Annotated in this window: 54 protein-coding genes and 1 pseudogene (1 of these 55 only partly in view); 23 read left to right on the top strand and 32 right to left on the bottom strand. The window is 68.7% G+C overall.

What is annotated here, in order from left to right:
- Window positions 1–423: the 3' portion of an agmatine deiminase family protein gene (locus G9373_RS25200; RefSeq protein ID WP_005571828.1), read on the top strand. 600 nt of this gene lie to the left of the window's left edge; 423 of the gene's 1,023 nt are visible here — the last part of the coding sequence; its start codon lies off the left edge, out of view; the stop codon is at window positions 421–423.
- Window positions 424–487: 64 nt separating this feature from the next.
- Here G9373_RS25200 and G9373_RS25195 read toward each other — a convergent pair whose 3' ends face one another.
- The 4 genes from G9373_RS25195 to G9373_RS25180 all read right to left on the bottom strand — a co-directional run bounded on the left by G9373_RS25195 (window position 488) and on the right by G9373_RS25180 (window position 4,736).
- Complete coding sequence (locus tag G9373_RS25195) at window positions 488–2,461, bottom strand: VWA domain-containing protein (protein WP_206032598.1); 1,974 nt, start codon at window positions 2,459–2,461, stop codon at window positions 488–490.
- Complete coding sequence (locus G9373_RS25190; protein ID WP_005238585.1) at window positions 2,461–3,846, bottom strand: sigma 54-interacting transcriptional regulator; 1,386 nt, start codon at window positions 3,844–3,846, stop codon at window positions 2,461–2,463. Before G9373_RS25190 ends, G9373_RS25195 begins: the two co-directional genes overlap by 1 nt.
- A gap of 63 nt (window positions 3,847–3,909) precedes the next feature.
- Entirely contained in the window at window positions 3,910–4,326 is a 417-nt protein-coding gene (locus G9373_RS25185) for a DoxX family protein (protein ID WP_005571826.1), read from the bottom strand.
- Complete coding sequence (locus tag G9373_RS25180; RefSeq protein ID WP_005259955.1) at window positions 4,323–4,736, bottom strand: VOC family protein; 414 nt, start codon at window positions 4,734–4,736, stop codon at window positions 4,323–4,325. The genes G9373_RS25185 and G9373_RS25180 overlap by 4 nt, the downstream gene beginning before the upstream one ends.
- A gap of 136 nt (window positions 4,737–4,872) precedes the next feature.
- Here G9373_RS25180 and G9373_RS25175 point away from each other — a divergent pair, with 136 nt between their 5' ends.
- Window positions 4,873–5,517: a winged helix-turn-helix transcriptional regulator gene (locus G9373_RS25175; RefSeq protein WP_005571824.1), complete on the top strand. Its 645-nt coding sequence runs from the start codon at window positions 4,873–4,875 to the stop codon at window positions 5,515–5,517.
- Between the two features lie 8 nt (window positions 5,518–5,525).
- On the opposite strand, the gene G9373_RS25170 is transcribed toward G9373_RS25175, so the two are convergent.
- Complete coding sequence (locus G9373_RS25170) at window positions 5,526–5,837, bottom strand: hypothetical protein (protein WP_005571823.1); 312 nt, start codon at window positions 5,835–5,837, stop codon at window positions 5,526–5,528.
- A gap of 164 nt (window positions 5,838–6,001) precedes the next feature.
- On the opposite strand from G9373_RS25170, the gene G9373_RS25160 reads away from it, so the two are divergent.
- Complete coding sequence (locus G9373_RS25160; RefSeq protein ID WP_005259962.1) at window positions 6,002–6,574, top strand: DUF4126 domain-containing protein; 573 nt, start codon at window positions 6,002–6,004, stop codon at window positions 6,572–6,574.
- 17 nt (window positions 6,575–6,591) lie between these two features.
- Entirely contained in the window at window positions 6,592–7,557 is a 966-nt protein-coding gene (locus tag G9373_RS25155; RefSeq protein WP_167117293.1) for an alpha/beta hydrolase, read from the top strand.
- Here the strand turns inward: G9373_RS25155 and G9373_RS25150 are convergent, their stop codons facing one another.
- Complete coding sequence (locus G9373_RS25150) at window positions 7,558–8,652, bottom strand: N-acetylmuramoyl-L-alanine amidase (protein ID WP_005571820.1); 1,095 nt, start codon at window positions 8,650–8,652, stop codon at window positions 7,558–7,560.
- A 546-nt stretch (window positions 8,653–9,198) separates the two neighbouring features.
- On the opposite strand from G9373_RS25150, the gene G9373_RS25145 reads away from it, so the two are divergent.
- On the top strand, window positions 9,199–9,432 hold the full coding sequence (locus G9373_RS25145) for a hypothetical protein (RefSeq protein ID WP_005259967.1): 234 nt from the start codon (window positions 9,199–9,201) through the stop codon (window positions 9,430–9,432).
- A gap of 55 nt (window positions 9,433–9,487) precedes the next feature.
- Here the strand turns inward: G9373_RS25145 and purH are convergent, their stop codons facing one another.
- From purH to G9373_RS25125, 4 genes are all read right to left on the bottom strand, one after another.
- Window positions 9,488–11,044 (bottom strand): bifunctional phosphoribosylaminoimidazolecarboxamide formyltransferase/IMP cyclohydrolase, encoded by a 1,557-nt coding sequence (purH, locus tag G9373_RS25140; RefSeq protein ID WP_005571818.1) that lies wholly within the window; start codon window positions 11,042–11,044, stop codon window positions 9,488–9,490.
- Window positions 11,037–11,702: a phosphoribosylglycinamide formyltransferase gene (gene purN, locus G9373_RS25135; protein ID WP_005259970.1), complete on the bottom strand. Its 666-nt coding sequence runs from the start codon at window positions 11,700–11,702 to the stop codon at window positions 11,037–11,039. The genes purH and purN overlap by 8 nt, the downstream gene beginning before the upstream one ends.
- A 69-nt stretch (window positions 11,703–11,771) precedes the next feature.
- Window positions 11,772–13,304, bottom strand: a complete 1,533-nt coding sequence (locus G9373_RS25130; protein ID WP_240960720.1) for a DUF6350 family protein — start codon at window positions 13,302–13,304, stop codon at window positions 11,772–11,774.
- 102 nt (window positions 13,305–13,406) lie between these two features.
- Window positions 13,407–14,489, bottom strand: coding sequence for a DUF5336 domain-containing protein (locus tag G9373_RS25125; RefSeq protein ID WP_065489955.1), 1,083 nt, complete (start codon window positions 14,487–14,489; stop codon window positions 13,407–13,409).
- Between the two features lie 126 nt (window positions 14,490–14,615).
- Between G9373_RS25125 and G9373_RS25120 the strand changes: the two genes are divergently transcribed.
- The gene (locus G9373_RS25120; protein ID WP_005259975.1) at window positions 14,616–15,242 is read left to right on the top strand and encodes a YigZ family protein; all 627 of its coding nucleotides are present in this window, start codon (window positions 14,616–14,618) and stop codon (window positions 15,240–15,242) included.
- A 60-nt stretch (window positions 15,243–15,302) separates the two neighbouring features.
- Here the strand turns inward: G9373_RS25120 and sucD are convergent, their stop codons facing one another.
- From sucD to G9373_RS25105, 3 genes are all read right to left on the bottom strand, one after another.
- A complete protein-coding gene (sucD, locus tag G9373_RS25115; RefSeq protein WP_005238543.1) occupies window positions 15,303–16,205 on the bottom strand; it encodes a succinate--CoA ligase subunit alpha in 903 nt (300 codons plus the stop codon).
- Between the two features lie 15 nt (window positions 16,206–16,220).
- Window positions 16,221–17,390, bottom strand: a complete 1,170-nt coding sequence (gene sucC / locus G9373_RS25110; protein ID WP_005238541.1) for an ADP-forming succinate--CoA ligase subunit beta — start codon at window positions 17,388–17,390, stop codon at window positions 16,221–16,223.
- Window positions 17,391–17,583: 193 nt separating this feature from the next.
- A complete protein-coding gene (locus G9373_RS25105) occupies window positions 17,584–19,536 on the bottom strand; it encodes a hypothetical protein (RefSeq protein WP_167117290.1) in 1,953 nt (650 codons plus the stop codon).
- Window positions 19,537–19,766: 230 nt separating this feature from the next.
- Here G9373_RS25105 and G9373_RS25100 point away from each other — a divergent pair, with 230 nt between their 5' ends.
- On the top strand, window positions 19,767–20,828 hold the full coding sequence (locus tag G9373_RS25100; RefSeq protein WP_043788909.1) for a M23 family metallopeptidase: 1,062 nt from the start codon (window positions 19,767–19,769) through the stop codon (window positions 20,826–20,828).
- 75 nt (window positions 20,829–20,903) lie between these two features.
- Here the strand turns inward: G9373_RS25100 and pcrA are convergent, their stop codons facing one another.
- Window positions 20,904–23,390 carry a DNA helicase PcrA gene (pcrA, locus tag G9373_RS25095; RefSeq protein WP_065489953.1) on the bottom strand — a complete coding sequence of 829 codons (2,487 nt, stop codon included), beginning with the start codon at window positions 23,388–23,390 and terminating at the stop codon, window positions 20,904–20,906.
- Between the two features lie 273 nt (window positions 23,391–23,663).
- Here pcrA and G9373_RS25090 point away from each other — a divergent pair, with 273 nt between their 5' ends.
- On the top strand, window positions 23,664–23,960 hold the full coding sequence (locus G9373_RS25090; RefSeq protein ID WP_005238528.1) for a chorismate mutase: 297 nt from the start codon (window positions 23,664–23,666) through the stop codon (window positions 23,958–23,960).
- A gap of 38 nt (window positions 23,961–23,998) precedes the next feature.
- On the opposite strand, the gene G9373_RS25085 is transcribed toward G9373_RS25090, so the two are convergent.
- Window positions 23,999–25,453 (bottom strand): NAD-dependent succinate-semialdehyde dehydrogenase, encoded by a 1,455-nt coding sequence (locus G9373_RS25085; protein WP_206032597.1) that lies wholly within the window; start codon window positions 25,451–25,453, stop codon window positions 23,999–24,001.
- 86 nt (window positions 25,454–25,539) lie between these two features.
- Between G9373_RS25085 and pgi the strand changes: the two genes are divergently transcribed.
- Complete coding sequence (gene pgi, locus G9373_RS25080; RefSeq protein WP_005561939.1) at window positions 25,540–27,192, top strand: glucose-6-phosphate isomerase; 1,653 nt, start codon at window positions 25,540–25,542, stop codon at window positions 27,190–27,192.
- Between the two features lies 1 nt (window position 27,193).
- Here the strand turns inward: pgi and G9373_RS25075 are convergent, their stop codons facing one another.
- Window positions 27,194–27,973: an FAD:protein FMN transferase gene (locus G9373_RS25075; protein WP_037204797.1), complete on the bottom strand. Its 780-nt coding sequence runs from the start codon at window positions 27,971–27,973 to the stop codon at window positions 27,194–27,196.
- A 104-nt stretch (window positions 27,974–28,077) separates the two neighbouring features.
- On the opposite strand from G9373_RS25075, the gene G9373_RS25070 reads away from it, so the two are divergent.
- Window positions 28,078–29,337, top strand: a complete 1,260-nt coding sequence (locus tag G9373_RS25070; protein ID WP_167117287.1) for a hypothetical protein — start codon at window positions 28,078–28,080, stop codon at window positions 29,335–29,337.
- 2 nt (window positions 29,338–29,339) lie between these two features.
- Here G9373_RS25070 and G9373_RS25065 read toward each other — a convergent pair whose 3' ends face one another.
- Both G9373_RS25065 and G9373_RS25060 read right to left on the bottom strand, forming a co-directional pair.
- Window positions 29,340–30,704, bottom strand: a complete 1,365-nt coding sequence (locus tag G9373_RS25065; RefSeq protein ID WP_005574893.1) for an NAD(P)/FAD-dependent oxidoreductase — start codon at window positions 30,702–30,704, stop codon at window positions 29,340–29,342.
- Window positions 30,705–30,713: 9 nt separating this feature from the next.
- Window positions 30,714–31,466 carry an SDR family oxidoreductase gene (locus tag G9373_RS25060; RefSeq protein ID WP_167117285.1) on the bottom strand — a complete coding sequence of 251 codons (753 nt, stop codon included), beginning with the start codon at window positions 31,464–31,466 and terminating at the stop codon, window positions 30,714–30,716.
- Window positions 31,467–31,554: 88 nt separating this feature from the next.
- Here G9373_RS25060 and G9373_RS25055 point away from each other — a divergent pair, with 88 nt between their 5' ends.
- From G9373_RS25055 to G9373_RS25040, 4 genes are all read left to right on the top strand, one after another.
- Window positions 31,555–32,988, top strand: a complete 1,434-nt coding sequence (locus G9373_RS25055) for an NAD(P)/FAD-dependent oxidoreductase (protein ID WP_167117282.1) — start codon at window positions 31,555–31,557, stop codon at window positions 32,986–32,988.
- 64 nt (window positions 32,989–33,052) lie between these two features.
- Window positions 33,053–34,582 (top strand): carboxylesterase/lipase family protein, encoded by a 1,530-nt coding sequence (locus G9373_RS25050; RefSeq protein ID WP_167117279.1) that lies wholly within the window; start codon window positions 33,053–33,055, stop codon window positions 34,580–34,582.
- Window positions 34,579–36,045 (top strand): carboxylesterase/lipase family protein, encoded by a 1,467-nt coding sequence (locus G9373_RS25045; RefSeq protein WP_167117276.1) that lies wholly within the window; start codon window positions 34,579–34,581, stop codon window positions 36,043–36,045. Before G9373_RS25050 ends, G9373_RS25045 begins: the two co-directional genes overlap by 4 nt.
- A 122-nt stretch (window positions 36,046–36,167) precedes the next feature.
- The gene (locus tag G9373_RS25040; protein WP_005259999.1) at window positions 36,168–37,073 is read left to right on the top strand and encodes an SDR family NAD(P)-dependent oxidoreductase; all 906 of its coding nucleotides are present in this window, start codon (window positions 36,168–36,170) and stop codon (window positions 37,071–37,073) included.
- Window positions 37,074–37,079: 6 nt separating this feature from the next.
- Here the strand turns inward: G9373_RS25040 and G9373_RS25035 are convergent, their stop codons facing one another.
- A complete protein-coding gene (locus G9373_RS25035; RefSeq protein WP_005260002.1) occupies window positions 37,080–37,457 on the bottom strand; it encodes a VOC family protein in 378 nt (125 codons plus the stop codon).
- A gap of 144 nt (window positions 37,458–37,601) precedes the next feature.
- Here G9373_RS25035 and G9373_RS25030 point away from each other — a divergent pair, with 144 nt between their 5' ends.
- Window positions 37,602–38,699, top strand: coding sequence for a CaiB/BaiF CoA-transferase family protein (locus G9373_RS25030; RefSeq protein WP_005238498.1), 1,098 nt, complete (start codon window positions 37,602–37,604; stop codon window positions 38,697–38,699).
- A 51-nt stretch (window positions 38,700–38,750) separates the two neighbouring features.
- On the opposite strand, the gene G9373_RS25025 is transcribed toward G9373_RS25030, so the two are convergent.
- On the bottom strand, window positions 38,751–40,235 hold the full coding sequence (locus G9373_RS25025) for a PLP-dependent aminotransferase family protein (RefSeq protein WP_167117273.1): 1,485 nt from the start codon (window positions 40,233–40,235) through the stop codon (window positions 38,751–38,753).
- 62 nt (window positions 40,236–40,297) lie between these two features.
- Here G9373_RS25025 and G9373_RS25020 point away from each other — a divergent pair, with 62 nt between their 5' ends.
- Complete coding sequence (locus G9373_RS25020) at window positions 40,298–40,510, top strand: hypothetical protein (protein WP_206032596.1); 213 nt, start codon at window positions 40,298–40,300, stop codon at window positions 40,508–40,510.
- Here G9373_RS25020 and G9373_RS25015 read toward each other — a convergent pair.
- Window positions 40,483–42,021, bottom strand: a complete 1,539-nt coding sequence (locus G9373_RS25015; RefSeq protein WP_167117270.1) for an alkaline phosphatase D family protein — start codon at window positions 42,019–42,021, stop codon at window positions 40,483–40,485. The two genes, G9373_RS25020 and G9373_RS25015, sit on opposite strands and share 28 nt — an antisense overlap.
- Window positions 42,022–42,110: 89 nt before the next feature.
- Between G9373_RS25015 and G9373_RS25010 the strand changes: the two genes are divergently transcribed.
- Entirely contained in the window at window positions 42,111–42,647 is a 537-nt protein-coding gene (locus tag G9373_RS25010; RefSeq protein ID WP_054247807.1) for a methylated-DNA--[protein]-cysteine S-methyltransferase, read from the top strand.
- Here G9373_RS25010 and G9373_RS25005 read toward each other — a convergent pair.
- Together G9373_RS25005 and G9373_RS25000 are read right to left on the bottom strand one after the other, a co-directional pair.
- Window positions 42,583–43,014, bottom strand: coding sequence for a racemase (locus G9373_RS25005; protein ID WP_240482941.1), 432 nt, complete (start codon window positions 43,012–43,014; stop codon window positions 42,583–42,585). The two genes, G9373_RS25010 and G9373_RS25005, sit on opposite strands and share 65 nt — an antisense overlap.
- Window positions 43,015–43,099: 85 nt before the next feature.
- Entirely contained in the window at window positions 43,100–44,389 is a 1,290-nt protein-coding gene (locus tag G9373_RS25000; protein WP_005260012.1) for an adenylosuccinate synthase, read from the bottom strand.
- 218 nt (window positions 44,390–44,607) lie between these two features.
- Here G9373_RS25000 and G9373_RS24995 point away from each other — a divergent pair, with 218 nt between their 5' ends.
- Window positions 44,608–45,261: a hypothetical protein gene (locus G9373_RS24995; protein ID WP_005574912.1), complete on the top strand. Its 654-nt coding sequence runs from the start codon at window positions 44,608–44,610 to the stop codon at window positions 45,259–45,261.
- A complete protein-coding gene (locus G9373_RS24990; protein ID WP_120659478.1) occupies window positions 45,258–46,031 on the top strand; it encodes a site-2 protease family protein in 774 nt (257 codons plus the stop codon). Before G9373_RS24995 ends, G9373_RS24990 begins: the two co-directional genes overlap by 4 nt.
- A 39-nt stretch (window positions 46,032–46,070) precedes the next feature.
- Here the strand turns inward: G9373_RS24990 and G9373_RS24985 are convergent, their stop codons facing one another.
- The 4 genes from G9373_RS24985 to G9373_RS24970 are packed head-to-tail and all read right to left on the bottom strand — an operon-like array spanning window position 46,071 to window position 48,255.
- On the bottom strand, window positions 46,071–46,568 hold the full coding sequence (locus tag G9373_RS24985; protein ID WP_054248640.1) for a helix-turn-helix domain-containing protein: 498 nt from the start codon (window positions 46,566–46,568) through the stop codon (window positions 46,071–46,073).
- A gap of 41 nt (window positions 46,569–46,609) precedes the next feature.
- Entirely contained in the window at window positions 46,610–46,882 is a 273-nt protein-coding gene (locus tag G9373_RS24980; protein ID WP_005238458.1) for a DUF6510 family protein, read from the bottom strand.
- 19 nt (window positions 46,883–46,901) lie between these two features.
- On the bottom strand, window positions 46,902–47,666 hold the full coding sequence (locus G9373_RS24975; protein WP_167117267.1) for a ferredoxin reductase: 765 nt from the start codon (window positions 47,664–47,666) through the stop codon (window positions 46,902–46,904).
- A complete protein-coding gene (locus G9373_RS24970; protein WP_167117264.1) occupies window positions 47,656–48,255 on the bottom strand; it encodes a sulfite oxidase-like oxidoreductase in 600 nt (199 codons plus the stop codon). Before G9373_RS24970 ends, G9373_RS24975 begins: the two co-directional genes overlap by 11 nt.
- 106 nt (window positions 48,256–48,361) lie before the next feature.
- Between G9373_RS24970 and G9373_RS24965 the strand changes: the two genes are divergently transcribed.
- A complete protein-coding gene (locus tag G9373_RS24965; protein WP_167117261.1) occupies window positions 48,362–49,768 on the top strand; it encodes an MFS transporter in 1,407 nt (468 codons plus the stop codon).
- 30 nt (window positions 49,769–49,798) lie between these two features.
- Entirely contained in the window at window positions 49,799–50,968 is a 1,170-nt protein-coding gene (locus G9373_RS24960) for a thiolase family protein (RefSeq protein WP_133986336.1), read from the top strand.
- Between the two features lie 17 nt (window positions 50,969–50,985).
- Here G9373_RS24960 and G9373_RS24955 read toward each other — a convergent pair whose 3' ends face one another.
- On the bottom strand, window positions 50,986–51,942 hold the full coding sequence (locus tag G9373_RS24955; RefSeq protein WP_005567226.1) for a YafY family protein: 957 nt from the start codon (window positions 51,940–51,942) through the stop codon (window positions 50,986–50,988).
- Between the two features lie 63 nt (window positions 51,943–52,005).
- On the opposite strand from G9373_RS24955, the gene G9373_RS24950 reads away from it, so the two are divergent.
- Window positions 52,006–52,467: a pyridoxamine 5'-phosphate oxidase family protein gene (locus G9373_RS24950; RefSeq protein WP_167117258.1), complete on the top strand. Its 462-nt coding sequence runs from the start codon at window positions 52,006–52,008 to the stop codon at window positions 52,465–52,467.
- A gap of 3 nt (window positions 52,468–52,470) precedes the next feature.
- On the opposite strand, the gene G9373_RS24945 is transcribed toward G9373_RS24950, so the two are convergent.
- From G9373_RS24945 to G9373_RS24930, 4 genes are all read right to left on the bottom strand, one after another.
- A complete protein-coding gene (locus tag G9373_RS24945) occupies window positions 52,471–52,878 on the bottom strand; it encodes a hypothetical protein (RefSeq protein WP_167117255.1) in 408 nt (135 codons plus the stop codon).
- 69 nt (window positions 52,879–52,947) lie between these two features.
- Window positions 52,948–53,874, bottom strand: coding sequence for a cation diffusion facilitator family transporter (locus tag G9373_RS24940; protein WP_037204807.1), 927 nt, complete (start codon window positions 53,872–53,874; stop codon window positions 52,948–52,950).
- A gap of 72 nt (window positions 53,875–53,946) precedes the next feature.
- Window positions 53,947–55,014: an FUSC family protein gene (locus G9373_RS24935; RefSeq protein ID WP_005260036.1), complete on the bottom strand. Its 1,068-nt coding sequence runs from the start codon at window positions 55,012–55,014 to the stop codon at window positions 53,947–53,949.
- Between the two features lie 64 nt (window positions 55,015–55,078).
- The gene (locus G9373_RS24930) at window positions 55,079–55,495 is read right to left on the bottom strand and encodes a DUF3151 domain-containing protein (RefSeq protein WP_005260038.1); all 417 of its coding nucleotides are present in this window, start codon (window positions 55,493–55,495) and stop codon (window positions 55,079–55,081) included.
- 138 nt (window positions 55,496–55,633) lie between these two features.
- Between G9373_RS24930 and G9373_RS24925 the strand changes: the two are divergent.
- Window positions 55,634–56,211 (top strand): annotated as a pseudogene (locus G9373_RS24925) (transcriptional regulator); the annotation flags it as partial.

The raw sequence follows: 56,211 nt of genomic DNA, 5'->3' as shown, positions 1-56,211 counted from the left end.
CAGGACACGTACGGCACACGCGGGCACGTCGACATCGTCGCCGCCATCCCGTCACCGGGCGTCGTCCTGGTGCACGACCAGCGCAACCCCGAACACCCCGACTTCGAGGTCAGCAAGGCCGTCATCGACGTGCTGAAGCAGACCACCGACGCCCGCGGTGAGTCGTGGGAGATCATCACCGTCCCCGCGCCGACAGTCCTGCGCGACGAGGAGGGTTTCGTCGACTACAGCTACATCAACCATTTCGTCGTCAACGGCGGCGTCATCGCGTGCAGCTTCGACGATCCCGCGGACGAGGAAGCGGTCGCGATCCTGTCGGCCGCCTACCCCGGCCGCACGGTCGTGTCGGTCGACGCCCGCCCGCTCTTCGCGCGCGGCGGCGGAATTCACTGCATCACCCAGCACCAGCCCGCTGTGCGCTGACGCACCCGTGAGTACTTGTTAACCGCGGGCGGTTAACAAGTACTCACGGGTGGCGGAGCCGCACCTAGCGGCGGCGACGCATGTAGTCGCTGACGACGGCGGCGCCGAGACCGTCCAGCCCGGGTGCCACGACGCGTCCGCCGACCCGCTCGGCCATCCGGTCCACCACCCGCGCGAGACCGGGATCCTCACCGAGCCGGAAGAACGTGACGTGAGCGCCGAGGCGGGCAAGGGTGTCGAGTTCCCGGACCGTCAGACCGAGGGTCCGGGCGCTCGGCGGGTAGTCGAAGTACGCGAAGCCGTCCGGCTCGAGGTGGGCCGTCGGCTCACCGTCGGTGACGATCAGGACCACCGGCTGGGCGTTGGGGTGCCGGCGCAGATGCCGGGCCGCCAGCAGCAGCGCGTGGTGCAGATTGGTGCCCTGGTCCCACGCGCCGTCCAGGCCGGCCAGTTCCGCCGGCGTCAGCACCTGCGCGTGCCTGCCGAACGAGATGAGCTGCAGTTCGTCGCTGCGGAACCGGGTGCTCACCAAGTGGTTCAGGGCGAGGGCGGTGCGTTTCATCGGCACCCACCGGCCCTCCATCACCATCGAGAACGACGTGTCGACCAGCAACGCGACCGCCGCCTGCGACCGCTGCTCGGTCTCCATCACCTCCACGTCCGCCACCGACAATCGGACCGGGACGCGACCGCGCTCGACCGGATCGGATGCCGCCCGCAGCACGGCGTTGGTGATCGTGCGTGTGACGTCCCACGGCTCGGTGTCGCCGAACGCCCACTCGCGGGACGCGCCCGTCGGCTCCCCCATCGACCCGGCGCGGCGCGTCTCCCGTTGCCCGCCACGCGAAGACAGCTGCTGCGCCACGTCCCGCAGAGCCGTCTGACCGAGTTGGCGCATCGCCTTGGGCGACAGGCGCCACTGGCCGTCCGCCCCGCGGTCGAGGAAGCCCTGGTCTCGCAGTGCCTTCTCGAGTTCGGCGAGGGTCTGCGCATCGGCGGCCGCCTCGTCGCCCAGTTGCCGGGCCAGAGTCTCCGCGTCGATGTCGTCGAGTTGTGCGCCCGCGTACTGCTGCGACAGTTGCTCGGCGAGCGACTCGAGTTCCGCGATGTCCTGCAACGCCCCGGTGCCCTCGCCCAGGCCCATGCCGTCGTCCCCGCGGAACCGCTGCGCGCCCTGCCAGTCCTCGCCCGGGCGCGCGGCCTGCAGGTGCTGGTCGAGGCGGTCCAGCTGTCCGATCAGCGACGGATCGCCGAACGCCTGCTGCGCCAGCGCATCCAGTTCGTCGCGCTGCTCCTGCGACAGCGAGTTCCGCAGGCGCTGCGCCGCCGCCGCCCGCTGCGCCAGCGAATCGAGCAGTTCCTCGACGCTTTGCGGGTTCTCGGGGAAGTACTCCCCGTGCTTGTCCATGAACTCGTCGAACTGTTCCTGCGTGTCCTCGCCGCGCGAATGCTTGTCGAGCAGGTCGTTGAGGTCGGCGAGCATCTCGCGGATGCGTTCGCGGTCTTCTTCGGTGGCACCCTCGAGGGCCTGTTTCATGCCGGCGAACCGCTGGTCCAGCATTTCGCGGCCGAGGAGGTCCCGGATCTTCTCGTAGTCCTCGCGGGCTTCCGAACTGCGCCAGTCGTAGTCGGCGAGTTCCTGCACGGCCTGCGCGGTGGACGACGACAGTTCCTCGAGGCGCATCTCCGAGAAGCGGGCGTCGTCGTCGAGGGCGCGGGCCAGTGTCTTGCGTTCCTCGAGCACCGCGCGGTCGAGGAGTTCCCGGACCTCTTCGAGTGTGCCGTTCAGGTTGTTCCGCTTCAGCAGTTCACGGCGACGCCGATTGGCCTCGGCCGCAAGCTCGTCCAGGCCGCGCATGTCCCGGTTGCCGCGCCGGAGCATCTCGCGCAGCGCCTGCCGCGGCGACGTGCCGGCGAACACGTCGTCGCCGATCGCGGCCAGGGCCTCACGCAGGTCCACCGGCGGCGCCAGCGGATCACCGCCCTCGTACGGCCCGTACCGCGCGTTGTGCGGTCCGCGCTCCGCCTTGCGGGACATTACGAATACACCGTCTGCCCGTTGATGTCCGGGTTCTTCGAGATCCGCCGCGCCAGGTACAGGCCTTCGAGGGCGAACTCGGCGGCCGCGGCCCGCTCGCCGTCGGACTCCGCGCCCAGACGCTCGGCCAGCTCGTCGAGGACCTCGAGTTCGGGCAGCTCGTTCAGCAGTGCCTTCGCCGTGATCCGTTCACCGGTCACCACCGGGTCGCCCTGTTCGACCGCGTCCACGAGTTCCGCCAGGTCGATGCCGCCGAGCCGGGTGCGGACGGTGTCGGCCGTCGCCCGCCGGAGCAGGTGCTCGAGGACCTCGATCTCGCGCCCTTCCTCGCCGGATTCGAATTCCACCTTGCCCCGCAGGACGTCGACGACGGTCTCCAGGTCGACCGGCCGCGCGACCGGGTCGGCTTCACCGAGCACGGCGCCGCGATGCACCGCAGCGGCACTGACGGTTTCGGCGCCTGCCACCGCGAAGCGGGCGGACACACCCGATCGCTGATCGACCGACGTCGACTCGCGGAGCAGACGGGTGAACCGGGCCAGGATCTCGAGGAGGTACTCGGGCACCTCCGCGGTGAGGTGCGCTTCCTGGAGGATGACCGCGACTTCGTCGTCGAGCCGGGTCGGGTAGTGCGTCCGGATCTCGGCGCCGAACCGGTCCTTCAGCGGGGTGATGATGCGACCGCGGTTCGTGTAGTCCTCCGGGTTCGCGCTGGCCACCATCAGGACGTCCAGCGGGAGCCGGAGCGTGTACCCGCGGACCTGGATGTCGCGTTCCTCCATGACATTGAGCAGCGACACCTGGATTCGCTCGGCGAGGTCGGGCAGTTCGTTGATGGCGACGATGCCCCGGTGCGCACGGGGAACGAGCCCGAAGTGAATGGTTTCCGGGTCGCCGAGACTCCGGCCCTCCGCGACCTTGACCGGATCCACGTCGCCGACGAGGTCCGCCACCGACGTGTCGGGGGTCGCGAGTTTCTCGGAATACCGCTCGCTGCGGTGCCGCCATGCGACGGGGAGGCTGTCGCCCAGTTCCTGCGCCCGGCGGATGGACGCCGGGGTGATGGGCTCATAGGGATGCTCCCCGAGTTCGGAACCGGCGATCACCGGGGTCCATTCGTCGAGGAGCAGATTGAGGGTGCGGAGGAGGCGGGTCTTGCCCTGACCACGTTCGCCGAGCAACACCACGTCGTGACCGGCGATGAGAGCCCGTTCGAGCTGTGGTTCCACCGTCTCCTCGAAACCGACGATGCCGGGCCACGGATCACGGCCGTCGCGTAGGGCCGCGAGCAGATTCTCGCGGATCTCTTCCTTGACGGTGCGTTGAATGTGGCCCGACTCGCGGAGCTCGCCGACGGTGGAAGGTCTGTGTTCCGATGACGTCACCACTCCACGCTACGAGGATTCGAGCGAATCGGCACGCGGTTAACGCGCGCCGACCCGCCCGGGTCAGTCCTCGCGGCGCAGCGGGAGCAGTTCGCGGACCTTGCGGTCGCGCAGGTACAGCCCCGCCCAGACTGCGATTCCGACGTACACCGCGAACAGCACCGTGCTGAACAACGGCTTCTCGACGCGCCAGTTGGTGAGTACCGCCCCACCGAGGTAGCCGGTCAGCAGCACCGCCCCCAGCGGGGCCGTTCGCGGCACCAGGTAGAGCACTGTGCAGAGGAGCAGCACCACTCCGATCGGCACGATGATGTGCATCGGCAATCCCAGTTCGGCGGCCGAGTCCTCCACCGGTCCGATCTTCAGGAGCTTGCCGACCGCGTCGAACAGGAGGAAGGCGCCGACGAGTCCGCTGAGGACCCAGCCCACCGTGCGTGCGGTTCCCGACTCCGCCATCACGGGTGTGGTCGCGGTGCTCACGACTCCTGCCCCTGCGCTGCATCGACATCCATCCACATGACCTCCCAGAGGTGACCGTCCGGGTCCTGGAAGCTGCGGCCGTACATGAATCCCTCGTCCATCGGATCGTTGGAGAAGGATCCGCCCGACGCGAGCGCCTTGTCGGCCAGCGCGTCGACGGCCTCCCGGCTGTCCGCGGAGATGCAGATGATGGATTCGGTGGTCGTGGTGGCGTCCGCGACGGCCTTCTTGGTGAAGGTGGAGAAGAACTTCTCCGTCAGCAGCATGACGTGGATCTGCTCGCTGACGACGATCGACGACGCGTTCTCGTCCGAGAACTGGGGGTTCTTCCGGTAGCCGAGCGCCTCGTAGAAGGCCGTCGATTTGCCGAGGTCCTTCACGGGGAGGTTCACGAAGATCATGGTCGACATCGAATTCTCTTTCCGTCGGTGGAGCTGAGTGTTTTCGGGTGACGAGCCGTGCGACCTTGTGGAGCAGATCACGTATCAATGTTGCAAAAAGAAACCTATTGATGTCAATAGGCAACTTCGGTCTATAGTTGAAACCATGGCACGGCAGACTTACGGGCAGTACTGCGGACTCGCGCATGCCCTGGACATCGTGGGACAACGCTGGGCACTGCTCATCGTCCGAGATCTCCTGGTCGGACCGCGGCGATATACGGATCTCAAGCAGGGTTTGCCGGGCATCCCGTCCAACATCCTGTCGGCGCGCCTGAAGGAACTCGAGGACGCCGACGTGATCGCGCGCCGCGCGCTGCCCCGGCCGTCGAACGCGGTGGTCTACGAACTGACCGACTACGGCAACGCCCTGGAGGACGCCGTGAAGTCGCTGGGCCGGTGGGGCGCCCGCACCCTCGGCGAACCCGACCCGGACGATGCCGTGACCGTCGACTCGATGGTGATGGCGCTGCGATCGACGTTCCACCCCGACGCCGCACGGGACGTCACACTCACCTACGAATTGCGGCTCGGGCCGATCGTGCTGTCCGCCCGCATCGACCGCGGCGCTCTCGAGGTCGTGGAGGGCGCAGCCGACCAGCCCGACCTCGTGATCGAGACCGGGCCGGCGGTGAAGGCACTGATGGCACGCGAGATCACCCCGGAGGACGCCATCGCCGTCGGCAGCGTGTCCGTCACCGGCGATCCGGCGCTGCTCGCCACGTTCGCCGACGTCTTCAGCATTCCCTGAGAGTGCGCCTACGCGGCGACACCATACGAGACCAGGGCGTCCAACTCGTACCACGCGGAGCGGTAGCGCTCGAGTGTCACCGGATCAGCCTCCGCCAGAAGGGAATCGAGCAGGACTCGCGGATCGTCGCGCCATGCCCGGACCACGTCCGCGACCGCGCGGTTCGAGAACAGACCCGACCCGGTGAGCGCGGACACCCACTCGTCGATCGCTCCCCGGTGAATCCGCTCGACGGCCTCCCGGCGGAATCCGCCGTCGACGAAGTCGAGGGAGAACATGGCGGCGACGACATCACCGGTGGTCAGCTGTACGACGTTCATGGTGCGGCACCTTCCTGGAGTCGGGGGCTGTTCTCGGACGTAATCCGTTGGAACAACTGGTGATGCAGACGCTAATCGCCGATTGTGTGAGTTCTGTGATGCTTCTCTGAGATCTCGGCCGCGATGCCCGCCTGCCGTGATAGCCGAGCTTCTACACTCCGTGCATGGAGACGTGGGTTCTGCCCGGACTGCTCGGCCTCGGCCTCGCCGCCGCGTCGGGACTGCGCACGTTCCTGCCGTTGCTGATGCTCAGCGCCGCGGTGCACTTCGAGGTGCTCGGGATCACCCTGAACGAGTCGATGCGGTGGCTCGGTTCGACCGGGGCGCTGGTCGCGCTGTCGATCGCGACAGCGGTGGAACTGACCGCCGATCTCATCCCGTTCGTCGACAACGCGCTGTCCGTGATCGGCAACGTCACCGGTCCCGCGGCGGGTGTCATCGCGACCTGGGCGGCCTTCGCGGACGTGGACCCGTCGACCGCCGCGATCGCCGGAATCGTCATCGGCGCGCCCACCGCTCTGGCGTTCAGCACCGCGCAGACCGGGACCCGGGCGGTGAGCACCGCCTCCACCGGCGGACTGGCCAATCCCGTGGTGTCGGTGATCGAAGACGTGGTCTCGTTCGTCACATCCCTGATCGCCCTGCTGCTTCCGCTGCTCGTCATCCCGCTACTCGCATTCCTGCTGTGGTTCGCGTGGCGAGGGGTGCAACGGGTGCGGCGACTGCGCGCGACGTGAACTGGTAGACAGTCCCCATGCCTGACACCGAGATCACGTTCGACAGCGGTGCCGTCACGTACTACGGCAGCCTGCGCACCCCCGACCACGCGAACGGGTCGGCACCCGCCGCGCTGCTGCTCGCCGGCAGTGGTCCCACCGACCGCAACGGCGACAGCGCCCTGCTCCCCGGTGACATCGGAACGCTCCGCCATCTCGCCGACGTGCTCGAACAGCACGGCATCTCCAGCCTGCGCTACGACAAGATCGGCAGCGGCGAGACCGCCCTCGGCCCCTACGAGGTGGAAGAAGTCGGGGGTCTCGGATTCACCACCTTCGTCGACGCCGCGTCCGCGGGCCTCGACTTCCTGGCCGCCCAACCCGGGGTCGACCCGTCGAAGCTGATCGTCATCGGTCACAGCGACGGCGGACTCGTCGCCCTCGCGCTCGCCACCGCGGAAGACGAGTCGCGGGTGCGCGCCGTCGGACTGCTCGAACCGCTGAGTGTCCGGCTCCTCGACCTGCTCACCACACAGATCCACGGTCAGCTCGACGCCGTCGTCGGCACCGGCCAGCTGCCGGTGGAACTCGCCGACGAACTCCGGCTCGCGCTCGCGGACACCGTCGAATCGCTCCGCACGTCGGGCACGATCCCCGACGACCTTCCGGAACCGTTGCAGAACGCCGGGCTGGTCCATGCCAACGCGAAGGCCCTCGCGGAGGAGGACGCTCTCGACCCGCGCGCACTGGCCGGCCGGCTGCCCGCCGGGTTCCCCGTCCTCACCAGCTGCTCCGCCAAGGACATCCAGGTACAGCTCGCGGACGTCGACGGCCTGAACGACGCCCTCGCGCACACCGCGCTGACGCCGGTGCGGATGACGAACGCCAATCACGTCCTCAAGGACGTCGGCGACCGTCCGTCCACCGGACCGGATTACGTGGAACCGCTCCCCTACTCGGCGGAGTTCACCGACCCGTTCAGCAGGTGGATCGCCGCTCTGTGATCAGTTCCCGCCGGCTCCGGTGATCACGGCCATCAGTGTGCTCGCCAGTTCGGACACGAGCCCCAGGTTCTTGTCGTTGACGAGATCCTCGAGCCCGTCGAGGCCCTCGACCTCGAGCAGCGGCGCGAGCATCTCCATCAACTCGGAGAACTCCGCCGACTCCGGGGCCGTCGACTGCGGGGTGGCCTTCGGGGTGGTCGCCTTCGGCGTCGTGGTGGTGGTCGACGACGCGCTGTCCTCGCTCGCCTCGGGCGTCGTCGTGGTGGCCGCCGGTGCTGCCGCGAGTTCCTCGGCCGGCGCCGACTGGGACCCCGTCAGCAGGTAGGTGACGATGCCCGTCGTGATGGTGATCGCGTGCTTCAACTGGCCGTCGGTGCTCTCCAGCTGGGCGGAGTCTTCCTTGTTGGAACCGTTGCCCATCTCGACGAACACCAGCGGCACCTGAGTCAGCGCGGGCCCGGCTACATCGGCGCGGGTCTGGAGGCCGTCGTTCACGCCGGCGTAGTTGGCGGGAACGAATCCGTCCGACTTGTAGGCGTCGCGCATCATCTTCGACGCCTCGAGGCCGCCACCGGACTGCGCCGCGTCCGCCTTCTCGTCGGGAATGGGCAGCGACGGGATGATCATGTGGAACCCGTGCTTGCTCGCGTCCTCGCCCTGCGCCGTCGAGTCCGCGTGAATGCTCACCGCGACGTCGGCATTCGATTCGCTTGCCGCACGCGCTCTTTCGTCGACGCATCCGCCCCAGCCGGTGTCGTCCTGACGGCTCAGGACGACCTTCGCGCCGAGACTCTCGAGGCTGCTCTTCACCAGCTGGGAAACGTTCCAGTTGATCGTGTGCTCGGGCACCCCGCCCAGCGACGTCATGCCACTGGTCTGGCAGTCCTTCGTGTTGCCCCGGCCGTCGTTCACCTGCTGCGCGAGGTCGTGGCCCTCGCTCGAACCCTGATGTCCGGGGTCGAGGAACACCGTCATCCCGGACAGTTCGGTGCCGGTCGCCGTCGCCGCGGGTTCTGCCGAAGCCTGAGCAGGGATGAGCACGGACGCACCCAGGACGCAGGCGCCGAGGCCGGCCTTGATCGCAAATCGGTTCATAACGGGAATGGGCGCACCGTCGCAGTCCGGGCGCCACTCTCCTTCCACAGGTGCCACTCGAGTCACATCAGCCCCGAGTGAATCAGCTGCACCGTACGTGCGGGCAGCTCGAGGCCGGATCGAAAGCAAGCTGTGACCAAAGTGTGGGATTCGACAGATGCGCACCGATCAGCCACACGCCGACGCAATCGCCGGTGCTTCATACGAATCCGTGCGCGGAGGTGAACGGGACGGCAACTCTGGGCCAAGAGCCGCTGCTCAACCCTGCATTTCGGCGCAGTGGCCGGATAATGGAAGTGCAAACCCTCAACCGGTGCTGTACGGTCATCTACCAACCAGCAACGACACGCAGAAAGGTACGGACATGATGCAGCTTCACGCGCTCTTCGCATCCGTACCCGCATGGCGTCGCTGCTCCGCCGACAAGCACATCACCAAGTTCGGCGCACCCCGAGAATGTTGAGACTCACACCACGTCATTCTCGGGCACCCAGGGCAAACCCCTCGGGTGCCTTTTCTTTTACCTTTCACTTTCAGGAGCACCCCATGAAACTTCGCATCAACCAGCTGTCCACCTCTCCCCCGTATCTCGACCTGCCGGACGACCTCACCGGGTACGCCGTCACCCTCGACCTGTCGCACTGCGATGCCGCCCACGAGGCCGGCCTGGGTGAGCTGATCAGCGAGGTCCGCAGCCGCGGCGCCGCCCGCGTGGTCATCACCGGTTCGCCGCGCGAACTCCAGGGCACGGCCCGAGCACACGGGGCCGCAGCCGCCTGACGACGCAGAACGGGCCCCGGCATGATGCCAAGGCCCGTTCGAGAGTTGCCGAACGCTAGTGCGCGAAGTGCCGCGCGCCCGTCAGGTACATGGTGACGCCGGCTTCCTTGGCCGCATCGATCACCTCGTTGTCGCGGACGGAACCACCCGGCTGCACGACCGCCTTGACGCCGGCGTTCGCGAGCACCTGCAGTCCGTCGGGGAACGGGAAGAACGCGTCCGACGCGCCCACCGACCCGACCACCCGGTCACCGGCCCGCTGCACCGCGAGGTGCGCGGAGTCGACGCGGTTGACCTGGCCCATGCCGACGCCGACCGACGCGCCGTCGGAAGCGAGCAGGATCGCGTTGGACTTCACCGATCGGCACGCGCGCCACGCGAACTCGAGATCCTTCAAGGTCTGTTCGTCGGCGGCGTCGCCGACGGCCAGCGTCCAGTTGGCCGGGTCGTCGCCCTCGGCGTCGAGCACGTCGCGCTCCTGCAGGAGCGCTCCACCGGACACGGGACGCAGTTCGATTCCCGTCGCGGTCGGTGCCTCGGCGAGGAGGACGCGGATGTTCTTCTTGCGTTGCAGCACTCCGAGCGCACCGTCCGCGTAGGACGGGGCGATGATCACCTCGGTGAAGATCTCGGCAACCTGCTCGGCCATCTCGACGGTGATCTCGCGGTTCGCGGCGATGACTCCGCCGTATGCGCTGACCGGGTCGCAGGCGTGCGCCTTGCGGTGTGCCTCGGCGATGTCGGCTCCGACCGCGATGCCACATGGGTTCGCGTGCTTGATGATCGCGACAGCCGGCTCGCTGAAGTCGAACGCCGCGCGCCAGGCGGCGTCGCCGTCGGTGTAGTTGTTGTACGACATTTCCTTGCCGTGCAACTGTTCCGCCTGAGCCAGACCGGCCGGGGCGGCGGGGTTCACGTAGAGGGCCGCGGCCTGGTGGGGGTTCTCGCCGTACCGCAGGACAGCCGAGCGGTCCCAGGTGGCGCCTGCCCACTCGGGGAACTGGGAGTCACCCGGTTCGACCAGCGTGGACGTCATCCAGCTGGCGACCGCGACGTCGTACGACGCGGTGTGCTGGAACGCCTGCGCAGCGAGGGCGGTGCGCTCGGGCAGCGTGAAACCGCCGTCGGCGACCGCGGTGAGCACGTCGTCGTAGCGGGCGGGATCCACCACGACCGCGACCGACGGGTGGTTCTTCGCGGCGGCACGCACCATGGACGGTCCGCCGATGTCGATCTGCTCGACGCACTCGTCGGGGGTCGCACCCGATGCGACGGTCTGCGTGAACGGGTACAGGTTCACGACCACCAGCTGGAACGCCTCGATGCCGAGTTCCTCGAGCTGCGCGAGGTGCTCCGGCTTCCGGGTGTCGGCGAGGACGCCGGCGTGCACCCGCGGGTGCAGCGTCTTGACCCGGCCCTCGAGGCATTCGGGGAAGCCCGTCAGCGCCTCGACGGGGGTGACCGGGATGCCGGCGTCGGCGATCTTCGCTGCAGTCGACCCTGTCGACACCAGCTCGACGCCTGCCTTGTGCAGGCCCGTAGCCAGTTCGACCAGACCGGTCTTGTCGTAGACGCTGACGAGCGCTCGGCGTACTGCCTTGCGTTCACTCACTGGGGATCACGGCCTTTCGTCCATCGGAAACAACTCCACGGGTGGCGACAGCGGCGATGACGTCCGCCAACAACCGTCGCTCCACAGTCTTGATGCGCTCGTGCAGGGTCGACTCGTCGTCGCCGTCGAGCACAGGCACGGGTTCCTGCGCCAGGATCGGGCCGGTGTCGACACCGGCGTCCACGAGGTGGACGGTCGATCCCGACACCTTCACGCCGTAGGCCAGGGCATCCGGGACCGCGTGCGCGCCGGGGAATGCGGGCAGCAACGCGGGATGCGTGTTGATGATGCGACCGCCGAAGCGCTCCAGGAAGGCGGGACCGAGGATCTTCATGAAACCCGCCGACACGACGAGCGACGGCTGGTGGGACGCGACGGCCTCGGTCAGCGCGACGTCCCAGGCGGCACGGTCGGCGTGGTCGCGCAGGCTCACCCGGAAGTGGGGAATGTCCGCCGCGTTCGCGTGGGAGGTCGCATCACAGTCGCGGTCGACGCCGACGGCGACGATCTCGGCGGGATACCCGTCCGTGTGTGTTGCTTCGATCAGCGACCTCAGGAGGGTTCCCGCACCGGAGGCGAGTACGACGATCCGCGCCGGCGAACCGGTCGTGGGCCTCAGGTGGTCACGCGAGGAAGTCAGCGCACTACTCCTGAACAATCGAAAGGCCGGGTGAATCGAAAGACGGGCAAAAAATGGGGGCGGTCGCATCGTCGACCGACCAAGAGCCTAGTCGCTGGGGGTTGCGGGCCCTCGGGGCAGGTCGGCTTCCGGGCTCTCGGCGGCGTCTGCGGCCCCCTCGGGTTCGTCCGTCGGCGTGTCTTCCTCGACCTCTGCGTCCACCACGACCTCGGCCTCGGCGCCGGTGTCCTGCGGTGCAACCGGCGCTGCCGGCGCTTCGGTCTCGTCGACGAGTTCGGCTTCGATCACCCGACTCGGCGCGACGTGTTCGGCGACCACCGGTTCCTCGGTGATCGGGGCGGCGATCGCCGGAACCTCCTCCGCGCCGGGAAGATGCGGCTCCTCGTCCTCGGTGTCGGCGTCGTCCTCGTCCACGGCGCCCCGGCTCCGATGCCAGGCCACGACCACCGCTGTCACCGCGCCCGCGAGTCCGAGCCACGCGAACGTGAGCAGTCCGAACGCCCACCAGTGCAGCTCGACCGTTCCGAATGCGCCGAGTCTGCCGCCGGACACGAGGCCGAGCACCGCCGTCACCACGCCCACCCCCGCGGCGGCGGTCAGCACGGTGAACAGCGCTTCCTGCCCGGCGACGCGACGCCCGCAGTCGCGTCCGAGCATCACACCGATCAGCAACGGAATCACCAGCAGCGCGGGCCAGGCACCACCCGACACCCCGTCGGGAACGGCGCCGAGCAGCGGCAACGGCGGCAGCGAACCACCGACGTTCCCGAACACGCTGACCGAGACGTCCCCGATCTGCGCAGTCCCTCCGATGACCGCGGCCGCGGCACCCACCACGACGTTCGGCAGGTACAGCACCGACAGGATCGTCAGTCCGAGCATTCCGACGACGCCGTCGCCGCGTTCGAGCAGCGAGCCGACCGTCGACCACTCCATCAGCAGCGAGATCGTGACCATGACCGCGCCGGCACCGAGAATCGCCGTCAACGCGCGCAGTCCCGGCCGCACCGCGTCCCGGACCCACGACGGAACCTGCGCACCGAGCGTCGGCCGCATCGCGACCGTCACACCGATCGCCGATGCAAGCAGGTGCACGAACAGCACCCACCCGAACGCGGCGAGCGCGTTCGGGGAGGACAACGGGATGACCGCCGACGCGTCCGCGATGACGGCGAGGCTGATGGCCGTCACGACCAGCGGTCCGGCCACCGCAGCGCCGATCACCTGCAGAGCGTGCCGCCGCGAGGACGCCGGGTGCACCACAGCGGCGCATCCGCGGGCGACGACCCACATCATCCCGGCTGTCGGGATCAGCGGGAGGACACCGAGTGACGTGCCGTCGATCGTCAACGGCACCTGGTGAATCGCCAGCCACGACGCCGCGATGGCACCGAACGTTCCGGTGAGGTCGCTGTTCGCCGCCACCAGCGTGACGACGATGAGTGCGGACAACAGGACGACGGTGACGCCCGCGGGCCGGAACGCGACCGCGAGCAGCGCCCGCATCTCGTCGGCGTCGGGCACGGGTCGCTGTCGCGGGACTTGCCGCTCGTCATCACCGACGGCTCGCCGTCGTGCACCCTGTGCGACGCGCTGCGCACGATCAACCAAAGAACTCATCCCCTCGAGAGTGGCACTCCGACGCCGCGGCGGCGGTCAGGCGCGCCGCACAGAAGTGGCCTCCGACCACGTTGGGTCAGAGGCCACCTGCTGGTTGGGCCGCTACTTGTCGTCCCTGTCGGCGCGCGTGTCGAACGCCTGGGTCGGCGCGCTGTAGCCCTCCGATTCGGACTTCTCGGCCGAGTCTGCCGACTTCGCCTCGGTGGAAGGCTGCTCGCCGTACTCGAGCGTGCGCTCCACGGGGGACGACTCGGACTGCGAGCCGTACGCGGGCGCCGCGTGCTGCGCGGAACCGTAACTGGTGCCGGCCGGGTACTGCGAGCTGGGCGTTCCGGTGGACTGCGACGGGCTCGACGGCTGCGAGTACCCCTGGTACTGCGGCTGCTGGTAGGCGGTGGTCGGGGCGTCGTACGACGCGGACCCGGCACCCGCCGCGGCTCCGTAACCCGGCTGCTGGGGCTGCCCGTAGCCCTGACCGTAGCCGGTCTGGCTCTGCGAGGGCTGACCCTGCTGGCCGTAACCCTGCTGGCCGTAGCCGGGCTGGTTCTGCTGGCCGTAGCCGGGCTGCGACTGACTCTGCCCGTAGCCCTGCGGGGCGCTCTGACCGTAGCCCTGGGGCGGCTGTCCGTACGACTGCTGCGGGCCCTGCCCGTAGCCCTGCGGGGCGCCCTGGCCGTAACCCTGCGGCGCCTGACCGGGCTGACCGGGCTGACCGGGCTGACCGAAGCCCGCGGCTGCGGCCGGCTTGGGCGCCGGCTGCTTCAGGAGTCCGATGTCGAACAGCGTGGCCGCGACGGCCACGGCCGACTGGATGAATCCGAGAACGAGGATCAGGATTGCGCCCCAACCCGAATCCGCGTCGACGTTGAGGAAGACGAACAACGCGACAACCCAGCCCGCGACGGACGCCGCCGCTGCCGCGCCCGCGTAGGACTGCTTCGGAAGGAGCGAGACTGCCGCGAGGAGACCACCGAGGAACAGGAGGCCGAGCCCGTCCGTGTTGGCTTCGAACGAGTTCACGGACTCTCGCGCCAACGTGGCGTACGGGGCGAACCCGAGCAGTAGGTTGAGGACACCGAGAACTGCGACACCGATCAGAAGGAAGAAGCCCAGGCCTTTCGGTTCTCCCCCTGCAGTCGGTTGCGCGGGCGGACCGTAACTCGGTCCTCCGGGCGTGAACGTCATGACTTCTCCTAGTCGACAAGTGGTCGTCTGCGTGCGCTCTTCCGACGCTAGCCTACGTATACCCGTCGGTCACTGCCGTCACTCGCGGCCCGCGGCGCCGGGAACAGCGCAGGAGACAATGGTTCGGTGCCGTACACCCTCGCTCCCCACACCGCCGATCTCACCCTGGAGACGGAGGTGAAGCACTCACGTTTCATCGCCGCGCTGCGGCGCGTCGAGGACGCCGAGGCGGCGCAGGCCTTCGTCCAGGATCGGCGGCGGGCGTATCCCGATGCGCGACATCACTGTTCGGCGTACATCATCGGAAACGGCCCCAGCGACCGGGTCGAGCGCGCGAGCGACGACGGCGAACCCGGTGGCACCGCGGGCATTCCGATGCTGCAGGTACTCAAGGCCCGTGATCTCGTCGACGTCACGGTGGTCGTGACACGGTACTTCGGGGGAATCAAGCTGGGCGCGGGCGGACTGGTGCGCGCCTACTCCGGCGCGGTGGCCACAGCGGTCGATGCCGCACCCCTCGTGCGGAGGGAACTTCGCCACCTGCACACCCTCGCCGTCGGCCACGCCGAGGCGGGACGCGTCGAGTCGGAGTTGCGTGGGCGGGGCGTCGTCGTGGTGGACACGACATACGGGGAATCCGCGGTCCTCACCCTCGCGGCGCGGGACTCGGCGGAGTTGGCCGATCTGGTCGCTGCCGTCACGTCGGGGACGGGGACACTCGATCCGGCCGGGGAGATGTGGGTCGATGCCTGAACGGCCCGTGCGCCTTTCCGGTAGCGGGAGCTACCAAAAAGGCGCACGGGCGCGGAGCGCCTAGGCCTGGACGGTCAGGCTCTGCAGGATCTCGCGAGCGAGCGCAGCGGTCTCGGACGGCGTCTTGCCGACCTTCACGCCGGCAGCCTCGAGGGCGTCCTTCTTGGCCTGCGCGGTGCCCGAGGAACCGGAGACGATGGCGCCTGCGTGGCCCATGGTCTTGCCCTCGGGAGCGGTGAAGCCCGCGACGTAGCCGACGACCGGCTTCGTGACGTTCGCCTTGATGTAGTCGGCGGCACGCTCCTCGGCGTCGCCACCGATCTCACCGATCATCACGATGACCTTGGTCTCGGGGTCCTTCTCGAACGCCTCGATGGCGTCGATGTGGGTGGTGCCGATGACCGGGTCGCCGCCGATGCCGATGGCGGTGGAGAAGCCGAAGTCACGCAGCTCGAACATCATCTGGTAGGTCAGCGTGCCGGACTTGGACACGAGACCGATCGGGCCGGTGCCCGCGATGTTGGCCGGGGTGATGCCGACCAGCGACTCGCCGGGGGTGATGATGCCGGGGCAGTTGGGTCCGATGATGCGGGTCTTGTTGCCCTTGGAGACGTTGTACGCCCAGGCGTACGCCGAGTCCTGCACCGGGATGCCCTCGGTGATGACCACGAGCAGCGGGATCTCCGCGTCGATGGCCTCGACGATGGCGTCCTTGGCGAAGGCCGGGGGAACGAACGCGATGGAGACGTCCGCGCCGGTCTTCTCGATGGCCTCGGCGACGGTGCCGAAGACGGGCAGCTCGACGCCGCCGTCGTGGGTGACGGTGGTGCCGGCCTTACGGGCGTTGACACCGCCGACGACCTGGGTGCCGGCCTTGAGCATCAGCGCGGTGTGCTTCGTGCCCTCGCCGCCGGTGATGCCCTGGACGATGACCTTGGAGTCCTTGGTCAGGAAGATAGCCATGTTTTTTGAGTCCCTTTACTTTGCGGCGAAGGCCAGCTCGGCAGCCTTGTCGGCGGCCTCGTCCATGGTTCCGACGACCGTGACCAGCGGGTGGGCAGCCTCGGCGAGGATACGACGACCCTCTTCGACGTTGTTGCCGTCCAGTCGGACGACCAGCGGCTTGTTGGCCTCGTCACCGAGCGTCTTCAGGGCGCCGACGATGCCGTTGGCGACCGCGTCACACGCGGTGATGCCACCGAAAACGTTCACGAACACGCTCTTGACCTGCGCGTCGTTCAGGATGACGTCCAGGCCGTTCGCCATGACCTCTGCGGAGGCGCCGCCACCGATGTCGAGGAAGTTGGCCGGCTTCACGCCACCGTGCTTCTCACCGGCGTACGCGACGACGTCCAGGGTCGACATGACCAGGCCGGCGCCGTTACCGATGATGCCGACCTCACCGTCGAGCTTGACGTAGTTGAGGTCGTTTTCCTTGGCCTTGAGCTCGAGCGGGTCCGTGGCGTCCTTGTCCTCGAACGCCTCGTGGCCGGGCTGACGGAACGCAGCGTTCTCGTCGAGCGTGACCTTGCCGTCGAGTGCGAGGATCTGGTCGTCCGGCGTGCGGACGAGCGGGTTGACCTCGACGAGGAGAGCGTCTTCGTTGATGAAGACCTCCCACAGCTTCTGGATCGTCACGGCCGCTGCGTCGAGCACCTCGGCGGGCAGCTTTCCTGCCTCGGCGATGCTGCGCGCGAACGCGAGGTCGACACCCTTGACGGCGTCCACGGGGATCTTCGCGAGAGCGTCGGGGTTCTCCTCGGCGGTGACCTCGATCTCGACGCCACCCTCGACCGAGCACATGGCCAGGTAGGTGCGGTTGGTGCGGTCGAGCAGGAAGGAGATGTAGTACTCCTCGGCGATGTCACTCGCCTCTGCGACCAGCAGCTTCTTGACGACATGACCCTTGATGTCGAGGCCCAGGATCGCCTCGGCGTTGGCCTGGGCGGCATCGGCGTCGGCGGAGTACTTGACGCCACCGGCCTTGCCGCGGCCTCCGACCTTGACCTGCGCCTTGACCATCACGGGCTTGCCGATTTCTTCGGCAATCTCGCGTGCGCCGGCGACCGTGTCGGTAACACGCCCAGCCGAAGTCGGCACCTCGTGCTTGGCGAAGAGTTCCTTCGCCTGGTATTCGAAGAGATCCATCTGCTCACCGTCTCGTCTGCGTTGACACCCGCTCGAGGGGTAGGAGCGGGTCTGTTTTGGACTTTAACCAGTTGCCGGGCCCGGTCTGCGGCCGCGTGTCTGCTATGTGGTCCACATCACGCGATAACACGCATTGAGGCGAGCCTCACCAGAAGTACTGAGGCGAGCCTCACCGCGGTCGACGGGGCGGACCTCACCGATTTCTGCTGCGTGTCGTGAGGGCCGCGGCAGCCGCAATCAACACTATGCCCACGGTTGTCGGGACGACACCGGCCCCCATTGAGGGATCGGTCACCCGGGCCGCGGTGAGCGGCCACGACAGGAGGTATACCCCCACCACAACGGCCGAACCGAGCAGGAGTGCCACCGCCCGGGCCGGGCGGGCACGTGAGGCGACGATCACTGCGAGGACCACCGCGACGCCCAGTAGGACGCGCCCCCACACGTCGAGGTTCCACGGGAACTCCGCGAACGACGCGGGCGCGTAGTCGTCGCCGCGTGCATCGGTCCCGTGGAAGAGCGGCAGTCCCAGTCCGACGAACGCGGCGACCGCCCCGAGACCCCCGACCGCGAGGACCGCGATCGAGGTGGACGGCTCCTCGGACGTGTCGATCTCCTCGCGTTCCGCCGAACCGGCGAACCACGTCAGCACGCCGGTAACGCCGGCGGTGACGGCCGCACACCACAGCAGCGCGGCACCGATTCCGGCGCCGATTCCGGGGACGTCGGTGGCGAGCACGACGGACTGCGACACCGAGGCGACGGAGAACGGGATCGTCACCCACAGCACTCCGACCGCGGGCCGGACGGTGGAGGCGAACTCCGACAGCAGCAGCCAGACGCAGCCGACGACGAGCACGAGGGCGGCCACGAGCACGACCCGGGTGGCGTAGATGTCGGGGCGCACGGCGTCGGCCGGGATGTCGAGGACGGGGAGCAGGGCACCGGCGGCGGCCAGCACGGCGGTGACGATTCCGGTGGTCCCGGCGGCGACGTGCCAGCGGGCGATCCGAGCGCGGGCCGCGGCGGCCTCGGCTCGCAGCGCCGCCTTGGCGACGCCCTTCGCGGACGGGGTGACGGCCCCCTTCTTCGCCTGGCCGCCCTGAGCAGGCGCGGACGACGAGGGTGTGGCGAGCGTCTTCAGGATCCTGGTGTCGCGAGCCCGGTCGACCATCGGGATGCAGACACCGACGAGTACGAGGACACCGGCGCCGACGGTCCCCCACACCGCGCCGGGCCCGGGCTGGATCCGTTCGCCCGCGGCGAGTCCGGCCACCAGGCGCGTCCCGACCACGCCGAGCGCGGCCAGACCTGCCCCGACGAGCGCACCGGACGCCACGGGCGGCGAGATGGACGCCAGTGCGGAGGCGACCACGATCAGAACGGCCGCCGCCAGGACCCCGGCGCCCGCGGACGCAGCCAGATCCGACTCCACGACCGTCGGGACGAGGATGACCGGATCCTCGGATACGAAGGCGGGCGCGAACAGCGCGCCGACGAGCACGACGGCGGCGACCACCGCGACCGCGGACGGCAGGAATCCGACACGGGCGCCCGTCGCCCGTCCGACCTGTTCGGAGCTGCGGGCGTCGCCGTAACCGTCCATCAGCGATTCCCGGTGGACCGCGACCATGCCGAGGAGGCCGGCGAAGGCGATCAGCAGGTGTCCGGCGAGGGCGGCGTACGCGCCGGGCCCGGCGGCGAGCTCGGCCGCCGTCTCGGGCCGGAACAGTTCGAGTCGATTAGCGTCGATGGCGTCCGTCCACAGCTGTGTGTCGAGCACGGCAGCGCCGAGGGACACCGCACCGGCACCGGCCAGCAGCGCACCCGCCACCGCAGTGCGCCGGGCGACAAGCGCGGGGACGGCGAGAACGGGTGCCGCGACGGCGAAGACCGCAGCCCACAGCGCGGCTGCGCCGATCGCCGACGGCGCGGCCACCCCGTCGGCCGAACGGACGGCGTGCAGCACGGGCGCCGAGGCCACTCCCACACCCCCGACGAGACCCAGGACGACCGCGAGCACGCACCCCCGGCGCGCACGGGCGGGCTCGGGCTCCTCGACGGCCGTCCGACCGGTGCCGCCGGACGAGGGAATACGTTCGGGCTCGGCCCTACGCCCGTCCGGAGATCGAGTTGATGACGCCACAGGCCGACGCTAGCGCTAACCCACTGCCTCCCCCGCGTTGTGACACGCGCATTCAGGGGCGAGATTGAACCGAGACGAAAAGTGGGTTCGACGTTTCCCCAGCTCAGTTTGTGATGCCCGTCACATGTAGCCGTTCCTCCGCGTTACAGGTTGCGCGCATCGCAACCGTTTCGTTACCGTCGCCAGGGTCCAAGTCACAGGCAGGTCACGAGCAGGAGGGGGACGGGCGTATGCACCATCGCAGCCAGTTCACGGCCAGCCGTTTTGTGAGTCACCACGATGACGAGTTGCGGGGTCACAACGACGAAGTCGCGCCCACGTACCCCTCGAGGTCGGTCGAGCGTTATCCCGAGACCGATAGTTCTGAGATTTCACGCATGCTCTTCCGCAATTCGCAGTCCACACGCTCCACCCCCGACAGCGTCGACGCCGGCAACGGCTTCGAGACCGTCGACACCGAGTCCGAGATTCCCGGCTTCACCCCCCGCAGCGGTTCCGAGTCCTTCGAGGGCGCACCCTCCCACTCCCGCCGCGGAGCCCACCGCATCCCGACTCCCCCCTCAGCTCTCAAAGGTCGCGCCGCAGTCCTCGCAGTGGCAGCGGGTGCCGTAGTCGCCGCAGGCCAGGCCGCCGTCACCAGCGGATCGTCCAGCTCCTCCGACCACTCCGAGGTCGCCCTCGCCAGTGACGAGTCGAGCACCATCGGAACCACCGCCGAGCCGCAGGCCGCGCAGTTCTCCACGGTCGCCGACACCGCCGCGTCCGAGTCGAACGCCCCGCAGGTCCTCAACATCGCGAACCCGACCGACCTGTCACAGTTCAGCAACCTTCTCGCCAAGGGACAGCGTTTCAGCGAAGAGCGCGCCGCCCGCGAAGCCGCTGCCCGCCGCCCCCTGTTCGTCCTCCCCGCCGTGGGAACCTTCACCTCCAACTTCGGAAGCCGCTGGGGCACGCTGCACGCGGGCGTCGACATCGCCGCCCCCATCGGCACCCCCATCGTGGCCGTCGCCGACGGCGAGGTCATCGACTCGGGTCCTGCTTCCGGGTTCGGCATGTGGGTCCGCCTCAAGCACGCCGACGGCACCATCACCGTCTACGGCCACATCAACACCTCCACCGTCACCGTCGGCCAGAAGGTCATGGCGGGCGACCAGATCGCCACCGTCGGCAACCGCGGCTTCTCCACCGGCCCGCACCTGCACTTCGAGGTCCACCTCGCCGGCGAGAACAAGATCGATCCCCTCCCCTGGCTGGCCTCCCGCGGCATCAGTCTCGGCACCGAGATGGACTGACCGAAACCCTTCGGCTCCACCCGAACACACGACTGTGGCGCATGCATTGCATGCGCCGCAGTCGTTTCGTCGTCGCTACAGCTTGACCATCGGGACGCCACCGATCAGCATCAGCCGGACCTTGCCCGCGCTGCCGAAATCGATGGTGACCGTCGCGGTCGGGCCGGCGCCCTTGGTCTCGAGGACCGTGCCGAGGCCGTACTTGTCGTGACTGACACGGTCGCCGACCGTGAGCACCAGGTTGTTGTTGCGGGAACGGGCGGCGCCGAAGCTCGGCGTGCCTGCCGACCCGCCGCCGTAACCGGAACCGCCGCCGAAGCCCTGACCGCCGTATCCCGATCCACGCGCACGGCCACCGCCGATCGCACCACCGGAACCGATACCGGTGCCCGGGTCCTCACGGCGCCAGTGCACGAGATCCGACGGGATCTCCTGCAGGAACCGCGACTCCGGGTTCTGGATGGGCTGGCCCCACGCCGACCGCATGACGGCCCGTGTCAGATACAGCCGCTGCCGGGCACGGGTGATGCCGACGTACGCGAGCCGGCGCTCCTCCGACAGTTCCGTGGGGTCGCCGAGCGCCCGCATGTGCGGGAACTGACCGTCTTCCCACCCGGTGACGAAGACGACGGGGAACTCGAGCCCCTTCGCGGTGTGCAGGGTCATCAGCGTGACGACGCCCTCGTCGTTGTCGGGCAGCTGATCGGAGTCCGCGACCAGGGACACCCGTTCGAGGAACGCGGCGAGGGAACCGGGATCGGGTTCACCGTCCCGGGCGTCGACGTCGCCGTCCTCCGGCGGTTCCACGAGGCCCGCCGCGTTCCGCGCGTCGGAGCTGAACTCACGCGCCACGCTCACGAGTTCGTTGAGGTTGTCGAGACGCGCCCCGTCCTGAGGGTCACTGCTCGCCGCGAGCTCGGCGCGGTAGCCCGTCCGCTCCAGGACCGCCTCGACGACGTCGCCGATGTCGCCGAGCTGGTCGGGGACGACGTCATCCACAGTGGTCTCCGGCGGGAGCATCACCCGCAGTCCGTCCATGAGCTCGAGGAACGACGCGATGGCCTTCTGGGAACGGGTGTTCAGCAGCGGTACGCGACCCTCACCGCCGTCCCGCAGCGCCTCCGCGAAGCTGATGCCCCGTTGCTCGGAGTGGACGGCCACACAGGCCTCGGCGCGGTCGCCGATGCCGCGGCGGGGCGTGTTGAGGATCCGGCGCAGGCTGACGGTGTCGTCCTCGTTCGCGAGGACACGGAGATACGCGACGATGTCGCGCACCTCCTTGCGCTCGTAGAACCGCACTCCGCCGACGACCTTGTACGGAACGCCGAGCCGGATGAAGATCTCTTCGAGGGCACGCGACGAGTTGTTGGTGCGGTAGAACACGGCGACGTCACCGAACTTGGCGTCGCCGGAATCGACGAGCTTGTCGATCTCGGACGCCACGAACGACGCCTCGTCGTGCTCGTTGTCCGCGACGTAGCCGGTGATGAGCTCACCCTCGCCCGAATCGGTCCACAGCCGCTTCTCACGCCGGCCGGTGTTCTTCGAGATCACCGAGTTGGCCGCCGACAGAATGTTCTGAGTGGAGCGGTAGTTCTGCTCCAGCAGGATGGTGCGGGCGTCCGGGTAGTCGCGCTCGAACTCCTCGATATTGCGGATCGTGGCGCCGCGGAACGCGTAGATCGACTGATCCGCGTCACCCACCACGCACAGCTCGGCCGGGGCGACCCGGTGGTCCGCGTCCTCGCCGTCGGCGGTGCCGCCGACCAGTTCACGCACCAGCATGTACTGGGCGTGGTTCGTGTCCTGGTACTCGTCGACCAGCACGTGGCGGAACCGCCGCCGGTAGTACTCGGCCACCTGGGGGAACGCCTGCAGCATCGCGACCGTCTCGCCGATCAGGTCGTCGAAGTCCAGCGCGTTCGCCGAACGCAACCGCTGCTGGTAGTGCCCGTACACCTTGGCGATCAGCCGCGGCAGTTCCGCCGGATCCTTGTCGGCGTCGGCGCTCGCCTGCTCCGGGTCGACGAGCTCGTTCTTGAGATTCGAGATGTGGGTGGCGAGCAGCCGCGCCGAATAGCGCTTGGTGTCGATGTTCAGATCCTTGGCGATCATCGTCAGGAGCCGCCGCGAATCGTCCGCGTCGTAGATGGAGAAGTTCGAGTTGAGGCCGGGGAGCAGCGCCGCCTGGGCTCGCAGGATCCGCACGCAGCTGGAGTGGAACGTGGACACCCACATGCTGTTGGCCCTGGGGCCTACGAGGTGGGCGACGCGTTCCCGCATCTCCGCGGCAGCCTTGTTGGTGAACGTGATGGCCAGGATCTGACCGGGCATCACCCCCCGCTCGGCCAGCAGATATGCGATACGGCGGGTGAGCACAGCCGTTTTGCCCGAGCCCGCACCCGCGACGATCAACAGCGGAGACCCGGCGTGCACGACCGCTTCCCGTTGCGGTGGGTTGAGGCCCTGGAGGAGCACGTCCGACCCTGCGCGCGCCGGTGCGGCGGCGTGTGAAGGCGACGTGGTGCTCAGAGGAGAAGCGGTGCCGGAGATAGTGTTCATCAACTATCAAACTTACCGGCGTGTACCGACAGCGTCACAGCCGCTTGGCCTGCGCGGTACCGCCATGGCAAACTGGTACACATGTTCAGTCCGCCGTCGCGCCCCCTGTGGCGATTTTTTTACGGGTACCGGCCTCCGGTGCCCGTGAACTGAACAGCTCACGAGCCCCGAGGTCCGCACCGGATCCGGGGCTTTTTTCGTCAAACGAGCCTGGATCGGTAACGACTCGAGCCGAAACAACGATCCAAGTTCTGACAAGAGGGAGACGAACCAATGAGCACTCAGACCGTCGCATCAGCCGCCAAGGAAACCGCTGTGCCCACCAGCGAGGCCGAGATCGAGGTTCTCCGCCAGGAGATCGACAAGCTCGACGCCGAGATTCTCGCCGCTATCAAGCGCCGTGCAGAGGTCTCGCAGCTCATCGGGCGCACGCGGATGGCGTCCGGCGGTCCCCGCCTCGTCCACAGCCGTGAGATGAAGGTGCTCGAGCGGTTCAACGAGCTCGGCCAGGAAGGCCACACACTCGCCATGCTGCTGCTGCGCCTCGGGCGCGGCCGCCTCGGTCACTGATTTCCCGAAACGGCCTGCCCGTCCCCCGACGGCGGTCGTTACGGCTCGAGCGCCACGTACTTGGTCTCCAGGTACTCCTCGATGCCTTCACTGCCCCCTTCGCGCCCGAAGCCTGACGCTTTGACGCCGCCGAAGGGGGCAGCGGTGTCCGAGATGACCCCGCGGTTGATGCCGACCATGCCCGATTCGAGAGCGTCGGCCACCCGGAGTGCACGGTCCAGATCGCGGGTGAAGATGTACGACGCCAGGCCGAACTCCGTGTCGTTGGCCGCGGCGATCCCCTCCTCCTCGGTGTCGAACCCGGCGATCGCGACCACCGGTCCGAACACCTCTTCCTTCAGGATCCGCGCCTGCGCGGGGATCTCGTCCAGCACGGTCGCCGGGTAGAAGTAACCGGGACCTTCCGGGGCGACCCCGCCGAGCCGCACCCGGGCGCCGGCACCGACGGCGTCCTGCACCAGTTCCCCGACCTTCTCGAGTTGGTCCGCGTTGATCAGCGGGCCGAGCGTCGTGTCGGGATCCGTGCCGGGTCCGAGTGTGTACGAGGACAGCTTGTCGACGAGCTTCGCGGTGAACTCCTCCCGCACAGTGTTCGCGACGTGGAAGCGATTGGCCGCGGTGCAGGCCTCGCCGCCGTTGCGCATCTTGGCGAGGACGGCGCCGGCCACCGCCTTGTCCACGTCGGCGTCGTCGAAGACGACGAAGGGCGCGTTCCCGCCGAGTTCCATGGACGTGCGCAGCAGTCCCTTCGCCGATTTCTCGACGAGCATCCGCCCCACCCCGGTCGAGCCCGTAAACGTGAGCTTCCGCAGCCGGGGGTCGTCGAGCAGCGGACCGGTCACCTCCCCCGACTTCGACGTCGGCAGCACAGACAGCACGCCCTTCGGGAGCCCCGCGTCGGCCATCACCTCGGCGAGCAGGAGCATCGTCAACGGCGTCTCGGAGGCGGGTTTGACGATCATCGTGCAGCCGGCGGCCAGTGCGGGTCCGATCTTGCGCGTGCCCATCGCGAGCGGGAAGTTCCACGGTGTGATCGCCAGACACGGTCCGACGGGCTGCTTGGTCACCAGGATGCGTCCGTTCCCCGCGGGCGCCGGTGTGTAGCGGCCGGCGATACGCACGGCCTCCTCGCTGAACCACCGGAAGAACTCGGCGCCGTACTTGACCTCCGCCGCGCTCTCCGGCAGCGCCTTGCCCATCTCCAGCGTCATCAGCAGCACGAAGTCGTCGGCCCGGGCCGTGATCTTCTCGAACACCGCGCGGAGCAGTTCCCCCCGCTCACGTGCCGGGGTCGCCGCCCACTCCCGCTGCACCGCCACCGCGGCGTCGAGCGCTTTCATCGCGTCGGCAGGGCTGGCGTCCGCAACCTCGGTCAGGGCGTCACCGGTGGCCGGGTCGAAAACGGTGAACGTGGCGCCGTTCTCGGCGTCACACTTCTCGCCGCCGAGGAAGAGGGTTGTGGGAACGGTTCGCATGAGTTCGACAGCATCCATGACGTCCATCATGCGCCGCACCGAAGTTCGCACGGAAGTGAAGTTCGCACGGAAGTTTCGACGCGCGGGCATTAAGCTCAAATCTCGTGAGCTCAGACATCACCGGAACCGCTGCCTGGCAGAAATTGCGTGATCATCACGCTCAAATTCAGTCCGTCCATCTTCGAGAACTCTTCGAGAAGGACCCGGCACGCGGGCAGGAACTCACCGTCTCGGCGGGCGACCTGTACATCGACTACAGCAAGCACCGCATCGACCGCGACACCATCGGGTTGCTCCTCGAACTGGCGCGCAGCGCCGACCTGGAGGCACGCCGGGACGCGATGTTCGCGGGCGAGCACATCAACACTTCCGAGGACCGCGCCGTCCTCCACACCGCGCTGAGACTGCCCGCCGACGCGTCTCTCGTCGTCGACGGGCAGGACGTCGTGGCCGACGTCCACGACGTCCTCGACCGCATGGGCGACTTCACGGATCGTGTGCGCTCCGGTGAATGGCGCGGCGCGACGGGCGAGAGAATCAAGACCGTCGTCAACATCGGCATCGGCGGATCGGATCTGGGTCCGGTGATGGTGTACCGCGCGCTGCGGCACTACGCCGACGCCGGCATCAGCGTCCGGTTCATCTCCAACGTCGACCCCGCCGACCTGGTGCGCAGCCTGCAGGGCCTCGACCCGGCCACCACGCTGTTCATCGTGGCGTCCAAGACGTTCTCGACGCTCGAGACGCTCACCAACGCCACCGCCGCGCGACGCTGGCTGCTCGGCGGTCTCGGCCTCGGAAACGAAGCGGTCGCAAAGCATTTCGTCGCCGTCTCGACGCACGCGGATCGGGTGGCGGAGTTCGGTATCGACACGGCCAACATGTTCGGATTCTGGGATTGGGTGGGTGGCCGGTACTCGGTCGATTCCGCCATCGGGCTGTCGGTGATGGCGGCGATCGGCAAGGAGCGGTTCACGGAGTTCCTCGCCGGCTTCCACGCCGTGGACGAACACTTCCGCACGGCGCCGCTCGAGGAGAACGCGCCGGTCCTGCTCGGCCTGATCGGACTCTGGTACTCGAACTTCTTCGGCGCCGAATCCCGTGCCGTGCTGCCGTATTCCAACGACCTCGTGCGGTTCCCGGCCTATCTTCAGCAGTTGACGATGGAATCGAACGGCAAGTCGGTGCGCGCCGACGGCTCCCCCGTCCCCACGTCCACCGGCGAGATCTTCTGGGGCGAACCCGGCACCAACGGGCAGCACGCCTTCTACCAGCTCCTGCACCAGGGCACCCGGCTCGTCCCCTCCGATTTCATCGGTTTCGGCGAACCGACGGACGACCTGCCCACCGCGGACGGCACCGGCAGCATGCACGACCTGCTGATGAGCAACTTCTTCGCCCAGACGAAGGTCCTGGCGTTCGGCAAGACGGCCGAGGAGATCGCGGCCGAGGGGACGCCGGAGAATCTGGTGCCGCACAAGGTCATGCCCGGCAACCGGCCGTCCACCACGATTCTCGCGCCCAAGCTCACCCCGTCGGTGATCGGGCAGCTGATCGCACTGTACGAGCACCAGGTGTTCGTCGAGGGCGTCGTGTGGGGCATCGACTCGTTCGACCAGTGGGGTGTCGAGCTCGGCAAGACGCAGGCTGTGGAGCTGCAGCCGGTGCTCACCGCCGCGGATGAACCGGCCGCGCAAAGCGATTCGTCGACGGACAGCCTGGTGCGCTGGTACCGCCGTCAGCGCGGACGGGCGTGATTCACCAGCTCTCCGTGGTGTAGACCCGGCCCGACCGGTCCACCAGCCGGGCCCGCAGCTCGTGCTGTTCGATCCAGCGGATCGCACCGATACCGCGGGCGAGGGCGGCGATGCTGGCCGCGTACGCCCAGAGTGCGTCGTCGGCGATCACCGTCACCGTCTCCCACTCGGTGGCGGTGGGCGGTTCGGCAGCCGGGGGCGCGAACGCCGTCGCCATCGCAGTCCCGTTCACCAGTTCGACCTCGCCGTCGCCGGGCACCGGAATCTGCCAGCCGCCGGCGGGACAGTGCCCGGCCGTCGCGATGACGTCGCCGATACGCACGGCGGCCCCGCACTCGAGTTGGCGGGCGACCAGTTCCGCCGCCCGGTCCACCGTGTCGGCCTTGGCGGTGTCGGTGATGTCGAACGAGGCGCCCCACGGCGCGAACACGACGTCGTCGTCGATCTGGACGTCGAGGAAGCTCGGTTCCGGGTGCACGGTGGGGATCAGGTCCTCGTCGGGCGATTCGGTGGCGAGCGGGTTCACGACCCCGTCGGTCATCCGCGCGGCCCAGAGCGCCGAACGCAGCAGTGCGGACATCCGCCGGCTGACCTTCACCGGCGCGCCCTGCGAGAGGTTGACGGCGTGGATCTCGGCGTCGCCGCGGTGGATGTCGCAGACCGATTCGGCCTCGTCGATGACGGCCGCGATCAGCGCTGCGGCCTCGGGAAGCGCGGCACCTTCGGTGACGTCGACTTCCACGACCGAACCCCACACCCTCCATTTCTCGACGCTAACCATGGTGTTCTCCGTGTGCGGTCTGTGCAGCGCTGCACTTCCAGTATGCGCCGGCTGTCCAGAGGCCGGCGTCCGCGGTTCACCACGACCGGTCGTACACTTCGCTGGTGAGCGCCCGATTGAGCGTCGTCGACGAGATGTTCCTGCGCACCCATCGGGGGTGGGGAACGCCGATCGTGATGCAGGGACTGTGGCGTACCGACGGGCACGTGAATGCCTCGACCCTCGATTCCCTGAGCGCAGAGTTCGCTCGCGGACCGCTCGGCAGGCGCGTGGTGCGTCCGCGAATTCCCGGCGCGCGGCCCCGGTTCGAGCCGAGCACCGGCGCCTTCCCCGTCGAATACGCGGAGATCGAGGCCGGGACGGTCCTTGCGTGGGCGGACGAGCAGGGCTCTTTGTCGGTCGACCCCGAGCGGGGTCCCGGCTGGCGTCTGGCGTGCGCACGACCCGCTGACGGGGGCACGGTGCTGTCGCTGGTGTGTTCGCACGTGCTCGCGGATGCGCGCGGACTGGCGACAGCCATCGCCGCGGCGCTGCAGGGCCTGCCCCCGTCGACTCCGGGCGGTGCGGACGGCGCTGTCGCCGACATCTGGGACGCCACCCGGCTCGCCCGCCGCGTGACGGAGGGAACCGCGCGTGCGGTCGCCGGCCTCGTGGTGAGCGGGACCCGGCGCGCGGAACTCCGGCGCTTCTTGCACGTGAGTGGCAAAGCGTCGCCCGGCACACTTTGCCACTCACCTGTGTCGGCGGTGCTGGACGTGGACGCCGAACGGTGGGATGCCGCCGCGGAGCGGGCAGGCGGAACCCCGAACAGCCAGTTCCTGGCCGTGGTGGCCGAGTTGGCGCGGCGGGACGGCGAATCCCGGCCGCTCACGATCAGTGTGCCGATGGACCTGCGGGGCGCGGCCACCTCGTCGGGCACCGCGAACTCCGTCGCCATGGTCGAGGTGGACGTCGGCCCGCAGGACACCGTCGCGGACGTGCGGGCTGCGAGCCGCGCGGCGTTCTCCGCGCCCGCGATGACGAGTCCGGCCGGGTTCCCGGAGGAGATGCTGCAACTGGTCCCCGACCGGGTGGCGCATGCCCTCACGGGCAACCCCGGCGAACGGGACGTGCTGTGTTCCAACATCGGACCGCTACCCGAGGCGCTCGTCTCGATCGGCGGTCACCGCGCCACCGGCATCGCCACCCGAGCCGTGCATCCGGGTGTCGTGACCAGCCGCACCCGGCTCTCCGCCTATCTCAGCCGATTCGGCGGCAGCTACACCCTCGCGCTCGAGTCGCTGGACAGTCCGGACCACGCCGCGCTCCGGGAGCGAGCGGCGAACGTCCTCGCCCGCCACGATCTCGACGCACGGAGCTGGTGACGTCAGGACTCGGACGCGGGTTCGGCGTAGGGCTGACGCGCCGACTGCGGATCGCCGTAGGTGATCGCCCGCTCCCGGCGCGTCCGCGACGCCAGCGTGACGCCCCAGTTGAGCAGGGTGCCGAACCGGTTCCGGTACCCGGCGAGGAACGCGATGTGGATGACACCCCACGACACCCAGCCCATGAACCCGGACATCCGGATCGGGCCGGCCTGGAGCAGCGCGTGCCTGCGGGCGATGTAGGCCGCGCTCCCCAGGTCGCGGTATTTGAAGGGTTTGCGGTCGGGCGTTCCCCCCGCGACCGTGCGGGCGATGCATCCACCGACGTGCCTGCCACCCTGCATCGCGACCTCGGCAACGCCGGGAAGCTCGTTCAGCGACATCAGGTCGCCGATCACCCAGACGTTCGGGTGTCCGGGCACGGTGAGATCGGGTTCGACGGCGATGCGTCCGCCCTGAATCTGCTTCACGCCCAGCGCATTCGCGAGAGCTCCCGCGAACGGCACGGCCTCGACGCCCGCGGTCCAGAGGATCGTGCGAGCCCCGTAGCGCTTCTTGGTGCGGGCCGCGTTCTTGGCCGTCGTCTCGATGCTGGTCTCGCAGACGTCGGTGACGTGGACACCGAGATGCGTTTCGACGCCGACCTTGTCGAGGGTCCTCTGCGCCGCCGCGGACAGTTTCCGGTTGAACGACTGCAGAACACGGTCGCCGCCGTGGAACAGCAGCACCCGGGCCTCGCAGGGGTCGATCGACTGGAACTCGTGGGCGAGAGCGTGCACGGCGAGTTCCCGGATCTGGCCCGCCAGTTCGACTCCGGTGGGTCCGCCGCCTGCGACGGCGAAGGTCAGCCACGGCCTGCGCTCCTCCGCGGTGGGCAGCGATTCGGCCATCTCGAAGGCGGAGATCAGCTTTCGGCGAATGGCGAGCGCGTCGTCGAGGGTCTTCATCCCCGGCGCCCACTGGATGTACTCGTCGTGCCCGTGGTATGCCTGACGCATTCCCGCCGCGACGATCAGGTAGTCGTAGGGAAGGTCGAACGTGGATCCGTCGAAGCGACTGGCGGTCAGGACCCTGCTGACGGCATCGACCGCGTGCGCCTCCCCGAGGGCGACGTGCACGTTGCGGTTGCCGCGCAGCAGGTGCCGCAGCGGGCTGCTGATCTCCCCTTCGGAGAGCAACCCCGTCGCGCATTGGTAGAGCAGCGGCTGGAAGAGGTGGCTGGTTCCCCGGTCCAGCAGGGTGACGTCCACGTCGACGTCGCGGAGCCGCCGGGCGGCGTGGATCCCGCCGAACCCTCCCCCGACGATGACGACACGGGGCCTCGAACGCTGCAGGCCGAGGGACGAGGATTCCTGGGCGGTCGTCATAGGTCAGTCCTACACGAACCGGGATGTCCACGCATGAGGAAGGAACCTCAACGCGAGGTCGATTCCTCGCCATTTGATTCCCGGCAGCGCAGCGCGGTTCGTCTCCTTCTCGATGGCCGCGACCATCGCATCGACGCCGTCGTCGAGGCTGGCCGTCATCTTGGCACTGTCCCCGGCCCTGCCCGACATGTCGGTGGCGATGTACCCGGGGAGCAGCGTGGTCACCATGATCGGACTCTTCGCCAGTTCCGCGGTCAGCGCCTCGCCGAGGGCCGACACTCCCGCCTTGCTCGCCGAGTACGCCGCCTTCGGGCCGGGCAGACCCTGATCGGCACTGATCGAGGACACGAGCACCAGGTGTCCGGAGTTCTGTTCGCGGAAGATCCCGAGCGCCGCCTCGCACTGAGACAGGGCACCGACGAAGTTGGTGCGGGCGGTGGCGAGATTGGCGTCGGCACGGCCCGTTCCGATCCGGGCCCCTTTGCCGAGTCCCGCGTTGACGACGACGCGGTCGAGTCCGCCCAGCTCGTCGCGCAGTTCGCCGAAGACCCGGACCACCGCATCGTGGTCGGTGACGTCGAGTTCCCGGACGGCGACGGTGATCCCGGGATGCGCCGCCTGCAACTCGTCGCGCACGGATTCGAGCCGGTCGACGCGTCGCGCGCACAGCGCGAGGTCTCGTCCCTGGGCGGCGAACCGACGAGCCATCTCCTCGCCGAGTCCCGAGCTGGCCCCGGTGATCAGAATCTTCTGCCGTCTCATTCCGCCACACTATCTACCCGCGGGTAACAACGCGAGAGGCCCGTCGGAACCTCTGACATCCAGCACCGACCGGCTTACCGTTACAGGTATGACTGACTCTGGGAGCGGCGCGGAAGAGTTCGATGTCATCGTGATCGGAGGCGGTCCCGCGGGTGAGAACGCGGCGAGTTACGCCATCGCGGGCAGCGACCGCACCGCGGCGCTGATCGAACACGAACTCGTCGGTGGGGAATGCTCCTACTGGGCGTGCATGCCCAGCAAGGCGTTGCTGCGTCCGGGTGAGGTCCTCGGGGCCGCGCGCAACATGCCCGGGGTGTCGGCCGGTCCGCTCGACGTGGACGCCGTGCTGGCGCGACGCGACTCGTTCACCAGCAACCACGACGACTCGTCGCAGGTGATGTGGGCCGACTCGCAGGGGATCGACGTCATCCGCGGATCGGCACGCATCACCGGGGACCGCACGGTGAGCGTCGGCGATTCCCGCGAGCTGCGCGCCCGGCACGCCATCGTGGTCGCCACCGGGACCACCGCCGCGGTCCCCGACACCCCCGGCCTTCGGGCAGCGTTGCCGTGGATCTCGCGGGACGCCACCAACCTGAGAGAAGTTCCGCGCCGGGTCGCCGTGATCGGCGGCGGCGTCGTGGCATGTGAGAGCGCGACGTGGCTGCTGGACCTCGGTGTCGAGGAACTGACGATGGTGGTGCGCGGCCGGGCACTGCTCCCGAAGAACGAGCCGTTCGCCGGTGAGCGGGTGGCCCGCTCGCTGGAGAAGAAGGGTGCGCAAATCCTGTTCGGCGCGGAGCTTCGCGGCGTCGAGCGGGCCGACGCCTGGGACACGGGGATCGGCCGCATCCACGGCGGTCCGGTGACTCTGGACGTGGCGGGACAGGATCCGCTCGTCGTCGACGAGGTCGTCGTCGCGACCGGGCGCACTCCGGCGACGTCGGCGCTCGGCCTCGACACGCGACTGCTGAACTCGCACGGATACCTCACCACCGACGACCATCTGACGACGGCGGACGAATGGTTGTACGCCGTCGGCGACGCCAACGGCCGCGCGTTGCTCACCCACATGGGCAAGTACCAGGGCCGTGTCTGCGGCGACGTGATCGCCGCCCGCGCCGAGGGCAGGGCTCTGGAGGGGGCCCGATTCCGGGCGACCGCCGACCACGGCCAGGTTCCCCAGGTGGTGTTCGCCGATCCCGAGGTCTCGGCCGTCGGGATCACCGAGCAGGAGGCGCGCGACGCCGGGGTGGACGTCGAGACCGTCGAGGTCGACATCGCCGTCGCCGGCTCGTCACTGGCCCGCGACGATTTCAGCGGTCACGCCAAGCTCGTGGTCGACCGTGCCACCGACACCCTGGTCGGAGCGACGTTCGCGGGCACGGACGTCGGCGAACTCATCCATGCCGCCACCATCGCGCTGGTCGGGAAGGTGCCGCTCGACACGCTGTGGCACGCCGTCCCGTCGTACCCGACCGTGAGCGAGGTGTGGCTGCGGCTGCTGGAGGCGCGGCGCTGAGCCGAACGGAAGACCGTCGGCGGAGGTGAATGCCCCCTCAGGCGGTCTCCGTATAGTTTCCGGCATGGCGTCTGACACTCTCACGACCGACACGCTGGTGAGGACGACCGCAGGGGTGGTCCGTGGCCGGCGCGTCGGCGACCTGGTCGCGTGGCGGGGAATTCCCTACGCGGCTCCCCCGGTCGGGCCGCTGCGGTTGCGCGCACCCCAGCCCGTCACGCCGTGGTCCGGTGAACTCGACGCCACGGAATTCGGCGACGCCGCCGTGCAGCACAAGAAGTTCACCGCCCTCCGGCCGGGCAAGTATCAGCCGAGTAGCGAGAACTGCCTGACGCTCAACGTGCTGGCCACGCCCGGCACGTCCGGGACGCGTCCGGTGATGGTGTTCATCCACGGCGGCGCGTACACGCTGGGCATGTCGGCCACCGCGCTCTACGGCGGCCAGTCGCTGGTCCGCCGCGGCGACATCGTGTACGTGTCGATCAACTACCGCCTCGGCTCGCTCGGATACCTCGATTTCACCCAATTCTCCACCCCCGAACGACCTTTCGACTCCAATCTCGGACTCCGCGACCAAGTGGCCGCACTCGAATGGGTGCAACGCAACATCGCCGAATTCGGCGGCGACCCCGACAACGTCACCGTCTTCGGCGAATCCGCGGGCGCCAACGCCGTCACCACACTGATGACCACCCCCGCCGCGAAAGGACTGTTCGCACGGGCGATCTCGGAGAGTTCCGCCCCCGGCCTCGTCACCACCGCCGACCGCGCCGCCCGGTGGGCATCCGACTACGTGACGCTGCTCGGGGCCGAACCCGACACCGCCGCGGAGGCGCTCACCTCGTCACCGGTCGGCGCACTGGGCCGGGCCGGAAATCGTCTCGGCGCGAAGGTGCTGTCGGAGACGCCGGGACTGCACCCGTTCGGCCCCGTGATCGACGGCGACTTCCTGCCGAAGCCGCCGCTCGACGCGTTCGCCGACGGCTCGGCGCACCGGGTTCCGCTGATCATCGGTACCAACGCCCGTGAGGGCACCCTGTTCCCGAAACTCCTGGACGCGCTGCCGACCGACCCCGACCGGATCGGGCGGATGTTCGCACTCACCGACCCGGGCGCCGAGGCCCGCGTCACCGCCGCGTATCCCGGCTACCCGGCGCCGGACGCGGCCGTCGACCTGGGCGGCGATCTGACGTTCTGGAGGCCGTCGATCGAACTTGCCGAGGCCCACTCCGCGTTCGCCCCCACCTTCAGCTACCGTTTCGACTTCGCTCCGCGCGCCATGAAATGGCTCGGACTGGACGCCACACACGGATTCGAGCTGTTCGCGGTGTTCGACATCGCCGACACCCTGATCGGCCGCGGCCTCACCCTACCGGGCGGTCGTCGCGGACTGAAGGACGTGACGGACACCGTGCAGCGGCACTGGCTGCACTTCTCCTCGCAGGGAACACCGTTGGCGTCATGGCCGAAGTACGACACCGACAGGAGGGCAACACTCGTGTTCGACACCGTCACCACCGTCCAGGACGATCCGCGCCGGGAGCGCAGGCTGGCCTGGGAGGGGTACCGGGGCTACTACGGGCAGGGCCTGTGAACGCTCTCGAGGTCCACACCGATGCCGGCGCCGTCGGAGGGCGCCGGATCGACGACGACCTGACTGCCTGGCGGGGTATCCCCTACGCCGCTCCCCCGGTCGGGCCTCTGCGGTTACGGGCCCCGCAACCGGTCGAGCCGTGGTCGGGGGTCCGGCGGGCCTTCCACTTCGGGTCCCCGGCACCGCAGGGTGGTGGGACCGACGAGGACTGTCTCACCCTGAACGTGCTCGCACCCGGGTCCGCATCCGGATCGCGACCCGTGATGGTCTTCATCCACGGCGGCGCCTACTCCGGCGGGTCCTCGTCCTCGTCGCTCTACAGCGGTGAGTCGCTGGTCCGCCGCGGCGACATCGTGTACGTGTCGATCAACTACCGCCTCGGCTCGCTCGGATACCTCGATTTCACCCAGTTCTCCACCCCCGCACGGCCTTTCGACTCCAACCTCGGACTCCGCGACCAGGTGGCCGCACTCGAATGGGTGCAACGCAACATCGCCGAGTTCGGCGGCGACCCCGACAACGTGACCGTCTTCGGCGAATCCGCGGGCGCCAACGCCGTCACCACACTGATGACCACCCCCGCCGCGAAAGGACTGTTCGCACGGGCCATCGCGGAAAGCCCTCCGGTGGCGTCCGCGTATCACCCCGAGCGGGCCGCGCGGTGGTCGCGCGAATTCCTCGAGATCGCTGGGGTCCCGCTCGCCGACGCCGCGACGTGGCTCGAGACCGCCGACCCGGCCGACTTCGTCGAGGCGGGGACGACACTGGCGCACCGGGGCGCCGACGAGGAACCGGGAACCCGCGCGTTCGCGCCCGTCGTCGACGGCTTCTTCCTTCCCACGCATCCGCTCGACTGTTTCGCTTCCGGTTCCGGGCACCCGGTGCCGCTGATCATCGGCACGAACCGCCACGAGGGCAGGGTATTTCCCCGGTTCCTGAACATCCTGCCCACCGATCCCACCCGGATCGACAAGATGTTCTCGCACGTGGACGCGTCGGTGAAGGAACGGGCCATCGCCGCCTACCCCGGTTATCCCGGTCGGCGTGCGGCAGCGGACCTCGGCGGCGACGTGACGTTCTGGGAACCGTCCGTCCTGTGCGCACAGGGCCACACGACCATCGCACCGACCTACAGCTACCGGTACGACTTCGCACCCCGGCTACTCCGTGTCCTCGGGCTGGGCGCCACCCACGCCACGGAGATGTACGCGGTGTTCGGATTGACCGGGCCGTGGGCGCGGCTGCTCACCGCGCTCGGGGGCCGCCGCGGGCTGCGGGCCGTCACCGACACCGTCCAGTCGCACTGGCTGCACTTCGCCCGGCACGGGACCCCGGCACCCGGATGGCCCCGGTACTCGCCGGAGCGCCGGGAGACGCTCATCATCGACGACACGAGCCGGGTGGAGAACGATCCGCTCGGCGAGCGTCGACGCGCTTGGCTGGGGTACGAACACCGACGCTAGGCCGAACCCGCGGCGAGCCGCATACGTAACGGCCTCACCCGTGGCCGCGCCGTCGGTTCGTTCCACGGTGCGTCCCTCCCGGTTGCCCTACTCTCGTAGAGACCTGCATTCGGGAGGCGAGAATGACCGAGTCGAACGATCTCGCAGGCCGCACCATGGTGGTCACCGGTGCCACCTCGGGGCTCGGCCTGGAGACCTGCCGCCAACTCGCACGCCGCGGGGCCACCGTCGTCCTGGTCGGCCGGGACCAGGACAGGATCGACGCGGTGATCGCCGAACTGTCCGAGAGCGCCGATCGCGACCGGCTGAATTCGGCGCTCGCCGACCTGTCCTCGCTCGATCGGGCCCGCAAGCTGTCCGAGGAACTGCTGCACCGGTTCCCGCGGATCGACGTGCTGGTGAACAACGCCGGCATCGCCGTGGGGCGTCGTCAGCTGACGGTCGACGGCATCGAAGAGATGTTCGCCGTGAACTACCTCGCGCCGTTCGTGCTGGCGACGTCGCTGGCTCCGGCGATGGCTGCGGCGTCGACTGCCGACGCCGCCGGGTACCGGCATCCGGCACGCATAGTGGACGTCAACTCGTCGGGACATCGGGGCGGGCACCTCGACTTCGACGACCTCGACGGCACGAAGGACACGTTCCACGGCCAGCGTGCGTACAACAACTCGACACTCGCCCTGACCCTGTTCACGCGGGAGTTGGCGCGCCGGTCCGATCCCGCGAGGCTGGTCGTCAATTGCGCCGACCCCGGCTTCGTCCGCGGCACCTCCCTCGGGCGGGGTCTGCTGTTCGGCCACCAGGTGGTGGGGACGCTCCTGACCCCGTTCACGGCCGACGTCGCGAAGGCTGCGGAAACGGTGGTCTGGACCGCCACCGCGACGGAGAGCGGCAAGTTCACCGGCGAATACGTCAAGGGTTGCAAGGTTGTTCACCCGAGCAAGGACGCACGTGACGCCGAACTCGCCGCGCGGTTGTGGGACGCTACCGAGGCACTACTCGCCGGCCGCGGTGCGGCCCGCCCCTGACGCCGGTCAGTTCGGATCCTCGAACAGCGACAGCACGTTGTCGTGCGGATCCCGGAACCACGCGACGCGGATGCCGTCCGGGGCGCGCCAGGCCGCATGCTCGTCCTGATCCATCCCCGGGTACTCGGTGAACTCGATGCCCTTGCTGCGCAGTGATTCGACGACCTTGTTCAGGTCGGCGACCTTCCACCCCAGCACGGTGTACCCGGTGTCGGCCTTCGCCTGCACCAGCGTGACCCGGAGCAGGGAGCCGTTGCAATCGAGGGCCAACGCGAACTCGTCCCGTGAGACGAGAGTCAGCCCCAGGGTCTCCACGTAGAACATCTCCGAGACGTCCAGATCGGTGCTGGCCACGAAACTCACGAGCTCACCCTGAAGACTCATGAATCAACTGTGCCCCGCGGACCCGCAGGCAGGCAAGAGCGCGGGGTCACCCGGGGCGGCTCCGGTGACCCGGGGCACACGGCCGGGCACCCGCAAGTTAACGTCGATTCGACAGGTTGTCTCGCACCGGAATGAGGAACTCGCGTGTCTGCTCCAGTTACAGAGAAGAAGGGCCCCCTCGCGGGCATTCGCGTCGTCGAATTCGCAGGCCTCGGACCGGGCCCGCACGCCGCCGCCCTCCTGGCCGATCTCGGCGCCGACGTGGTGTGCGTCCAGCGTCCCGGAGTGATTCCGCCGGACGGCCCGTACGACCAGATCCAGCGTGGTCGTCGCGTCGTCGAGGCCAACCTGAAGGACCCTGAGCAGGTCGAGAAGGTCCTCGGCCTGATCGAGCGCGCGGACGTCGTGATCGAGGGCTTCCGCCCCGGGGTCACCGAGCGCATGGGCCTGGGCCCCGACGTCTGCCTCGGGCGCAACGAGCGGCTCGTGTACGGACGGATGACGGGCTGGGGCCAGGAGGGTCCGCTGGCCAGCGCCGCCGGGCACGACATCAACTACATCTCACTGACCGGTGTCCTGCACGCCATCGGCCGCAAGGGTGAACGTCCCGTGCCGCCGCTGAACATGGTCGGCGACTTCGGCGGCGGTTCGATGTTCCTGATCTTCGGGATCCTGTCGGCGCTGGTGGAGCGCCAGTCGTCCGGCAAGGGCCAGGTCGTGGATGCGGCGATGGTCGACGGCGCACTCGCCCTGTCGCACATGATGTGGGCGTTCCGCGGCCGCGGCGTCTGGTCCGACGAGCGCGGCGTCAACCTGCTCGACACCGGCGCGCCGTTCTACGACACCTACGAGACGTCCGACGGCAAGTACATGGCCGTCGGCTCGATCGAGCCGCAGTTCTACGCCCTGCTGTTGCAGGGCCTCGAACTCGATCCCGCCGAACTGCCGCAGCAGATGGACATCTCGGCGTGGCCGCAGATGAAGAAGGTCTTCGCCGAGAAGTTCCTGTCGAAGACCCGCGACGAGTGGGCTGCCATCTTCCTCGGCACCGACGCCTGCGTGTCGCCCGTGCTGACGTTCGCGGAGGCGCCGTCCAACGAGCACATCGCCGCCCGCGGGTCGTTGATCGACCTCGACGGCGTCACCCAGCACGCCCCGGCGCCGCGGTTCTCCCGCACCCCTGCCGGCGCACCCACCCCGCCTGCCCGCGAAGGCGTCGACATCGACACCGTCTGGACCTGATCCCCACGTGAGTGGCGAAGCGTGTCCCGGCACGCTTCGCCACTCACGGGCTCAGACGACGAGGGACGGCTCCGCGAGCTCACGGTCGACGGCCAGCGTGTCGTACGCTGCCGCGATGCAGTCGACACCGCGGCGCAGCTCGTCGGACGTCCGCGCGTACGGGAGCCGGACGAACCGCTCGAACGCGCCCTCCACACCGAAGCGCGGTCCCGCCGCCAGCAGCACCCCGAAGTTGGGGGCCGTCGCGGCCAGCGCCGTCGACACCGGCGCGGGCATGCGCAGCCACAGCGACATCCCTCCCGAACCGATGGTCGAGATCCAGTCCGGCAGGCGGTCGGCGAGAGCGTCGAGCATCGCGCTCCGCTGTTCCCGCAGCTCCGCCCGGCGTCGTGCGAGGACGAGTTCGTCGTCGGAGAGCAGATGCGCCGCCGCGAGCTGGTCCATCACCGGCGTGCCCAGATCGACCGCGGCCCGCGCCCCGGCGAGCCGGGTGATCAGGGCCGGATCGGCGCGAATCCAGCCGACGCGCAGCCCGCCCCAGAACGACTTCGCCGCCGACCCGATCGTCACGACCTCCGACTTCGCGGCTCCCCTGCCGTGCGCCGCGACCGGCCCCGGGGACGGCTCATCCAGCCACAGGTCGACCATCGTCTCGTCCACCACCAGGGTCATGCGGGTGTCGCGCGCGATCCGCGCCAATTCGGCCCGCCCGGACCCGTCGAGGCACAGTCCGGTGGGGTTGTGGAAGTCCGGGATCAGGTACGCCATCCGGGCCGCGGTCTGCCGGGCGGCGCTGCGGATTCCGTCGAGATCCCACGCCCCGGACGCCCCGCCCTCCGGACGGACCGGGACCGGGACCGGACGCGCACCGACCCTGCGGATCGCCTCCAGCGCGTTGGGGTACGTGGGGTGATCGACCAGCACCCGCTCCCCCGGCGCCGTGAGCACGTTGAGGAGCAGCCGCAGTGCATGCTGGGCACCGGAGGTGACCATGATCTGCTCGGGCGAGGTCTCCAGCCCTCGTGCCCGGTAGCGGGCGGCGATCACGTCCCGCAACGCGCCGATCCCGACCGGCTCCATTCCGTGCGTCGGCAGGAACTGCGGAAGCGATTGCAACGCATAGGCGTAGGCCTGCTCGACCGCCTCCGCGGGCGCGGCCATCGCGGCATAGCTGAGATCGACCACCGAACTGTCGGAACCGGGCTGGTGCGCCCGGAACATCAGCCCGTTCTGCCGTGCCCCGAGCGGCAGCGCGACAGTGCTGCGCGACCCCTGACGGCTGATGAGATACCCCTCGTCCCGGAGCACCGAATACGATGACGTGATCGTGGTCCGGCTCAACTCCAGCATCGACGCCAGTTCGCGCTCGCTCGGCAACGCGACCCCCAACGGGATGCGGCCGTCGTGCACGAGCAGGCGGATCCCGTCGGCCAGCGCCCGGTAGGCGGGCCGCGCGGCCGACCGCCGGCTGCTGTCGTCCTGCCAGTTGCCGAGGTCCCTGGCCAGGGAGCGTGCACCGAGTACGCGAGTCATCATGCAGTCCAGTATCAACCTCTTGGCTATTCAACTCAAAGCCAGTTCTGGCGAAGCTCGAATCCATGACGACACTGATCACCCTCGCGTGCATGCTTCTCCTGGCCGCAGCGGTCGCGCACTACGGCCCCAAAGAGGGAGGTACGGGCGTGTTTCGCCTGGAGCAGTTCCGGATCGGCGCCCCTCTCGGCGGAATCTTTACCGACCAGCCGACCAGTCCAGAAGATCCGGACTGGCCTGGTTCAGACGATCAGCGCGCCGGCGGCGGCAGCAGCTGACTGAAGAGCACCGTCCCGGCCGCGTCGAGGAGGTCCACCCGCAACTCCGACGTCTGCCCGTCGATGAACACCTCACCGAAGTGCTGGTATCCGTCGAGCGGCGACGAGTTGGGTGCGGGCGGCGCGTGCACGAACACGGCCTCGGGGCCGAACGTGGCGTCGAGGTCGTTCGGACCGAAGCCGCCCGAGTTGAGTGGACCGGAGACGAACTCCCAGAACTCGTCGAAATCCTTGTACGCGGCGCGGTCGGGAGAGTACCGGTGCGCGGCGGTGTAGTGCACGTCCGCAGTGAGCCATACCGTCCCGGTGATCCGCCCCGCCTTGATCGCCGACAGCACCTGGGCGATCTCGGATTCCCGGCCCGACGGCTGACCGGGCTCCCCGTTCGCGACGCCCTCGAACGCGGTGTCGCCGTCCGGGACCACCACCCCGAGCGGGAGGTCGTTGGCGATGATCTTCCACGTCGCCGTGGACGCACCGAGTTCCCGGATCAGCCAGTCCTTCTGGGCCGCACCGAGAATCTGCCCGGCCGCACCGGTGTTGACCCCGTTCGCGTCCTTGTAGGTGCGCATGTCGAGGACGAACACGTCGAGCAGTGGCCCGTACCCGATCTTGCGGTAGACGCGACCGTCGACCGCGTCGGCCGGCTCCGTCGGCAGCCACTCGTGGTACGCCTGGAATGCCCTCTGCGCCAGCACGTCCACGTTCTTCTCCGTGTACGTGTCGAGATCGAGGACCTCACCGGGGTACCAGTTGTTGACGGTCTCGTGATCGTCCCATTGAACGATCTGCGCCACAGAGGAATTGAACCTGCGGTAGTTGTCGTCGGTGAGGTTGTACGCGTACTGGCCGCGGTACTGGTCCAGCGTCTGCGCGACCGCGCTCTTCGCCTCACTGACCGTGTTCCGCCACACGCGTCCGTCCGGCAGCGTGAAGGACTCCTTCAGCGGACCGTCGGCGTACACGACGTCGCCCGAGTGCAGGAACAGGTGCGGGTCGCGCGCGGCCATCGTGTCGAAGATTCGCATTCCGCCGATGTCCGGATTGATTCCGTACCCCTGACCAGCCGTGTCCCCGGACCACTGCAACCGGATGTCCCCTGCGGCGCTCGGAGCGGTGCGGAAGACACCCGTCACCGCCTCCGAGGTGGCGCCGTCGTCGCCTTCGAGAGTCACCCGGTAGTGCACCTGCTGCCCTGCGGGTAGTCCGGTCAGCCGCAGCCGTCCGGTGCCGTCCGTGTCCGGAGTGAGCAGTCCACCCTCGAACCGCATCGGGTCGGTGAAGGACTCGGTGGCCGAGGTCTCCACGATCATCGTGGCGGGACGGTCGGACCTCGCCCAGACGAGCGCACCGTCGGCTCGCACGTCCCCCGCCGCGACACCGTGCGTCAGGGTGGGTCGTTCACGGACCAGCGCCGGACCCGCACTACCGGAATCGGAGCACGCGGCGGCGGGCACGGCCAGCAACCCGAGTGCGGTGGAGCGGAGCAGGGCACGGCGGGACAGGTACACGGAAACATCTCCTCGGTCGGCGAGCTTCGAGGATGTCCAACCGCGGTCAACGGAAGGTGAACGTCAGATGTGGGAGGCATACTGGATTGGTGACCACAGGAATCGCCCTGTTCGACACGGCCCTCGGCACCTGCGCCATCGCGTGGCGGGCCGCCGGAATCGTGGGTGTGCAATTGCCCGAAGGTTCACCCGAATCCACCCGGCAGCGTCTCGAACACTGTTTCCCGGATGCGGTGGAGCACCAGCCGCCGGCACCGGTCCAGCGGGCCATCGACGGAATACGCGAACATCTGGGCGGCGCACTCGACGATCTGCGGTGGATCGACCTCGACTTCGAGGGAGTCCCCGAATTCGACTGCACCGTATACGACCTCACCCGCGCAATCGACCCGGGCACCACGCTCACCTACGGCGACATCGCGGCGGAACTCGGCAAGCCGGGTGCCGCGCAGGCCGTCGGTCAGGCCCTCGGCCGTAACCCGCTGCCGATCGTGATCCCGTGCCATCGCGTCCTCGCCGCCGGCGGGCAGGTGGGCGGCTTCTCCGCCGGCGGCGGCACCCTCACCAAGCGCGAACTGCTGGCCCTCGAGCACACTCCGGGTTTCGACGACCCGGTGCTGTTCTGATCAGCGCCTGCGGGTCGCCGACGAGTTCGCGCGCCAACGCCGCGGCCGCCGCCATCCTGTCGCCGCCCGGAACCCGGAGGGTCCGGACGGCCCGCTGATCCGCACCGGTCACCCTGGCGCATCCCAGCACGAACGCCTGCCCGCCGGCGAGTATCGCCCGCTCCACCGCGTGGACGAACGCGTCCACCGTCGACCTCGGGTCACCCTCGAACACCCAGACGCCCAGATCCGTCGACACCACCGCCACGCACCTGCCGGTGTCCGGCGTGTCGTGCCCGAATGCCTCCAGGACGGCGGCCGCTGCGTGGAAGCTGTCGTACCACCGGCCGGCCGGCGTCCGGGTACTCGCTTCGACAGTCCTGATCATCGGCTCGAATGTATCGCGGATCGCCGAATGTCGCATCGGTTCAATTCAACTGAACCGATGTCACATTCGGCGACAGGCGCGCGGACTACCGCACCACGTCGCGGCGGACGATGGTCTCGTCGCGGCCGGGGCCGACACCGATGCAGGAGATGTACGCACCCGACAGTTCCTCGAGGCGCAGGACATAGTTCTGCGCGTTCTTGGGGAGCTCCTCGAACGTCCGGGCATGGGAGATGTCTTCCCACCAACCGGGCATTTCCTCGTAGATCGGCTTCGCGTGATGAACGTCGGTCTGCGACATGGGCATCTCGTCGTACCGCACGCCGTCGACGTCGTAGCCGACGCAGATCGGGATGGTGTCGAGGCTGCTGAGCACGTCGAGCTTGGTGAGGAAGTAGTCGGTGATGCCGTTGACACGCGTTGCGTAGCGGGCGATCACGGCGTCGAACCATCCGGTGCGACGAGCGCGGCCGGTGGTGACACCCACCTCGCCGCCGGTCTTGGCGAGATATTCGCCGTTCTGGTCGAAGAGTTCGGTCGGGAACGGGCCCGAGCCGACGCGGGTGGTGTACGCCTTGAGGATGCCCAGCACCGTGGTGATCTTGGTGGGTCCGATGCCCGAACCGACCGCTGCGCCACCGGACGTCGGGTTGGACGACGTCACGTAGGGGTAGGTGCCGTGGTCGACGTCGAGGAGCGTGCCCTGCGAACCCTCCAGCAGCACCGTCTCGCCGCGCTCGAGTGCCTCGTTGAGCTGCAGGCGCGTGTCCGCGATCCGGTGCTTGAACCCGTCTGCCTGCTCGAGCACCTCGTCGACGACCTGCTGCGGGTCCAGGGCCTTGCGGTTGTAGATCTTGACGAGCACCTGGTTCTTGAACTCGAGTGCCGCCTCGACCTTCTGGGTGAGGATCTTCTCGTCCAGCACGTCCTGCACGCGGACGCCGACACGCGCGAGTTTGTCCTGGTAGCAGGGCCCGATGCCGCGGCCGGTGGTGCCGATCTTCTTGGCCCCGAGGAAGCGTTCGGTGACCTTGTCGATGGCAACGTGGTACGGCATGATCAGGTGCGCATCGGCCGAGAGCAGCAGGCGGCTGGTGTCCACACCCCGCTCGTCGAGTCCGGCGAGTTCGGTGAGCAGCACTCCCGGGTCCACCACGACACCGTTGCCGATGACGTTCGTGACGCCCGGAGTGAGGATTCCGGACGGGATCAGATGCAGCGCGAACTTGTCGCCGTTCGGAAGAACCACAGTGTGTCCGGCGTTGTTACCGCCCTGGTAGCGCACCACCCACTGCAGGCGTCCGCCCAGTAGATCGGTAGCTTTGCCCTTGCCCTCGTCGCCCCACTGGGCGCCGATCAGGACGATTGCCGGCATGACGTTGTCTCCTACGGTCGACGTACAGTCGTATCCGACTGCGTGGTCCTGCCGTTCGTAGGCAGTGGCCGGGGGAACAGTCTAGCCGAGGGCACGGAGAACAGACCCCACAGTACGGCTGGGGAGGCCATCTCGGGCGTGCCACTAGGATGATCCGAAAGGGAAGCTGCGGAAATCGCGGCGGGACATCCGGGCGAGGAGTGGCGTTGACCCCCGTAGTGCTCATTTGCGGCGACGTGCCGCTTCCCCTACCTCTGGGCTCCATTTCGACCTCGAGCGCACCTGCCGTCCCGGACAAGGACGACTTCGACGAGGTCTTCTCCAAACTTCAGGTCGTCGTGGATCCGCGACTGATCGTGGTGGGCAGCGACGCCGCCTTCGCGGCCACCCTGACCCGGTTGATGCGCACCGAACGCCTGCACATCGAACTCGCGTACGTCGCGGAGCATCGTTCGGAGGCGACGGACGCCTACCACCTGTCCTCCGGCGCCCGCGGCGCCCGCACCGCGCTGAAGGGGACGGCCAAGCCGGTCCCCCTCATCCGCGACGACGCGGGCATCGCGCTCGTCGGGTGCGCCACCGTCACGGGACCGGACGGGGGGCCGCTCGTCGGCGAGGCCTACGTCGACGACACCCGGTTGTTCTCGGGGACGACGACGAGCATGAACGTCACCCCGACCCCACGGATGCCCGGTCTGCGGGCGTCGGTCGAACCTCGCAGGCGCTGGCTGCCCCGCCGCTGGGTGGAGGGCCGCGCCGTGCAGCTCGGGTCGCCCGCCGCGGCGCTGACCCGCGACGGCGTGCCGAACCCGCGCGAAGTCAAGCGTTCGACGTTCTACCGTCACGACCAAGAGTGGTTGCTGGTCCGATGAGCCTGCCCCGGGCGCGGACCACCGCGGTACGCCCCAGTCCGGTGTTCCTTCTGGTCGTCGCCGTGGCGGTCGCCGGCGGTGTTCTCGCGTGGCGCGCCGAACTGGAGTCCGTCCTCGGCCACGTCGGGGTGTTCCTGCTCGTGGTCGCGGGATGGGTGGTGACGCTCTGCCTGCACGAGTTCGCGCACGCGTTCACGGCGTGGCGGCACGGCGACACCGACGTCGAGGTGCGCGGCTATCTCACGCTCAACCCGGTGAAGTACAGCCACCCGCTGCTGTCGATCGGTCTGCCGGTGCTGTTCATCGCACTCGGCGGGATCGGGTTGCCCGGCGGCGCCGTGTACCTGCGCACCGGACTGTTCTCGCCGAAGGTGCAGGCGCGGGTGTCGCTCGCCGGACCCGCCGTGAATCTGGTGTCCGCGATCGTCCTCCTCGCGGTGATCCGCTGGTTCGGGCTGGGCGGCGACCACCAGGTATTCTGGACGGGACTGAGTTTCCTCGCGTTCCTGCAGGTGATGGCCACCGTGCTCAATCTCCTGCCGGTACCCGGACTCGACGGGTACGCCGCGCTCGAGCCGTTCCTGCCGCCCCGCACCCGCAGGTCCGTCGACCAGTTCAAGCCGTACGGACTGCTGATCCTCGTGGCGCTGCTGTTCGTGCCGTCGATCAACGTGGTGTTCTTCGACGTCATCTACCGGCTGTTCGAACTGTCCGGGGTTCCGGAGATCTACGCGCAGTACGGCAACTACCTGATGCGCTTCTGGCTCTGACCCGTGAGTACTTATTAACCGCGGGCGGTTGAGAAGTACTCACGGGCGGGACGCATCCTCTTCGGTGAAGTTGGGGGTCAGCCGCAGTTCCGCCAGCGGCACCTCGCGGTCGGGGCTGCGGACCTCGACGCGCACGGGTTCGCCGGTCGCGTCGTCCCGCACCCCGATGGGTGCACCGTGCTTGCCCTGGAGATACTTGTCGCCCCACTGCATCAGCGCGAGCACGGCGGGCAGGAGGTCGCGCCCCTTCTCGGTGAGCACGTATTCGTAGCGGGTGCGCTGCCCGGGTTCCTTGTAGGGTTGCCGCTCGAACAGGCCCTCGGCCGTCAGTTCACGCAGCCTGGACGCCGCCACGGCCTCGGTGATGCCGACCCGTTTCGCGAAGTCGTCGAATCGCGTGGTGCCGTAGTAGGCCTCGCGCAGGATCAGGACGGCCGAACGCGTGCCGATCACGTCCATCGCCTTGCCGATGGAGCAGTGCGTCGCCCGCCAGGTGTCGCGATCTGCCAGAAAGCCGTCCAACCGTGCCGCGTCCATGCACCTCAGCATAGCTGACTTGCAAATTCCATAGTCAGCGCTCACAGTTTCCAGGACAGGTGCGACAGCCCGCTGGCGTCGAGTTCGAGCCCGCGCGGAGTCGACACCAGTCGCAGCAGCACCTCCTGACATCCCGGGCACCGCACGACCACACCGGGCGCACGCGTATAGACGTGCACCGCCGCCATCGGTCCGTCGAGACCGCAGAACCGGCACTGTCCGGTCGCCGCGGTGAGGTCGTGAACGAAGATCTCCGCGAACGGCCCGCCGAGAACGTTCCCGTCCTCGAAGTCGTTGCCCTGCAACGTACTCATCGACAATTCCTTCCTCCGGTCACGGTCCCGAAGGACCGAACCTCTCGGTCTTGATGTCGTCCGGCGAGTGCCCGAGCGAGAGCAGCAGGCGAGCCGCCTCCTCGACGAATCCGGTGGGCCCGCAGACGAAGCAGCGCGGCGCGAAGTCCGCCGGCCATCCCCATGCCGCGAGATCGGCGGCAGTGATCCGACCCGCCGGACGCCGCGAGTCCTCACGGGTGCAGAGGACGAACGTCTCGACTCCCCCGTCGCCGCTCCCGGGCCGGTTCAGCTCGTCCGCGAACAATTCGTCGGCCTGCGTCCGGAGGGAATACACGAGCCGGAACGGCGTGCGGTCGTGCCGGAACCGGCGCTCGCGAATCATCGACATCAGCGGCACGATCCCCGACCCACCCGCGACGAGAAGCACCGGCGCGCCGCCACCCTCGCGCGGCGACCACACGAACCAGCCACCGATCGGTCCGCGCACCTCGATCAGATTGCCCGCGGCGAACACCTCGGTCAGATACGGAGACACCTCACCGTCCGCCACCCGCTGGACGACCAACTGCAATCGCCACCCACCCGGTGAACGCTCGGCCGGCGACGCCAGCGAGTAGCTCCGTTCGGTGGTGTATCCGTCGGGACCGGTCAGGCGGAGATCGACGTGCTGCCCGGCGCGATGCCCCGGCCAGTCCGGGACCTCGAGGACCAGTGCCCGCGCACTCGCCGTCTCGGGCCACGAGTCGACGAGTTCCGCCACTCGCCAGCTGAGCACGGCGCGGCCCAGAAGTTCACTGGTCACCCTGGTACCTCTGCTCCCGCCACGGGTCGCCGCGATCGTGGTATCCGAGTTGCTCCCAGAAGCCCGGGACGTCCTGGGTGACGAGCTGAATCGACCGAACCCACTTCGCGGACTTCCACAGGTAGAGATGCGGCACGAGCAGACGGGCCGGACCCCCGTGCACCGGTGCGAGGGGCGCCCCCTCGTAGGTGTGCACGATCCACGCCTTGCCGCCGAGGATGTCGGCGATGGGGAGGTTCGTGGTGTAGCCGCCGTCGCATCCGACGAGGACGAATCCCGCGGACGTCTCGACGTCCGCGAACAGGGTGTCGAGCGAGACCCCCTTCCACGACGTTCCGAACTTCGACCAACGTGTGACGCAGTGGAGGTCGACCGTCGGCCGCTCCTGCGGGAGCTTCATGAATTCGGCCCACGACCACTCGCGGCGCCGGCCGGTCTGGTCGGTCACGGTCAGCGTCCACGTGTCGGTCGGGACGCGGGGCGTCGGTCCCGCCGAGAGGACCGGGAAATCGCCGACCTCGTACTGCCCGGGCGGAAGAGAGTGCTCGCTGCGAGGTCTGCCGTGGAATCCGGGGGTCAGAACAGCCATGCCTCACGTTAGGACCGCCACGGGATCTCTGCAGCGCAAACCGTCGATCCGAGGTGTCCGTCACACCTGACTTGCCATAGCCATAGTCAGGTGTAGATTGCTGACTATGGCCCTCAATAGTCAGGTGCGTGAGGAAGTGCGGCTCGGCCCGCTCCTCACCGTCCTCTCCGGCGCGCCGTTCGTCGCCAGCCTCGATCTGTTCGTCGTCAACGTCGCGTTCGGCGACATCGCGGCGAGCTACCCCGGCTACAGCCTCGGCGACCTCAGCTGGGTGCTGGGCGGCTATGCGATCGTGTTCGCCGCACTCCTGGTTCCGCTCGGACGCTGGGCCGACCGCGTCGGCCGCCGGCGCGGATTCCTTCTCGGGCTGGCGCTGTTCACCGTGGCGAGCGCGGCATGCGCGCTGAGCCCCTCGCTGTGGCTGCTCGTCGCCTTCCGACTGCTCCAGGCCGTCGGTGCCGCCGCCCTGACCCCCGCCAGCCTGGGACTGCTCATCAGCACGGTCCCCGAAGCCACACGTGCGGGCGCGGTCCGGATCTGGGCCGCGTCGGGCGCCGCGGCCGCGGCCTTCGGTCCCGTGGTGGGTGGCCTGCTCGTCGAGGCGTCGTGGCGCTGGGCCTTCCTGATCAACGTCCCCATCGGTATCGCCTTCCTGATCGCCACCGTCCGGTTGGTCCCCGACTTCCGCCCGGCCGCCCGTGACACAAACCTCGACCTGTTCGGCGCCGCCCTGTTGACCGTCGGCATCGGTGCCCTCGCACTCGGGCTGGTCCAGGGACCCGACTGGGGCTGGGGCGACCCCCGAATCGCGCTCGCGTTCACCGTCGCTGCCGCGTCGGTCGCACTGTTCTGGTGGAGAAACAGCAGGCAGCGCGAGCCGCTCATCGAACCCGCCATGCTGAAGGTGCGGACGTTCGCCTGGTCGAACGTGACGGCGCTCGCGTTCAGTGCCGCCTTCGCAGCCGGCCTGCTCGCGAACATCCTGTGGCTGCAGCAGGTGTGGGGGTACTCCGCGCTGCTGACGGGTCTCGCGATCGCGCCGGGCCCGTTGATGGTGCCGGTGTTCGCCGTGGTCGGCCAGTTCCTGTCCCGCAGGTTCTCGGCCGGAGCGATCACCGCGGCGGGCAGCGCCCTGTGGGCGGCCGGCGCCGTGCTCGTTCTCTCGTCCGTCGGGATGGAACCGCAGTACGCGTCGGAACTACTGCCCGGCTGGATGATCGCCGGTGTCGGGGTCGGTCTGGCGTTGCCGACGATCCTGTCGTCCGCCACCGCCGGACTACCGCAGTCGCGCTCGGCCACCGGTAGTGCCGTCGTCACCATGAGCCGTCAGGTCGGAACCGTGCTGGGCGTGAGCATGCTGGTCGCCCTCCTCGGTACGACCGCCGGTGACGAAGACACCCACGCCGCGTTCCAACTCGCCTGGTCGGCGGTGGCTGTGGTGGCCGTCGTCGCCGCACTCACCGCCACACGGATGAATCCACCCCGTGAGTACTTGTCAACCGCCCGCGGTTGACAAGTACTCACAGCACCGAAAGGAACGATCATGAGAGACGCCGTCATCGTCGAGGCCGTCCGCACGCCGATCGGCAAGGGCAAGCCCTCCGGCGCCCTGCACGGAGTGCACCCCGTCGACCTTCTCGCCCACAGCCTGTCGACCCTCGTCGAGCGCACGGGAATCGATCCCGCACTGATCGACGACGTCATCGGCGGCACCGTCACCCAGGTCGGTGACCAGAGCCAGAACATCACCCGCAGTGCGCTTCTCGCCGCCGGATTCCCCGAATCCGTGCCCGGCACGACCGTCGACCGGCAGTGCGGCAGCAGCCAGCAGGCCGTCCACTTCGCCGCGCAGGGCGTGATGTCGGGCGCCTACGACATCGTCGTCGCCGCCGGAGTCGAATCGATGGGCCGAGTTCCCATGGGGTCCAGCAGCATCGGACGCGAATCGATGGGTGTCGGCTTCGAGCGCCGCTACCCCGACGGCCTCGTCCCGCAGGGCATCAGCGCCGAACTCATCGCCGCCCGGTGGGGACTCTCGCGCACCCAGCTGGACGAGTTCGCCCTGCGCAGCCATCAGAAGGCCGCGGCGGCAACGAGTGCCGGGAACTTCGCGAAGGAACTCGCCGTCCTGCCGGAGCTGAGCGTCGACGAGGCCATCCGGCCGGACACGACGCTGGACGCTCTCGCCGGCCTGCGACCGGCCTTCCGCAGTGACTTCTACGAGGAGAGGTTCCCGCAGATCGACTGGTCGATCACCGCGGGCAACAGCAGTCCCCTGTCGGACGGAAGTGCGGCGCTCATGATCACCACGAGTGAGATCGCGGGACGCCTGGGACTGCGGCCGCTGGCCCGGCTCCACAGCTTCTCCGTCGTCGGCGACGATCCGCTGATGATGCTCACCGCGGTCATCCCCGCGACACGCAAGGTGCTGCAGCGCAGCGGCCTCGACATCTCCGACATCGACCTGTTCGAAGTCAACGAGGCCTTCGCGCCGGTGGTCCTGGCCTGGGCCGCGGACACCGGAGCCGACCTGGACCGCGTCAACGTGCACGGCGGCGCGATCGCGCTCGGACATCCGCTGGGGGCCAGCGGCGCCCGGCTCATGACCACGCTGGTGAACGCGATGGACCAGCGCGGGGCCCAGTTCGGCCTGCAGACCATGTGCGAGGCCGGCGGACTCGCCAACGCCACGGTGCTCGAACGACTCGGGTGACGCGGAGGTAGTCCATCTCAGCCGTTCCGGCGGGCGATCGCGTCTCCCACCGCACGCAGCGATTCGCGTAGCGAAGGCGGCTGGAGCACTTCGACTCCCCCGCCGAGAACGGTCAACTGGTCGAGTGCCACGTCTTCGGCCTCGAGCGACAGGTCGACGGTCACCCAGCCGGCGTCATCCGGCGGGCCGGGTTCGACGCGTGCGGCTTCCACACCCACCACCCGCGGCAGCCGTCGCCACGACGCGGGCGAGAGCCGCACGCGGCACCGGAATCGCAGAAGGGCACGATCGAATTCGGCCACCGACGCCGTCCACCACGCACCCAGATCGAAATTCTCGGGACGTACCGCCGGTTGATTCAGCACGGTCGCGTCACTGATCCGCGACACCCGGTACGACAGCGTCCGTCCGCGATGCTGCGCAACGAGATACCAGACACCGGCCTTCGCCACCAGACCCAGGGGATCGAGAGTTCTTGCCGCGGAACGGCTCCCCTTCCGGTAGCGGATACCGAGACGCCGACCCTCGAGCACCGCGGACGCCACCACCGGGAGATCGCCGTTGTCGCGTGGCCCGTCGAACCAGCCGGGGGCGTCGACGTAGAGCCGATCCCGCCACAGCTGAGCCCCGGCGCGCAGCGGGACAGGCAACGCCCCCAACAGCTTCGACTGCGCGGCAGCGGTGACGTCGCGAAGACCGAGATCGTCGGCGATCGACGGGACACCGAGCAACATCAACGCGGACGTCTCCTCGCCCGTCATCCCGCCGAGTTTCGACTGCCAGCCGTCGAGCAACCGGATTCCGCCACCGGGTCCGCTCTCCGTCCACACCGGCACACCGGCCGCCGACAACGCCGTGACGTCGCGATACACGGTGCGGACCGAGACCCCGAGTTCGTCCGCGAGTTGCTGCGCGGTGGCCCTGCGACTGCCCTCCAGACGGAGCATCACCTCGACGAGCCGACTCGAACGCATGCTCCGATTCTAGTGAAAATCCCTGACAGTAGATGTCAGGGATAGGAGAGCACACTGGTCGGCATGACCAACTGGACGCAGTTCGAGACAGAAGCACCCGACCTCGCCAAGGCTGTCGCCGCACGCTTCGAGGCGCACAAGCACCACGTGCTGGCGACACTCCGCAAGGACGGTTCCCCGAGAGTGAGCGGCACCGAGGTCGAGTTCTACGAGGGCGCGTTACTGCTCGGCTCGATGGTCGGTGCACGCAAAGTGCAGGACCTGCAACGCGATCCGCGATTCTCTCTCCACAGCAACCCCGGTCACCACACGATGGACGGCGGCGACGCCAAGATCAGCGGCCGCGCAGACGAGATCCTCGGAGAGCTGAAACAGCAGATCCTCGAGCACTATCCCGACGAAATCCCCGAGGCGGACGTCTTCGAACTCGGCCTCGACGAGGTGGTGCTCAACACCGTCGACGGCGACCACCTGTACGTCGACCTGTGGCGGCCGGGTGCGGGTGTCACCCGGTTCACCAAGTGACGGTCACTGCGTGACGGCGAATCCGAAGCCGAGAGTGCAGGCCTCCAGCGGCCCCTTCGGCCCGTCGGGGTCGTAGGTTCCGCCGGGAATCAAATGTCCGGTGAAGCCGGGCAGTTCGCGTTCGACACCCTCACCGTTCGTCAACGGTCCGGACGTGCCGAGCGTCGGCGCCTGGCCGCCGATGTTGAGGTACGTCACCTGGGCGTCGGTCGTGGCCTTTTCCGGTCCCTCGAACTCCCACTCGACCTGGTTGCCTTTCTTTTCGACATCGAGCGTCGCGGCGGGCTTACAGTTCGCCAGCGGATCGGGCATGAACGGCGCGGCGGAGGCGGCGGCCGGTGCTGCGAAGAGGGCGGCCGCACCGAGTGCGGCAACGGCGACGGGTCGTGCGAACGCTGCGAGAGTGGACATGGGGTTCCCTTCCGTGAGTCGTCCCACAACGGTTTCCCGCCGCGTAACCGGACGAAACAGACAGGGCCCCTACCAGGTGACGTTCTCGGCGCAGTGGCGTCCGTTGGCGGTGGATTCCACCTGCACCGTGGCGTGGGAGAGCAGGTGGCTCTCGAGGACGGTCCGCGCCGATTCGAGGACGGCGGACGAGTCGGCGTCCGTGGTCAGGTGGACGGTGGCCACGTCCATTCCCGTCGTGAGCGTCCACACGTGGAGGTCGTGGACACCGGTGACCCCGGGCAGCGCTTCGAGGTCGGCCTGCACCGATTCGACGTCGACGTCCTCGGGAGACGCCTGCGTGAGGATGCGCAGCGACGCGGCGGCCAGTTTCATCGCCCGCGGCACCACCCACAGCGAGATGAGGACACCGACGATGATGTCGGCGTAGGTCCAGTCGAACGCCAGCACGACGCCGCCGGCGATGAGCACGCCGACGCTGCCGACGGCGTCCGCGAGCACTTCGAGGTATGCGCCGCGGACTGCCAGGCTGTCCTTGGAATCGGCGCGCAGCATCAGCATCACCACGAGGTTCGCGGCCAGTCCGACGGATGCGGTGAGGATCAGCGCCATGCCCGGAAGGTCGGGGGCGTCGCCGATGCGGGAGATCGCCTCGTAGAACACCCAGACCGCGACGGCGAGCAGCATCGCGGCATTGGCCATGGCCGTGAGCACTTCGGCGCGGTGCCAGCCGAAGGTCCGGGCCGCGGTGGCACTGCCTTTGCGTGCCAGGAGCAGTGCGACGAGACCCATCGACATTCCGACGACGTCGGTCAGCATGTGCCCGGCGTCGGCGAGCAGCGACAGCGAGTTGACGGTCAGACCGACGACGACCTCGAGAACGAGGAACGCGAGGAGGATGACGAGAGCGATCACCATGCGGCGGATCCGCCCCCGCGACGGGCCTACCTCACCGCTGCCTTGCGTGTTGCCGTGCGAATGGCCGTGACCGACTCCCATGGGTGAGCCTCCTCCCGAGTTCTGCCGATCATATGCGTACATGCGCATACGTTCAACAGCGTGCTCGGGCGGTCAGAGCTCGGGACGATAGGCCGGCTTCTCCACGGTCGGCGGCAGGGTGGCGATGGCCGAAATGCGCTTCAGCCCTGCGACCTGCAGAAGGTCGACGGTCAGTGACCGGATCTGCGCGAAGACGACCGTGGCCGACAGGCCCGCGTTCTCCACCAGTTCCGGTTTCAATCCCGACGCCACCGAACGGAGCACCCGCGCCGCCTCGGCCTGATCGGGTTGCTGACCGGGGTCCGCGAGCGCCATCTGCCGGAGGGTTTCCAAGGCGTGGGCGAGTTTCTCCACCTGGTCGACGAGCCGTGGGTTGAGAATCTCGTCGTCACGCACCAGCGTGAGCGAACGCCGCGCGAGCACCCGGATGTTGCGCAAGGCATTGTCGAGTGGGTCCGCGGCCGCGGTGAGTCGTTCGAGCCGGCCGCGGGTGTTCCAGTACAGCGGCGAGATGCGGCTGATCTCGCGGCCGCCCGCGAGGTGGGTTCGCAGCGTGTCGATGGACGCCTGCGTTGCCCGCGCCTTTTGGAGGGCCTTCTCGATGGGCTTGTCGTCGTTGGCCACCAGACCGTCGGCCACCAGCTGCATCACTTCGGACGCCGTCCCGAGAACGTTCGCGGCGTACTTCCGCGCCCGCCCCACGGGATGCGTGGGAATCAGCGCGACGACGGCGATCCCCACCAGGCCACCGGTCAGAGCGTCCACCATGCGGTCGATACCTGCGGTGCCGCCGGGTGGCAGCAACGTCGCCACGAGCACCGCGGAGTTACCCGCCTGCATCGAGAAGATCGGTCCGCTGTTCAGCAATACGGCCGCGGACATCGCCAGAATCACGACAAGGGTGATCTGCCAGGTACCGCTCCCGATCACGGAGACGATGAGGTCGCCGACCCCGATCCCGATCGTCACACCGGCCACCAACTCGACGGAACGGCGCAGGCGGGCGCCGAGTGACAGCCCCAGCGATACCACCGCGGCGATCGGCGCGAAGAACGGCGTCGGGTGACCGATCACCACCGTCGCCACCCACCAGGCAGCGCCGGCAGCGATCGCGCACTGCAGGATGGGCAGTGCCGACACCCGCAGTCGCTGGGCCGAAGTCCTCAGCCCGTCCCGGCCACGGACTTTCGCCGAGCTGAGGGCGTTAACCGACGCCAAGCGCTTCGGCAGCTCGGGGATCGCAGTCCTCGAGCAGATCGAGGCACCGCGCGTACTCGTCCGTTTCGCCGATCGCCTTCGCCGCCTTCGCCAGCACGGCGACGCACCGGAGGAAGCCGCGGTTGGGTTCGTGGCTGTAGGGAACCGGGCCGAAACCCTTCCAGCCGTTGCGACGCAACTGGTCCAGTCCACGGTGGTACCCGGTGCGCGCGTAGGCGTACGCCGCGATGGTCTCGTCGGCCTGGAGGGCCGCCTCGGCCAGGTAGGCCCATGCGATGGAGGCGGTGGGATGGGCGGCTGCGACGGAAGCCGGATCCTCGTGGTTCAACAGGGCCGATTCGGCCTCGTCGTCCCCGGGGAGCAGCGTGGGCTGTGGTCCGAGAAGGTCACCGAAAGACGTCATGCGCCTATTGTGCCCCCGCCGCAGTGCCGTCACTGCGTCGGCCCGCGTCCGCGACGCGCCCTGTCGTGGTCTCCGATGACGCACGATGTCGTTAGGCTGCCCCCAACGTTCATTTCTCTGCAGACCGAGGGGCAGCGCGTGCAGGACCCGAAGAAAGACGAATCGACTCAGAAGCCGGCCGCGGACACACCGTCCGGACCGGCAGCGGCAGGCACCACCGCCGGCAAGGGCACCGGCGGCGCCGACGCGACCGCGAAGCCTGCGAAGACCGCGCAGCCCGCGGCGGATGCAGAGCCCGCCGCACCGAAGTCACCCGAGCCGAAGCCCCCGCAGAAGAAGGCCCCCGAGAAGGCGGCAGAGAAGAAGGCCGACGAGCCGCAGCCCGAACTGCCCAAGCCTCCGGCACCACGCCCACGAGCCGAGACACCTCAGGCCGGCCCGGACTCTGCCGCGAAACCCGCGGACAAGGCATCCGAGGCGGCCACCACCGCGATCCCGACGCAGAAGAGCGTGCCGGCATCGGGCGACGCCGCGACCGTGAAGATGCACCGCGCACCGACCACGCAGACCCCGACGGTGCAGGGGCAGACGACACCGCCGTCGGACGACGAGACGGTCGCGATCCCCGTGACGAAACCCGCAGTCCCGGCGACGCCGCCGCCGCCCCGACCTGCCGCCGCCCAGCCTCAGAACGCGCGGCCCGTGGCCCCGCCGCC

The sequence above is a fragment of the Rhodococcus sp. A14 genome, from assembly GCF_011603105.1.
GTDB lineage: Bacteria > Actinomycetota > Actinomycetes > Mycobacteriales > Mycobacteriaceae > Rhodococcus_F > Rhodococcus_F opacus.
Note: the sequence above shows the minus strand (reverse complement) of the source record. Positions and strands in the feature narration are given on the sequence as shown.

Excerpts from the sequence above, each read along its gene's own strand:
- pcrA (WP_065489953.1), bottom strand. The coding sequence starts at position 23,390 with ATGAACACTATCTCCGGCACCGCTTCTCCTCTGAGCACCACGTCGCCT.
- G9373_RS24950 (WP_167117258.1), top strand. The coding sequence starts at position 52,006 with ATGACCAACTGGACGCAGTTCGAGACAGAAGCACCCGACCTCGCCAAG.
- G9373_RS24965 (WP_167117261.1), top strand. The coding sequence starts at position 48,362 with ATGGCCCTCAATAGTCAGGTGCGTGAGGAAGTGCGGCTCGGCCCGCTC.
- G9373_RS25060 (WP_167117285.1), bottom strand. The coding sequence starts at position 31,466 with ATGAGACGGCAGAAGATTCTGATCACCGGGGCCAGCTCGGGACTCGGC.
- G9373_RS24940 (WP_037204807.1), bottom strand. The coding sequence starts at position 53,874 with ATGGGAGTCGGTCACGGCCATTCGCACGGCAACACGCAAGGCAGCGGT.
- G9373_RS25090 (WP_005238528.1), top strand. The coding sequence starts at position 23,664 with ATGAGCACTCAGACCGTCGCATCAGCCGCCAAGGAAACCGCTGTGCCC.
- G9373_RS25000 (WP_005260012.1), bottom strand. The coding sequence starts at position 44,389 with ATGCCGGCAATCGTCCTGATCGGCGCCCAGTGGGGCGACGAGGGCAAG.
- G9373_RS24930 (WP_005260038.1), bottom strand. The coding sequence starts at position 55,495 with ATGACGTCTTTCGGTGACCTTCTCGGACCACAGCCCACGCTGCTCCCC.
- sucC (WP_005238541.1), bottom strand. The coding sequence starts at position 17,390 with ATGGATCTCTTCGAATACCAGGCGAAGGAACTCTTCGCCAAGCACGAG.
- G9373_RS24980 (WP_005238458.1), bottom strand. The coding sequence starts at position 46,882 with ATGAGTACGTTGCAGGGCAACGACTTCGAGGACGGGAACGTTCTCGGC.
- G9373_RS25160 (WP_005259962.1), top strand. The coding sequence starts at position 6,002 with ATGGAGACGTGGGTTCTGCCCGGACTGCTCGGCCTCGGCCTCGCCGCC.
- G9373_RS25050 (WP_167117279.1), top strand. The coding sequence starts at position 33,053 with ATGGCGTCTGACACTCTCACGACCGACACGCTGGTGAGGACGACCGCA.
- G9373_RS25025 (WP_167117273.1), bottom strand. The coding sequence starts at position 40,235 with ATGATGACTCGCGTACTCGGTGCACGCTCCCTGGCCAGGGACCTCGGC.
- G9373_RS25035 (WP_005260002.1), bottom strand. The coding sequence starts at position 37,457 with ATGAGTCTTCAGGGTGAGCTCGTGAGTTTCGTGGCCAGCACCGATCTG.
- G9373_RS24955 (WP_005567226.1), bottom strand. The coding sequence starts at position 51,942 with ATGCGTTCGAGTCGGCTCGTCGAGGTGATGCTCCGTCTGGAGGGCAGT.
- G9373_RS24960 (WP_133986336.1), top strand. The coding sequence starts at position 49,799 with ATGAGAGACGCCGTCATCGTCGAGGCCGTCCGCACGCCGATCGGCAAG.
- G9373_RS25085 (WP_206032597.1), bottom strand. The coding sequence starts at position 25,453 with ATGGATGCTGTCGAACTCATGCGAACCGTTCCCACAACCCTCTTCCTC.
- G9373_RS25065 (WP_005574893.1), bottom strand. The coding sequence starts at position 30,704 with ATGACGACCGCCCAGGAATCCTCGTCCCTCGGCCTGCAGCGTTCGAGG.
- G9373_RS25125 (WP_065489955.1), bottom strand. The coding sequence starts at position 14,489 with ATGACGTTCACGCCCGGAGGACCGAGTTACGGTCCGCCCGCGCAACCG.
- G9373_RS25150 (WP_005571820.1), bottom strand. The coding sequence starts at position 8,652 with ATGAACCGATTTGCGATCAAGGCCGGCCTCGGCGCCTGCGTCCTGGGT.
- G9373_RS24990 (WP_120659478.1), top strand. The coding sequence starts at position 45,258 with ATGAGCCTGCCCCGGGCGCGGACCACCGCGGTACGCCCCAGTCCGGTG.
- G9373_RS25040 (WP_005259999.1), top strand. The coding sequence starts at position 36,168 with ATGACCGAGTCGAACGATCTCGCAGGCCGCACCATGGTGGTCACCGGT.
- G9373_RS25075 (WP_037204797.1), bottom strand. The coding sequence starts at position 27,973 with ATGGTTAGCGTCGAGAAATGGAGGGTGTGGGGTTCGGTCGTGGAAGTC.
- G9373_RS25100 (WP_043788909.1), top strand. The coding sequence starts at position 19,767 with ATGCACCATCGCAGCCAGTTCACGGCCAGCCGTTTTGTGAGTCACCAC.
- G9373_RS25005 (WP_240482941.1), bottom strand. The coding sequence starts at position 43,014 with ATGATCAGGACTGTCGAAGCGAGTACCCGGACGCCGGCCGGCCGGTGG.
- G9373_RS24985 (WP_054248640.1), bottom strand. The coding sequence starts at position 46,568 with ATGGACGCGGCACGGTTGGACGGCTTTCTGGCAGATCGCGACACCTGG.
- G9373_RS25180 (WP_005259955.1), bottom strand. The coding sequence starts at position 4,736 with ATGTCGACCATGATCTTCGTGAACCTCCCCGTGAAGGACCTCGGCAAA.
- G9373_RS25055 (WP_167117282.1), top strand. The coding sequence starts at position 31,555 with ATGACTGACTCTGGGAGCGGCGCGGAAGAGTTCGATGTCATCGTGATC.
- sucD (WP_005238543.1), bottom strand. The coding sequence starts at position 16,205 with ATGGCTATCTTCCTGACCAAGGACTCCAAGGTCATCGTCCAGGGCATC.
- G9373_RS25145 (WP_005259967.1), top strand. The coding sequence starts at position 9,199 with ATGAAACTTCGCATCAACCAGCTGTCCACCTCTCCCCCGTATCTCGAC.
- G9373_RS25020 (WP_206032596.1), top strand. The coding sequence starts at position 40,298 with ATGACGACACTGATCACCCTCGCGTGCATGCTTCTCCTGGCCGCAGCG.
- G9373_RS24945 (WP_167117255.1), bottom strand. The coding sequence starts at position 52,878 with ATGTCCACTCTCGCAGCGTTCGCACGACCCGTCGCCGTTGCCGCACTC.
- G9373_RS25155 (WP_167117293.1), top strand. The coding sequence starts at position 6,592 with ATGCCTGACACCGAGATCACGTTCGACAGCGGTGCCGTCACGTACTAC.
- G9373_RS24970 (WP_167117264.1), bottom strand. The coding sequence starts at position 48,255 with ATGGCTGTTCTGACCCCCGGATTCCACGGCAGACCTCGCAGCGAGCAC.
- G9373_RS25175 (WP_005571824.1), top strand. The coding sequence starts at position 4,873 with ATGGCACGGCAGACTTACGGGCAGTACTGCGGACTCGCGCATGCCCTG.
- G9373_RS25130 (WP_240960720.1), bottom strand. The coding sequence starts at position 13,304 with ATGAGTTCTTTGGTTGATCGTGCGCAGCGCGTCGCACAGGGTGCACGA.
- G9373_RS25195 (WP_206032598.1), bottom strand. The coding sequence starts at position 2,461 with ATGTCCCGCAAGGCGGAGCGCGGACCGCACAACGCGCGGTACGGGCCG.
- G9373_RS25170 (WP_005571823.1), bottom strand. The coding sequence starts at position 5,837 with ATGAACGTCGTACAGCTGACCACCGGTGATGTCGTCGCCGCCATGTTC.